At 68.1% G+C, this 57338-nt stretch carries 56 protein-coding genes (1 of these 56 running past the window's edge); 27 read left to right on the forward strand and 29 right to left on the reverse strand.

All coding sequences use genetic code 11. The features are described from left to right. A partial coding sequence (locus NN4_RS24495; RefSeq protein ID WP_147135804.1) for a DUF3710 domain-containing protein occupies nt 1-374 on the reverse strand: 374 nt, incomplete at its 3' end. Further along, complete coding sequence (dut, locus tag NN4_RS24500) at nt 374-838, reverse strand: dUTP diphosphatase (RefSeq protein ID WP_107658113.1); 465 nt, start codon at nt 836-838, stop codon at nt 374-376. The genes dut and NN4_RS24495, both read right to left, overlap by 1 nt. A gap of 103 nt (nt 839-941) precedes the next feature. On the opposite strand from dut, the gene NN4_RS24505 reads away from it, so the two are divergent. Then, nucleotides 942-1427, forward strand: coding sequence for a DUF3093 domain-containing protein (locus NN4_RS24505; RefSeq protein WP_147135806.1), 486 nt, complete (start codon nt 942-944; stop codon nt 1425-1427). 15 nt (nt 1428-1442) lie between these two features. Here the strand turns inward: NN4_RS24505 and NN4_RS24510 are convergent, their stop codons facing one another. Both NN4_RS24510 and NN4_RS24515 read right to left on the reverse strand, forming a co-directional pair. Next, on the reverse strand, nt 1443-1745 hold the full coding sequence (locus NN4_RS24510) for a DUF4193 domain-containing protein (protein WP_107658115.1): 303 nt from the start codon (nt 1743-1745) through the stop codon (nt 1443-1445). A gap of 182 nt (nt 1746-1927) precedes the next feature. Then, nucleotides 1928-2137 carry a hypothetical protein gene (locus tag NN4_RS24515; protein ID WP_147135809.1) on the reverse strand — a complete coding sequence of 70 codons (210 nt, stop codon included), beginning with the start codon at nt 2135-2137 and terminating at the stop codon, nt 1928-1930. On the opposite strand from NN4_RS24515, the gene cei reads away from it, so the two are divergent. After that, a complete protein-coding gene (gene cei / locus NN4_RS24520) occupies nt 2121-2795 on the forward strand; it encodes an envelope integrity protein Cei (protein ID WP_107660712.1) in 675 nt (224 codons plus the stop codon). The genes NN4_RS24515 and cei overlap by 17 nt on opposite strands. Here the strand turns inward: cei and NN4_RS24525 are convergent. Next, on the reverse strand, nt 2792-3703 hold the full coding sequence (locus NN4_RS24525) for an inositol monophosphatase family protein (RefSeq protein WP_371865698.1): 912 nt from the start codon (nt 3701-3703) through the stop codon (nt 2792-2794). The genes cei and NN4_RS24525 overlap by 4 nt on opposite strands. Before the next feature lie 180 nt (nt 3704-3883). On the opposite strand from NN4_RS24525, the gene ppgK reads away from it, so the two are divergent. Beyond that, nucleotides 3884-4642 (forward strand): polyphosphate--glucose phosphotransferase, encoded by a 759-nt coding sequence (gene ppgK, locus NN4_RS24530; RefSeq protein WP_147135812.1) that lies wholly within the window; start codon nt 3884-3886, stop codon nt 4640-4642. A gap of 233 nt (nt 4643-4875) precedes the next feature. Then, entirely contained in the window at nt 4876-6246 is a 1371-nt protein-coding gene (locus NN4_RS24535; RefSeq protein ID WP_147135815.1) for an RNA polymerase sigma factor, read from the forward strand. Between the two features lie 96 nt (nt 6247-6342). Here the strand turns inward: NN4_RS24535 and NN4_RS24540 are convergent, their stop codons facing one another. Next, nucleotides 6343-6963 (reverse strand): TetR/AcrR family transcriptional regulator, encoded by a 621-nt coding sequence (locus NN4_RS24540; protein ID WP_147135818.1) that lies wholly within the window; start codon nt 6961-6963, stop codon nt 6343-6345. Nucleotides 6964-7112: 149 nt separating this feature from the next. Here NN4_RS24540 and NN4_RS24545 point away from each other — a divergent pair, with 149 nt between their 5' ends. Together NN4_RS24545 and NN4_RS24550 are read left to right on the forward strand one after the other, a co-directional pair. Further along, the gene (locus NN4_RS24545; RefSeq protein WP_147135821.1) at nt 7113-8057 is read left to right on the forward strand and encodes a metal-dependent hydrolase; all 945 of its coding nucleotides are present in this window, start codon (nt 7113-7115) and stop codon (nt 8055-8057) included. Then, nucleotides 8057-9217 carry a DUF7802 domain-containing protein gene (locus NN4_RS24550; RefSeq protein ID WP_147135824.1) on the forward strand — a complete coding sequence of 387 codons (1161 nt, stop codon included), beginning with the start codon at nt 8057-8059 and terminating at the stop codon, nt 9215-9217. Before NN4_RS24545 ends, NN4_RS24550 begins: the two co-directional genes overlap by 1 nt. 192 nt (nt 9218-9409) lie before the next feature. Here the strand turns inward: NN4_RS24550 and eutC are convergent, their stop codons facing one another. The 3 genes from eutC to eat all read right to left on the reverse strand — a co-directional run bounded on the left by eutC (nt 9410) and on the right by eat (nt 13259). Beyond that, nucleotides 9410-10234, reverse strand: a complete 825-nt coding sequence (gene eutC, locus NN4_RS24555; protein WP_246181060.1) for an ethanolamine ammonia-lyase subunit EutC — start codon at nt 10232-10234, stop codon at nt 9410-9412. 197 nt (nt 10235-10431) lie between these two features. Beyond that, a complete protein-coding gene (locus tag NN4_RS24560; RefSeq protein WP_147135827.1) occupies nt 10432-11841 on the reverse strand; it encodes an ethanolamine ammonia-lyase subunit EutB in 1410 nt (469 codons plus the stop codon). After that, the gene (eat, locus tag NN4_RS24565) at nt 11838-13259 is read right to left on the reverse strand and encodes an ethanolamine permease (RefSeq protein WP_147135830.1); all 1422 of its coding nucleotides are present in this window, start codon (nt 13257-13259) and stop codon (nt 11838-11840) included. Before eat ends, NN4_RS24560 begins: the two co-directional genes overlap by 4 nt. Before the next feature lie 173 nt (nt 13260-13432). Here eat and NN4_RS24570 point away from each other — a divergent pair, with 173 nt between their 5' ends. Beyond that, nucleotides 13433-14200, forward strand: a complete 768-nt coding sequence (locus NN4_RS24570; protein ID WP_246181061.1) for a rhomboid-like protein — start codon at nt 13433-13435, stop codon at nt 14198-14200. Here NN4_RS24570 and NN4_RS24575 read toward each other — a convergent pair. Further along, a complete protein-coding gene (locus tag NN4_RS24575) occupies nt 14190-15374 on the reverse strand; it encodes a cation:proton antiporter (RefSeq protein WP_147135836.1) in 1185 nt (394 codons plus the stop codon). The two genes, NN4_RS24570 and NN4_RS24575, sit on opposite strands and share 11 nt — an antisense overlap. Before the next feature lie 5 nt (nt 15375-15379). Beyond that, entirely contained in the window at nt 15380-15862 is a 483-nt protein-coding gene (locus NN4_RS24580; protein ID WP_107658125.1) for a cation:proton antiporter regulatory subunit, read from the reverse strand. A 92-nt stretch (nt 15863-15954) separates the two neighbouring features. Here NN4_RS24580 and NN4_RS24585 point away from each other — a divergent pair, with 92 nt between their 5' ends. Together NN4_RS24585 and NN4_RS24590 are read left to right on the forward strand one after the other, a co-directional pair. Next, nucleotides 15955-17142: a sensor histidine kinase gene (locus NN4_RS24585; protein WP_147135840.1), complete on the forward strand. Its 1188-nt coding sequence runs from the start codon at nt 15955-15957 to the stop codon at nt 17140-17142. After that, on the forward strand, nt 17139-17786 hold the full coding sequence (locus tag NN4_RS24590; RefSeq protein ID WP_147135843.1) for a response regulator: 648 nt from the start codon (nt 17139-17141) through the stop codon (nt 17784-17786). Before NN4_RS24585 ends, NN4_RS24590 begins: the two co-directional genes overlap by 4 nt. Before the next feature lie 28 nt (nt 17787-17814). Here NN4_RS24590 and NN4_RS24595 read toward each other — a convergent pair whose 3' ends face one another. Then, nucleotides 17815-18135 carry a DUF952 domain-containing protein gene (locus NN4_RS24595; protein WP_147135846.1) on the reverse strand — a complete coding sequence of 107 codons (321 nt, stop codon included), beginning with the start codon at nt 18133-18135 and terminating at the stop codon, nt 17815-17817. Between the two features lie 311 nt (nt 18136-18446). Between NN4_RS24595 and NN4_RS24600 the strand changes: the two genes are divergently transcribed. Then, the gene (locus NN4_RS24600) at nt 18447-18641 is read left to right on the forward strand and encodes a DUF7455 domain-containing protein (RefSeq protein ID WP_029903635.1); all 195 of its coding nucleotides are present in this window, start codon (nt 18447-18449) and stop codon (nt 18639-18641) included. A 48-nt stretch (nt 18642-18689) separates the two neighbouring features. Here NN4_RS24600 and NN4_RS24605 read toward each other — a convergent pair whose 3' ends face one another. Then, nucleotides 18690-19478: a TetR/AcrR family transcriptional regulator C-terminal domain-containing protein gene (locus tag NN4_RS24605; RefSeq protein WP_147135849.1), complete on the reverse strand. Its 789-nt coding sequence runs from the start codon at nt 19476-19478 to the stop codon at nt 18690-18692. A gap of 118 nt (nt 19479-19596) precedes the next feature. Between NN4_RS24605 and NN4_RS24610 the strand changes: the two genes are divergently transcribed. Then, the gene (locus tag NN4_RS24610) at nt 19597-21339 is read left to right on the forward strand and encodes a DEAD/DEAH box helicase (RefSeq protein ID WP_147135978.1); all 1743 of its coding nucleotides are present in this window, start codon (nt 19597-19599) and stop codon (nt 21337-21339) included. Beyond that, on the forward strand, nt 21339-21896 hold the full coding sequence (locus NN4_RS24615) for an SWIM zinc finger family protein (protein ID WP_147135852.1): 558 nt from the start codon (nt 21339-21341) through the stop codon (nt 21894-21896). Before NN4_RS24610 ends, NN4_RS24615 begins: the two co-directional genes overlap by 1 nt. 64 nt (nt 21897-21960) lie before the next feature. Here NN4_RS24615 and NN4_RS24620 read toward each other — a convergent pair whose 3' ends face one another. Next, nucleotides 21961-22479: a class I SAM-dependent methyltransferase gene (locus tag NN4_RS24620; RefSeq protein WP_147135855.1), complete on the reverse strand. Its 519-nt coding sequence runs from the start codon at nt 22477-22479 to the stop codon at nt 21961-21963. Here NN4_RS24620 and NN4_RS24625 point away from each other — a divergent pair. Continuing rightward, nucleotides 22464-23108 carry an AraC family transcriptional regulator gene (locus NN4_RS24625; RefSeq protein WP_147135858.1) on the forward strand — a complete coding sequence of 215 codons (645 nt, stop codon included), beginning with the start codon at nt 22464-22466 and terminating at the stop codon, nt 23106-23108. The genes NN4_RS24620 and NN4_RS24625 overlap by 16 nt on opposite strands. Nucleotides 23109-23386: 278 nt before the next feature. Here NN4_RS24625 and NN4_RS24630 read toward each other — a convergent pair whose 3' ends face one another. Further along, on the reverse strand, nt 23387-24127 hold the full coding sequence (locus NN4_RS24630; protein ID WP_147135861.1) for an SDR family NAD(P)-dependent oxidoreductase: 741 nt from the start codon (nt 24125-24127) through the stop codon (nt 23387-23389). Nucleotides 24128-24232: 105 nt separating this feature from the next. On the opposite strand from NN4_RS24630, the gene NN4_RS24635 reads away from it, so the two are divergent. Beyond that, a complete protein-coding gene (locus NN4_RS24635; RefSeq protein ID WP_147135864.1) occupies nt 24233-24841 on the forward strand; it encodes a TetR/AcrR family transcriptional regulator in 609 nt (202 codons plus the stop codon). Nucleotides 24842-24996: 155 nt separating this feature from the next. On the opposite strand, the gene NN4_RS24640 is transcribed toward NN4_RS24635, so the two are convergent. After that, nucleotides 24997-26685, reverse strand: coding sequence for a DEAD/DEAH box helicase (locus NN4_RS24640; protein WP_107660716.1), 1689 nt, complete (start codon nt 26683-26685; stop codon nt 24997-24999). Between the two features lie 281 nt (nt 26686-26966). Here NN4_RS24640 and NN4_RS24645 point away from each other — a divergent pair, with 281 nt between their 5' ends. Then, nucleotides 26967-28139, forward strand: coding sequence for a YihY/virulence factor BrkB family protein (locus NN4_RS24645; protein ID WP_147135868.1), 1173 nt, complete (start codon nt 26967-26969; stop codon nt 28137-28139). Here the strand turns inward: NN4_RS24645 and NN4_RS24650 are convergent. After that, entirely contained in the window at nt 28112-28357 is a 246-nt protein-coding gene (locus NN4_RS24650) for a DUF3039 domain-containing protein (protein ID WP_228541639.1), read from the reverse strand. The genes NN4_RS24645 and NN4_RS24650 overlap by 28 nt on opposite strands. 161 nt (nt 28358-28518) lie before the next feature. On the opposite strand from NN4_RS24650, the gene NN4_RS24655 reads away from it, so the two are divergent. Continuing rightward, a complete protein-coding gene (locus tag NN4_RS24655; RefSeq protein WP_228541747.1) occupies nt 28519-28863 on the forward strand; it encodes a DUF3099 domain-containing protein in 345 nt (114 codons plus the stop codon). 15 nt (nt 28864-28878) lie between these two features. Here NN4_RS24655 and NN4_RS24660 read toward each other — a convergent pair whose 3' ends face one another. After that, complete coding sequence (locus tag NN4_RS24660) at nt 28879-30516, reverse strand: flavin monoamine oxidase family protein (protein WP_281289404.1); 1638 nt, start codon at nt 30514-30516, stop codon at nt 28879-28881. Nucleotides 30517-31807: 1291 nt separating this feature from the next. Continuing rightward, entirely contained in the window at nt 31808-33085 is a 1278-nt protein-coding gene (locus NN4_RS24665) for an MFS transporter (RefSeq protein WP_246181065.1), read from the reverse strand. 159 nt (nt 33086-33244) lie between these two features. On the opposite strand from NN4_RS24665, the gene NN4_RS24670 reads away from it, so the two are divergent. The 3 genes from NN4_RS24670 (at nt 33245) to NN4_RS24680 (ending at nt 36781) form a co-directional block, all read left to right on the forward strand. Then, nucleotides 33245-33985 carry a VOC family protein gene (locus NN4_RS24670; RefSeq protein WP_147135884.1) on the forward strand — a complete coding sequence of 247 codons (741 nt, stop codon included), beginning with the start codon at nt 33245-33247 and terminating at the stop codon, nt 33983-33985. A gap of 114 nt (nt 33986-34099) precedes the next feature. Continuing rightward, on the forward strand, nt 34100-35620 hold the full coding sequence (locus NN4_RS24675; RefSeq protein ID WP_147135887.1) for a DUF7782 domain-containing protein: 1521 nt from the start codon (nt 34100-34102) through the stop codon (nt 35618-35620). A 192-nt stretch (nt 35621-35812) separates the two neighbouring features. Further along, nucleotides 35813-36781: a sigma-70 family RNA polymerase sigma factor gene (locus NN4_RS24680; protein ID WP_040736879.1), complete on the forward strand. Its 969-nt coding sequence runs from the start codon at nt 35813-35815 to the stop codon at nt 36779-36781. A gap of 223 nt (nt 36782-37004) precedes the next feature. Here NN4_RS24680 and NN4_RS24685 read toward each other — a convergent pair whose 3' ends face one another. From NN4_RS24685 to NN4_RS24695, 3 genes are all read right to left on the reverse strand, one after another. Continuing rightward, a complete protein-coding gene (locus NN4_RS24685) occupies nt 37005-37250 on the reverse strand; it encodes a hypothetical protein (protein ID WP_186818616.1) in 246 nt (81 codons plus the stop codon). 107 nt (nt 37251-37357) lie between these two features. Next, on the reverse strand, nt 37358-40030 hold the full coding sequence (locus NN4_RS24690) for a bifunctional acetate--CoA ligase family protein/GNAT family N-acetyltransferase (protein WP_147135890.1): 2673 nt from the start codon (nt 40028-40030) through the stop codon (nt 37358-37360). Beyond that, the gene (locus NN4_RS24695; protein WP_371865699.1) at nt 40023-41291 is read right to left on the reverse strand and encodes an acetoin utilization protein AcuC; all 1269 of its coding nucleotides are present in this window, start codon (nt 41289-41291) and stop codon (nt 40023-40025) included. Before NN4_RS24695 ends, NN4_RS24690 begins: the two co-directional genes overlap by 8 nt. A 198-nt stretch (nt 41292-41489) precedes the next feature. Between NN4_RS24695 and NN4_RS24700 the strand changes: the two genes are divergently transcribed. Together NN4_RS24700 and galE are read left to right on the forward strand one after the other, a co-directional pair. Beyond that, nucleotides 41490-42176 carry an iron-dependent transcriptional repressor DtxR gene (locus NN4_RS24700; protein ID WP_147135893.1) on the forward strand — a complete coding sequence of 229 codons (687 nt, stop codon included), beginning with the start codon at nt 41490-41492 and terminating at the stop codon, nt 42174-42176. Nucleotides 42177-42179: 3 nt separating this feature from the next. Next, complete coding sequence (gene galE, locus NN4_RS24705) at nt 42180-43160, forward strand: UDP-glucose 4-epimerase GalE (protein ID WP_147135896.1); 981 nt, start codon at nt 42180-42182, stop codon at nt 43158-43160. Between the two features lie 268 nt (nt 43161-43428). Here the strand turns inward: galE and NN4_RS46265 are convergent, their stop codons facing one another. Both NN4_RS46265 and NN4_RS24715 read right to left on the reverse strand, forming a co-directional pair. Continuing rightward, a complete protein-coding gene (locus NN4_RS46265; RefSeq protein WP_246181062.1) occupies nt 43429-45327 on the reverse strand; it encodes a DUF4192 domain-containing protein in 1899 nt (632 codons plus the stop codon). Between the two features lie 138 nt (nt 45328-45465). Next, nucleotides 45466-46176 (reverse strand): sensor domain-containing protein, encoded by a 711-nt coding sequence (locus tag NN4_RS24715; protein WP_246181063.1) that lies wholly within the window; start codon nt 46174-46176, stop codon nt 45466-45468. Between the two features lie 247 nt (nt 46177-46423). Here NN4_RS24715 and NN4_RS24720 point away from each other — a divergent pair, with 247 nt between their 5' ends. From NN4_RS24720 to speD, 4 genes are all read left to right on the forward strand, one after another. Beyond that, on the forward strand, nt 46424-47377 hold the full coding sequence (locus NN4_RS24720) for a proteasome assembly chaperone family protein (protein ID WP_147135899.1): 954 nt from the start codon (nt 46424-46426) through the stop codon (nt 47375-47377). 35 nt (nt 47378-47412) lie between these two features. Further along, on the forward strand, nt 47413-49911 hold the full coding sequence (locus NN4_RS24725; protein WP_147135902.1) for a DEAD/DEAH box helicase: 2499 nt from the start codon (nt 47413-47415) through the stop codon (nt 49909-49911). A 172-nt stretch (nt 49912-50083) separates the two neighbouring features. After that, a complete protein-coding gene (locus tag NN4_RS24730; RefSeq protein WP_147135905.1) occupies nt 50084-51184 on the forward strand; it encodes a type III PLP-dependent enzyme in 1101 nt (366 codons plus the stop codon). Between the two features lie 7 nt (nt 51185-51191). Next, nucleotides 51192-52394 (forward strand): adenosylmethionine decarboxylase, encoded by a 1203-nt coding sequence (gene speD / locus NN4_RS24735; protein WP_147135908.1) that lies wholly within the window; start codon nt 51192-51194, stop codon nt 52392-52394. A gap of 144 nt (nt 52395-52538) precedes the next feature. Here speD and NN4_RS24740 read toward each other — a convergent pair whose 3' ends face one another. The 3 genes from NN4_RS24740 to NN4_RS24750 form a co-directional block, all read right to left on the reverse strand. Further along, nucleotides 52539-52739 carry a tautomerase family protein gene (locus NN4_RS24740; protein ID WP_147135911.1) on the reverse strand — a complete coding sequence of 67 codons (201 nt, stop codon included), beginning with the start codon at nt 52737-52739 and terminating at the stop codon, nt 52539-52541. Next, entirely contained in the window at nt 52739-53473 is a 735-nt protein-coding gene (locus tag NN4_RS24745; protein ID WP_147135915.1) for an SDR family NAD(P)-dependent oxidoreductase, read from the reverse strand. The genes NN4_RS24740 and NN4_RS24745 overlap by 1 nt, the downstream gene beginning before the upstream one ends. Nucleotides 53474-53561: 88 nt before the next feature. Next, a complete protein-coding gene (locus NN4_RS24750) occupies nt 53562-54110 on the reverse strand; it encodes a TetR/AcrR family transcriptional regulator (RefSeq protein ID WP_246181064.1) in 549 nt (182 codons plus the stop codon). A gap of 205 nt (nt 54111-54315) precedes the next feature. Here NN4_RS24750 and NN4_RS24755 point away from each other — a divergent pair, with 205 nt between their 5' ends. Continuing rightward, complete coding sequence (locus NN4_RS24755) at nt 54316-55302, forward strand: PDDEXK-like endonuclease domain-containing protein (RefSeq protein WP_147135918.1); 987 nt, start codon at nt 54316-54318, stop codon at nt 55300-55302. Between the two features lie 45 nt (nt 55303-55347). On the opposite strand, the gene NN4_RS24760 is transcribed toward NN4_RS24755, so the two are convergent. Together NN4_RS24760 and NN4_RS24765 are read right to left on the reverse strand one after the other, a co-directional pair. Further along, on the reverse strand, nt 55348-55728 hold the full coding sequence (locus NN4_RS24760) for a gamma-glutamylcyclotransferase family protein (protein ID WP_222595157.1): 381 nt from the start codon (nt 55726-55728) through the stop codon (nt 55348-55350). 306 nt (nt 55729-56034) lie between these two features. Further along, the gene (locus NN4_RS24765; RefSeq protein WP_147135924.1) at nt 56035-56943 is read right to left on the reverse strand and encodes a hydrogen peroxide-inducible genes activator; all 909 of its coding nucleotides are present in this window, start codon (nt 56941-56943) and stop codon (nt 56035-56037) included. Nucleotides 56944-57066: 123 nt separating this feature from the next. Here NN4_RS24765 and NN4_RS24770 point away from each other — a divergent pair, with 123 nt between their 5' ends. After that, a protein-coding gene (locus NN4_RS24770) for a peroxiredoxin (RefSeq protein WP_107658151.1) crosses the window boundary here: on the forward strand, nt 57067-57338 show its start. The gene runs 316 nt beyond the window's last position; 272 of the gene's 588 nt are visible here — the first part of the coding sequence; its start codon is at nt 57067-57069; its stop codon lies off the right edge, out of view.

Below are 57338 nucleotides of genomic sequence, written 5' to 3' on the forward strand. Positions count from 1 at the left end.
CGCCACTGCCCCGCCGACTTCGGCGCGGCGTACGCGGCGACGGTGAGCCTGCCGTGCTCGGTGGCCAGGTGCACCGCCTGCGGCGTGCCATCGGGAGTCATCTCGACCTGCAGCTGACCGCCCTGCGGCACCGGCAGGATCACCGAGCCGAGGTCGAGTCGCTGGTCGGTGACCTTTTCCAGCAGATCCGCCACGTCGCTGTAGTCGTACGGCCCCGAACCCTCGGCGCCCGCACCCTGGTAACCCCCGGTGACCACCGGGTGTTCGTCGGTGTCGTACTCGTCTTCGTCGTAGGCGAAGTCGTCCTCGTCGTAGTCGTCGGCCGGATACCGGTCGTCGTCGGACGATCTCTTCTTCTTTCCGAACAGTCCCATTACGCCTCCTTCACGGTGGCCTGGCTCGCGCTGGTCAAACTCGCGTGACCGCCGCTGGAGCCGTGACCGCCCGCCCCGCGGGTGGTCTCGTCCAGCGAGTCGACCTCCAGGAAATCGACCAGTTCCACGCGCTGCACCAGCAGCTGCGCGATCCGGTCGCCCCGGCGCAACTCGATGGGCGTGCGCAGGTCGTGATTGATCAGGCACACCTTGATCTCGCCCCGGTAGCCGGCATCGACCGTGCCGGGGGTGTTCACCACCGACAGCCCGGTTTTGGCCGCCAGGCCCGAGCGCGGGTGGATCAGGCCGACCGTGCCGACCGGTAGCGCCACCGCGATGCCGGTGCCGACCAGCACCCGCTCCCCCGGTTCCAGGATGACGTCTTCGGTGGTGCACAGGTCCACCCCGGCGTCGCCGTCGTGGGCGCGCACGGGCATGGGGATGCCGGGATCCAGCCGCAGCATAGGTATCGGTGAAAGGGCGGTCACGTTGGTCGAGCCTACGCGTCAACCGGTAACCACCGTGAATTAGTGTTGACTCGTGTCGGACCAGCCCAATCCAGTGACGATGGACGAAAAACAGCAGAGCCCGCAGCCGTACCGCGAGCGCCTCTGGGTGCCGCTGTGGTGGTGGCCGGTGGCCTTCGCCATCACGGGCCTGCTGGCCGCCGAAATCCACATGGGCGCACCAGGATTGCGGGCCTGGCTGCCCTATGTGCTGCTGTTCCCGATCCCGGTCTGGGTGCTGCTGTGGCTGAGCCGCCATCGCGTGGAGGTCGCGCCGGACGCGTCGGGCACGCTGGAACTACGCGCCGACCGCGCCCACCTGCCGGTGAATTTCGTCGCCCGTGCGGCCGTCGTCGCCCGCACGGCGAAGAGCGCGGCGCTGGGTCGCCAGCTCGACCCCGCCGCCTATGTGCAACATCGGCCGTGGATCGGGCCGATGGTGTTGCTTGTACTCGACGACCCGGACGATCCGACGCCGTACTGGCTGGTCAGTACGCGTCGACCCGAAAAGGTCCTTGCCGCGCTGGGCCTGCCCAGCGCGGGCTGATCACCACGAACTAGCTCACGCAGCGCAGTCCATGCAGATCAGCTGACCACCCTTCTCGCTGGCCAGCCTGCTTCGGTGGTGCACGAGGAAGCAGCTGGAACAGGTGAACTCGTCGGCCTGCTTCGGGATCACCCGAACGCTCAGCACTTCCTCGGACAGGTCCGCGCCGGGAAGCTCGAACGACTCCGCGGTATCGGATTCGTCGATATCCACGACGGCGGACTGTGCCTCGTTACGACGAGCCTTCAGCTCCTCCAGCGAATCTTCCGACACATCGTCGGTTTCGGTACGCCTCGGTGCGTCATAGTCGGTTGCCATGTCGTCTTCCCCTCGTCCTTACTTCGTATATCCCGGACCGGCCAGTCCACACCGATTCCCGCTGGAACCGCCGTGACTCGCATCGCCCCGCCGGTGGTGCACGTCACACGTACACCGGTCACCCATCAGGTCGGATCGAGCTGATCCACTCCGGATAGCGCTCGGTAAACGCAGGACACGCCCTACTTGTTCCCGCGACCGACCACCAATTTCACCACCGGCGATTCGATCTGGGCCGCCAGACAATAGCGGACCCCAGCGCAAAAGTCGCAATCAAAACACAGACGATTCGAAACCGACGGGTAATCGACACCATCCGTCGAACTCGCCGAGACCTTGTGCAGCGGCGGCGTGACCTTTTCGTAGAGTGTGCTGGTGGTTTCACTGATCACCGAAGGCCGCCCCGTGGATTCCCAGGGCAGGCCCTTCCCCCGACGGCGCCCGCAGCCCTGGCTCATCATGCTCGGCATCGTCACGCTGATCTGCACGATTGTGTGGGTCAAGGCGTTGACGACGACCGAGCAGGACAGCAGCGCGATGGCCTGCAACTCGCCGAGCCCGGCCACCGAGCCGGGCGCCCAACCCGCGACGCTCGGCCAGCGCGTCGGCGCGGGCAGGCTACAAGATGTGGATCCCGCGCCGTTGGCGGCGAGCAAGGTGCGCGTGCTCAACGCGAACAACCAGCGTGGCCAGGCCGCGCACGTCGCGGCGCAGTTCGGTGACCTCGGGTTCGCCAGCGCGCCGGGCACGCAGTTCGGCAACGACACGGTTTACGTCAACGGCGATCTCGAATGCACCGGTCAGATCCGGTTCGGCGTGAGCGGCCGCCCGGCCGCCGCGTCGGTGCAGCTGGTGGTGCCGTGCGCCGAGCTGATCGAGGATCAGCGCACCGACGACACGGTCGACATGGTGCTCGGCTCACTGTTCCGCGACATCCGGCCGAGCAACGACGCCGAGGAGGTGCTGCGATCGTTGAAGAACCCCGCCCCCGGCGGCGCACCCTCGATCGACATCGAACTCCTCGACGCCGCCAGACAGGCCCGCTGCTAGCGGTCCGGGATCGGCTCGGTCGCGCCTACTCGCTCGAGTAGCGCGGCCAGTTCGTCTGCGATGCCCGGGGCGGCGGCGACCACCAGGTCGCCCGCCTCGCCCGGGGCGGTAGCGGGGGGCAGTGTGAGCTGGGCGCCCGCCTCGGCTGCGATCAGCGCGCCCGCGCCCCAGTCCCACGCGTTGAGGCCGTGCTCGAAGTACGCGTCCACCCGGCCCGCGGCGACGTGACACAGGTCGAGCGCGGCCGCGCCGAAGCGACGAATGTCACGCACCTGCGGCAGGATCTCGGCGATCAGCTGGGCCTGCCTGGCCCGGCGGTGTTTGCCGTAGGCGAAGCCGGTGGCCACCAACGACATCGACACCGTCTCGACCGGTGTGCAGCGCAGGTGCTCCACCGCGCCCTCGGCATCGACCCGGATCGCACCGAGGCCGAGCCCGGCGCTGTAGGTGGCACGCCTGGCCACGTCCACCACGGCGCCCGCGACCGGCCTGCCGCCGCGCATCGCGGCCACCGACACCGCGTAGCCGGGGATGCCGTACAGGAAGTTGACGGTGCCGTCGATCGGGTCGATGACCCAGTGCACGAGGTCGGCGGCCGAGTCGGCGAGGCTGCCGCCGCCCTCCTCGCCGAGGATGGGATCGCCGGGGCGTTGCTCGGCGAGCAGGCCGCGGATCAGTTCTTCGGTCTCGGTGTCCACGATGGTCACCGGATCGGTCGGATGGCCCTTGGCCTGCACCGCGCCCTCGGCGGGGCCGGCCTGCCCGAAGACCTCGGGGCGGCGGGCGCGAACGTGCGCCGCGGCGGTTTCAGCGAGGTCGACCGCGACTCTGCGCAGTTCGGCCTCGTCGCCGCGGGCGACGATGATCTCGGAGGTGTAGTCGGACACTGGCGATGAGGTTTCCGGCACGCCCTCCATCGGATCACAGATCCTCGGGAACGCGCAGCATCGATCGCGCATTACTCTTGTCGTGCACGACACAACGCCGTCGTCGGGCACACCACCGCAGCGCGCTCGCGACACCGGGGTGAAGCCATGTGCTGCGGTGTTGTGCTCCACACCGGCCAGCACAGGAACGAGGGGTTAGCCATGTCCGCTCGGGGGCACGCATTCGGCATCGATATCGGCGGTAGCGGCGTCAAGGGCGGCGCGGTCGATCTGGCCACCGGCGAACTGGTGCACGACCGGATCAAGATCGCGACACCGCAGCCGTCGACCCCGCAGGCCGTCGCCGAGGCGGTGGCAAAGCTGGTCGCGCAAGCCGATTGGGACGGCCCGGTCGGCATCACGCTGCCCTCGGTCGTGCTCGACGGAGTCGCGCGCACCGCGGCCAACATCGACAAGGCGTGGGTGGGCACCGACGCGCGCTCGCTGTTCGCCGAGGCGTTGGACGGCCGCGAGGTCACCGTGCTCAACGATGCGGACGCGGCCGGGCTGGCCGAGGACCGCTACGGCGCGGCAAAGGATTTCGACGGCCTCGTGCTGCTGCTGACCTTCGGCACCGGCATCGGCTCGGCCCTGCTGTACCAGGGCACCCTGGTGGCCAACAGCGAACTCGGCCATCTCGAGATCGGCGGCATGGAGACCGAACACCGCGCCGCCGCCTCGATCAAGGATCGCGACGGGCTGACCTTCGAGCAGTGGGCCGCCGCGGTGAGCACGGTACTGATCGGTCTGGAGAACCTGTTCTGGCCGAAGGTGTTCGTCGCGGGCGGCGGGATCAGCCGCGACGCCGATCTCTGGATTCCGTTGCTCACCAACCGAACCCAGGTGATTCCGGCGCATCTGCGAAACACCGCGGGCATCGTCGGCGCGGCGATGGCGATCGACGCCGGAATCGCGCCGTAGTGGCGCGGCTCGGCCGCCGGAGCGGGGAGAATCGTGCGACAATGCGAATAACGCGCCCGCGCCGATGGCGGCATCGTGCCGAAGGTACCCTGGTTAGATCGTTACAATGGAACGTGCCCCGGCGGTAAGCCGGTGAAACCCGACCGGCCTTCCGCCGGTGAAACCCGACAGACCGCTCCGCCGGAAGACCACTCTGGCGTGACGCCGCACGAGACCGTCACGAAAGGGCGTACGTGGTAGCCACGAATACCCGTCAGACCGCCGATTCGGCCGAGGCCGATTCCGCAGATGTAACCGAAGCCCGGCCGGTTCGTAAGGCGGCTGCCGCGAAGAAGGCTCCGGCCAAGAAGGCCGCAGCCAAGAAGGCGCCTGCGAAGAAGGCGCCCGCCAAGGCGACCAAGGGGGCCGCCAAGAAGGCAGGCCCCAAGAAGGTCGGCGCCGACGGCGAGCCCATTGCCGACGAGGCGATCGAGGACGAGGTCGAGATCGAAGACCTCGGCGATCTCGAGGTCTCCGAGGACGATCTCACCGAAGAGGCCGAGGACCTGGTCGTCGAGGAAGTCGCCGAAGCCGCCGAGGAGGAGGTCGAGCCGACCGCCGCCGACAAGGCCTCGGGCGACTTCGTCTGGGACGAAGAGGAATCCGAGGCGCTACGGCAGGCCCGCAAGGACGCCGAGCTCACCGCTTCGGCCGACTCGGTGCGCGCCTACCTCAAGCAGATCGGCAAGGTCGCGCTCCTCAACGCCGAAGAGGAGGTCGAACTCGCCAAGCGCATCGAGGCCGGCCTCTACGCGGCGGAGAAGGTGCGCGAGTTCACCGAGCAGGGCGAGAAGCTGCCGGTCGCGATGCGTCGCGACTACACCTGGATCGTCCGCGACGGTAACCGTGCCAAGAACCATCTGCTCGAGGCCAACCTGCGACTGGTCGTCTCGCTGGCCAAGCGCTACACCGGCCGCGGCATGGCGTTCCTCGATCTGATCCAGGAGGGCAACCTGGGTCTGATCCGTGCCGTCGAGAAGTTCGACTACACCAAGGGCTACAAGTTCTCCACGTACGCCACCTGGTGGATCCGGCAGGCCATCACCCGCGCGATGGCCGACCAGGCCCGCACCATTCGTATCCCGGTGCACATGGTCGAGGTCATCAACAAGCTCGGTCGCATCCAGCGCGAGCTGCTCCAGGATCTGGGCCGTGAGCCCACGCCGGAGGAGCTGGCCAAGGAAATGGACATCACGCCGGAGAAGGTGCTGGAGATCCAGCAGTACGCGCGTGAGCCCATCTCGCTGGACCAGACCATCGGCGACGAGGGCGACAGCCAACTCGGTGACTTCATCGAGGACTCCGAAGCCGTTGTCGCCGTGGACGCGGTGAGCTTCACGCTGCTGCAGGATCAGTTGCAGTCGGTGCTGGAGACGCTGTCCGAGCGCGAGGCGGGCGTGGTCCGGCTGCGCTTCGGCCTCACCGACGGCCAGCCACGCACCCTCGACGAGATCGGCCAGGTGTACGGGGTCACCCGCGAACGCATCCGGCAGATCGAGTCCAAGACCATGAGCAAGCTGCGCCACCCGAGCCGCTCGCAGGTTTTGCGCGACTACCTCGACTGATCTCGCTCGACCTATGGGCCGCTGAGCTTTTCGCTCGGCGGCCCATTGTCGTTTCTGCCCAACGTGCTGAGTTCGGGCAGTGCAGCGCGCGGACGGTCAGCGGTGGCGCGCGTGCGCGCTCTGCGCGGTGATCGCGGTCCCCATCCAGCGATGGAGGTAGGCGCGCAGTTGCTCCTCGGTGCGGGGCGGGTTGCCCGGGGACAGGAAGAACGAGTGCATGGTGCGCAGCACGAATTCGACCAGCTCCAGTAGCGCCGCGTCGTCGTAGCCGTGCCGTTCCCAGTCGACGTCGAAGCGCCGGATCATCGACATGCCAAAGGCTTTGGCCTGTTCGGAGGTGAGGCTGTCGGGGTCGAGGTTGGAGTAGGGGTTCGACAGCAGAATCCCCAGATGCGGGGTGCGACGCACCTCGACGAGCGTGTAGATCACCCCCTCGGTCATCGCTTCGACCGGATCGTCCAGGCCCGCGACGTGGGCGGTCAGCCGGTCCAGGAATCCGTCGACCGAGGCGATCGCCGCGGCGGTCATCAACGCTTCGGCGCTGGGAAAGTACCGGTACACGGTCTGCCGGATGACACCGAGGGCTTCGGCCACGTCGGCGATGCTGATCGCGGCACCGGTGGTGCCGATCAGATCGACCGCCGCGGCGACGATACGACGGTGGGCCTCTTCGTCATTCGCCGGCGGACTCCCGCCCCATCCGCGTCTACGCGCCACCGGGCGGACGTTATCACAGGGCTCGGGCCTGGACCGTTGGCGAATCCCGGTAAGTGATCATACATATTGACAACTCTTTGTATGATTGTCGCATCGTGCTGGCCGAGCGCGAGATCTGATCGACTATTTCCCGAGGCGAGGTACGCGCTGTGACCCACTTGCAACCCAGAAAGATGGACTTCGGCTTCGAGGACGCCGACGTCCCATTCCTGTGGAACCCGCAGAATCCGGCGTGGTCGAGCATGTCCAACGCGGTCTCGTTCCTGGCCATCGGCTTCGAGAAGATGATCGTCAAGCTGATCATGCAGTTGAAGCCGACCTTCACCGATCCGGAGGTGGCGGCGGAGGCCATCGCGTTCATGCGGCAGGAGGGCCACCATTCGACCGCCCACCGCCAGCACGTCAAGGGGTTGATCAGGCGGTATCCCGGTTTGCAGAACACCCTCGACGCGGTGATCGGCGAGTTCGATCTGCTCACCGAAGCGACCTCGCGCGAGTACCGGCTCGCGTACACCGCCGATCTGGAGGCCACCTTCACGCCGGTGTTCAAGCTGATGCTGGACAACGAGGACACGCTGTTCCGGCCCGGCGACGACCGGGTCGCGTCGCTGTTCATCTGGCACTTCGTGGAAGAGGTCGAGCACCGCAGCTCGGCGATGATTCTCTTCAATGCCGTTGTGGGCGAAGAGCTTTACCGGATGCGGATGGCGCCGTCGATCTTCGCGCATGTGCTGAAGGTGATCCGGATCGCGTGCGCCGGGTTCAACCAGCATGTCCCGCTCGCGGACCGGCAGGTCGATTCGCTGTCGATGTTCGCCAGGCATCGCGTCAAGCAGAAGGCGCTGGTGTATTTCGCGCCGTACCTGACCAAGGGGCCGATGCCGCGCGCGTTCGACGGGCTGCCGCGCCGGGCACAGCTCACGGCGCTCGCCGGTGTGGTCCGCAGCCAACTGCCGAATCATGATCCGGCGCACGAGAAGTTGCCGGAGCTGGCCGGTCGCTGGTTCGAGCGCTACGACGCAGGCTACGACTGCACCCGCTGGTACACCGCCGAGGTGCGACCGAACAAGCTGACTTCGGCGGAGGCGAACTGATGGCCGACCTGTGCCCTCCCACCTTTTCCGAACTCGCTACGCGGCTCGGCTTCTCGTGTGCCGAGAGCGGCGGACTGGTCGAGTTCCGTAATCCTGCCGCGCTGGAGAACTGGACGTTGCCGGTGCTCGAGCTGACCATCGTGCTCGGGTCGGTGCTCGCACTGATCTATGCGATCGTCCGGCTGCGCAGGCACGGTGACCCCACCAACCTGGTGCTGTGGTTCGGTGCGACCGCGTATCTGTTCGTCATCGAGCCGCCGCTGTACTTCCCGTCGGCGTTCGGCATCGCCGAGCAGGTCGACACGATGTTCGCGCACAACGTATTCACGGTGGACTTCCTGTGGGGGCGGTTGCCCCTCTACATCATCGCGATCTATCCGTTGATGGCCACGCTCGCGTATGAAATCGTGCGGATGCTCGGCGTTTTCCGGCGCTACGGGGTGTTCCTCGGTGCGGCCTGCGTTGGCTTCGTGCACCACGCCTTCTACGAGATCTTCGATCACATCGGCCCGCAGCTGCGCTGGTGGGAGTGGTCGGTGGACAATCCGCTCAACCAGCCGATGTTCGATGCCGTACCGCTGCCGAGCGTGGTCGTCTTCGCGGCGCTGTGGCCGATGTCGCTGGCGTGGTGTGTGCAGTTCTTCGTCGGCCGCCAGGTCGAGGCGGGCAAGCAGTTCAACGGGCCGCAACTGGTGGGGCGCACCGTGGTGATCGGGCTGCTCGCCTCGGTCGGCACCTTCGTGCTGCCGCTGCCCGCGACGGCGTTCGGGATGGGCAGTGACGCGGTACGCGGTTTCCTTTACGCGGCAGAACTTTTCGTACTGTCGGTGATGGCGGTGGTGCTGCTGGTCCGGCAGTGGTCCGCGCTGCGTTCCGGTGCGTCGACGCCACCGGGGTACCGCAACGGATTGGTTCAGGGGTATGCGCTGGTCTATCTGGGCGTGATGGCGGTGCTCTGGGTCACCGCCCTGCCCGACTATTTCGACGCAGTGGACGGCAGCACCGCCAACCGCGACCCCATCGGCAACCTCTGGTACACGATCGCCTGCTTCGCGATCGCGATCGTCACCGTTGTCGCCACTTTCACAGTGCCGCAGGGGAAGTCACGCGACAGTGAAGCATCGGAGACCGCCGAGCCCAGCGTGACGAAAGTGACGTAGGCGGCACCGCGGGGCCGGCGAGCCGTCGCGCTCGTTTCTCCTGAAGCGCGCAGAGTTCGTGCACGTCCGGTGACGAGATGTGCGGCACGCCAGCTGGCTGGCGCGCACATCTTCTTCGGACGGGCGCAGAATTAGTGCGCGTCCGGCGGAGAGGTGTGCGGCACGCCGGCCGGGCGGGCGCGGTCGCTGGGGTCAGTGCGGGAGCGCACCGTTCGCGCTCTCGATCGAGACCACCGCCCCCTCGGCGAGCGCGGCGCGCGAGGTGTCCTTGAGGTCGACGCCCGAGCGGCCGAGGCGGCGGGCGCCGGATATCAAGCCCGCCACCACCTTTGCCGCCTGGGCGTAGCCGAGACCCTCCGGTGGGTGGGTGTTGGATACGCAGTTGCGGTCGGCGTCGGTGCGGCCCGGGCGGGGTAGGTGGGTGAGGTAGATGCCGAGACTGTCGGCTACCGATAGGCCGGGGCGCTCGCCGATCAACACCACGACCGTCGCCACACCCATCGCGTCGGCGATGTGGTCGCCGAGCGCGACCCGTGCCTGGGTCGCGATGACCGGCGGGGCGATCGAGTAGTGCGGTGCGAGTTCCTCGATCAGCGCGGCCAGCGTCGCGGGGCCGTGGTCGGTGAGTGCGCGGGGGGAAAGCCCGTCGGCCAGCACGAACCCGATCTCGGCACCGCTGCGCGGGACGACGGATAGCGCGGAACCACCTGCGACGCCCGACAATTCGGCGGGCAGTCGGCCGAGGTCCGGTCTGCGTAGGTACTCCGCACGGTCACTCGCGCGACTGCGCACATGCGCGGGTTCACCCACCCCGAGCGCGGCCACCCGCTCCCCCAGCGCGCCCACATCCAACGGCAGGTGCACCGCGTCCCGTGCCGCCGCATGCGCCGCACGGAATTCCAGCACCCGCGTGGTGGGCAACGCGTCACCGGTCCGACCCAAGCCGATCCTGGATTGGGTGCTGCGCCGCAGGTCTGTCCAGAACTGTTGCGCTGCCTCGCTTTCCGGCCGCGCCACGTGCTCGGCTCCCGATGAAGCACGATGGCTCCCAGCGCCATCCGCTCGCGCGGACTCCCGTTCGCCACGCGACGCAACTGCTTCCAGCCCACCGGCGCGCCCGCGCATAGCGCGACGCACGTCGTCCTCCGATATCGACTCCGCCTCATCCAGCGGCGCAACGACTTCCAGCCTGACCCGCACATCCCGTCGTTTCATCACGCACCCGCCAACGCACGCAGTGGCGAAGCGAGCGGCTCCACCGGGAGCACCCGTCCCGCCGCATCGATCATGCCGAGACCGGCCAACCAGGATTCGAATTCCGGTGCGGGCCGCAGGTTCAGGACGCGGCGGGCGTACAACGCGTCGTGGAAGCTGAGGCTCTGGTAGCCGAGCATGACATCGTCGGCGCCGGGGACGGCGATGACGAAGGCGCAGCCCGCCGCGCCCAGCAGCGTGAGCAGGGTGTCCATGTCGTCCTGGTCGGCTTCGGCATGGTTGGTGTAGCAGACGTCGACGCCCATCGGGAGGCCGAGCAGCTTGCCGCAGAAGTGGTCTTCCAGTCCGGCGCGGATGATCTGCTTGCCGTCGTAGAGGTATTCGGGGCCGATGAAGCCGACGACGGTGTTGACCAGCAGCGGGTCCAGGTCGCGGGCCACCGCGTAGGCGCGTGCCTCCAGGGTCTGCTGGTCGACCGGCTTGCCGCCGGTGCCGAGGTGCGCCACCGCCGACAGCGCAGAGCCCTGACCCGTTTCCAGGTACATGACGTTGTCGCCGACGGTGCCGCGGCGCAGCGACCTGCCCGCCTCATTGCCCTCGCGCAGCAGCGAAATATTCACGCCGAAACCAGCATTGGCGCCCTCGGTGCCCGCGATCGACTGGAACACCAGGTCGACCGGCGCACCCGCCTCGATCAGGCCGATGGTCGTGGTCACGTGCGAGAGCACGCAGGATTGGGTGGGGATGTCGAACCGCACCCGCACCTCGTCGAGCAGGTGCAGCAGCTCGGCCGTCGCCTGCGGCGAGTCGGTGGCCGGGTTGATCCCGATCACCGCGTCCCCGCAGCCGAGCAGCAGCCCGTCCAGCGTGGCGGCGGCGATGCCGCGCGGGTCGTCGGTGGGATGGTTGGGCTGCAACCGGGTGGCCAGCGTGCCGGGCAGCCCGATGGTGGTCCGGAAGCCGGCGGTGACCGCGACGGCGCGCGCGACCGCGATCAGATCCTGATTACGCATGATCTTGCTGACGGCGGCCACCATCTCCGGGGTGAGGCCCGGCGCCACCGCACGCAGCGTCGCCGCGGCACCCGCACCCGCCGCGACGGCGAGCAGCCAGTCCCGCAGCCCGCCCACACTGAGGTGTGAAATCGGTTGGAACGCCGCACGATCGTGGGTATCGATGATCAGCCGGGTGACCTCGTCGGTCTCGTACGGCACCACCGGCTCGTCCAGGAATCTGGTGAGCGGCACCTCCGCCAGCGCCCACTGGGCGGCGGCCCGCTCGGCGTCCGAACCCGCCGCGCAGCCGGCCAGTTCGTCACCGCTGCGCAGCGGGGTGGCCTTGGCGAGCAACTCGACCAGACCGTCGAAGGTGTAGCTGCTTCCGCCGAGATGCTGTGTGTAGCGGGTCATTCGAGCTCCTCCTCCGCCTCGGCCAGCAGCGCGAATTCCTCGTCCGGCGAGTGGGCCACGAGCCGGTGCCTGCTGTACAGACCGAAGTAGGCCATGAAGGCGCAGAACGCGACGAGCGTCCAAGTCGCGGCGACCGGGTCGACCAGGAAGGTGGCGATCACTGCGGCACAGGCGATCACGAGCGCGAAGGCGGTGGTCGCGACGCCACCGGGCGTCCGGTACGGGCGCGGCATGTTCGGTTCGCGGACCCGGAGCACGATGTGGCTGACCATCATCAGCACGTAGCTGAGCGCGGCGCCGAACACGGCCATGTTCAGCAGCATCGCGCCCTTACCGGTCAGCGACAGCGCGAATCCGACGACGCCGGGCACGATCAGCGCCAGCACCGGCGCCTTGCGCGCGTTGGTCACCGACAGGCTCGTCGGCAGGTAACCCGCCCGCGACAGCGCGAACGTCTGCCGGGAGTAGGCGTAGACGATGGAGAAGAAGCTGGCCACCAGCCCGGCCAGGCCGATGTAGTTCACCAGTTTCGCGGCACCACTGTCGCCGAGCGCCTCGACCAGCGGATTGCCGGACGTCGAAATGGCTTGCGCGCCAAGCGCGCCGGTCGCCAGGAACAACACCGCGGCACCGGTGACGATCAGCACGAGCATCGCGCTGATGATCCCCTTCGGCACGTTCTTCTCCGGCTCCCGCGCCTCCTCGGCGGCCAGCGGCACGCCCTCGACGGCCAGGAAGAACCAGATCGCGAACGGCACCGCCGCCCAGATCCCGAACACCCCGAACGGCAGGAACGACGAGCTCCCGACAGCATTCGGGTCCGCCGGGATATCGGTCAGGTTGCCCGCTTCGAACAGACCCCATGCCGACACCGCGAACACCGCGAGCCCGGCCAGCGCGATGGCGGTGATCACGAACATCGCCTTGAGCGCCTCCCCCGCCCCGGTCAGGTGCACCCCGATGAACAGCGCGTACACCGCCAGATACACCCACCAGCCGTCGGTGATCCCGAACAGGTTCAGCGACTCGACATAGCCGCCGATGAACGTGGCGATGGCCGCGGGCGCGATCGCGTATTCGAGCAATACCGCTGTGCCCGTGGCGAATCCGCCCCACGGCCCGAGCGCCCGACGGGCGAAGGTGTAGCCGCCGCCCGCCGCGGGCAAGGCCGCCGACAGCTCGGCCATGCCCAGCACCATCGCCAGGTACATGCCCGCGATCAGGACGGTCGCGATGAGCAGTCCGCCGAAGCCGCCCTCGGCGATGCCGCTGTTCCAGCCCGCGTAGTCGCCGGAGATCACATAGCTCACGCCGAGCCCGGCGAGCAGCACCCAACCGGCCGAACCTGTGCGCAATGTCCGCTTGGCCAGATACTCCGCGCCGGCGGTACCGGTCACCTTCGCGTCCTCGATCGTCATAGGCGCTACGCACTCCTCGTCCACATACCGTTTGGTCGGTGGACCAATTCTTGGGAGCGATTGTTGCCCGGGTGTGAAACGACGTTACGGACGCGGTGCCGCCGCCGGTGACACCGCGCACACCCCGGGCGGGTCGCACGGTCGCATCCTTCGGGGCACGGCACACTTGGCGGGTGGTTGCCTCCGCCCCGGTCCGGTTTCGATCACCCTGGACCCAGACCATCGATCTGCGGACCGAAGCACGCATCGCACGCGACTGGCTGCGCCGTCCCGGCCTGGCGCACCGGGTGCTGCCCGCGATCCGCGAGCACCTGGGCGCGGCCCCGGCCAGCACCGCCTACGCCTTCACCGTCTTCGTCACCTGGTGGACGTTGCGCGGCGTCGGCGACTCGGTCGAGCGCCGGTTGATCTTCTCCGCGTCGACCAACCTCTACAACATGCGGCACAACCCGGTGCAGGTGCTGGTCGCGTCGGCGTTCTGGACCGACGGCGGCTTCCCGTGGAGCACCCTCGCCGGCTTCCTGATCGTGATGGCCTACGCGGAACGCTGGCTCGGCACCACCCGCTGGATCGTCCTGTTCGCCACCGGGCACATCGGCGCGACGCTGCTCACCGTCACCGGCATCTCGCACGCCATCGATCGCGGCGTCATCCCGCTGAAGGTGGCCGTCGCCGCGGATGTCGGCACCAGCTACGGCTTTTCGGCGGTGCTGGCCGCGATGGCCTTCCGATTCCGCGGCCTGGTCCGGCTGCTCTGGGCGGGCACGCTCATCGCGATACTCGTCGCCGCGCTATGGATCGGCCCGACCTTCACCGACTACGGCCACCTGTGCGCGTGCGCGATCGGCCTGGTCGTCGGCGGGATCGCCACCGTGCTCGGCCGCTGGTTCGAGAAGCGGAGCGCGGCGAAACAGGAACCCGCGGCGGCCGTTACGGAGTGACGGGATCGGGCCGCACCCGGCGCTGCACGAACCCGACGACCGGCTCGACGACCCGCGCGGCGATCGGGCCGAGCACCGCCATCAGCAGCACGTAGGCCGAGGCGAGCGCCGCCAGCTGACCGTCGACCCCGCCCATGGTCACCGCCAATCCCGCGATGACGATGGAGAATTCGCCGCGCGCGACCAACGCCGCGCCGGTCCGCGCCCGGCCCATCGGACGGATGCCCTGCTTGCTCGCCGCCCACCAACCGGTGGCCATCTTGGTCAGCATGGTGACCACCGCGAGCGCCACCGCCCAGCCGAGCACCGGCGGGATGGCGCGCGGATCGGTGGTCAGGCCGAAGGCCACGAAGAAGATCGCCGCGAACAGATCCCGCAGTGGCTCCAGCAGTTTCGCGGCCTCGTGCGCGGTCGAGCCGGAGATGGCGATGCCGAGCAGGAACGCCCCGACCGCCGCGGACACGTTGAGCGCCGAGGCGACACCGGCCACCAGCAGCGCCGCGCCGAGCAGCTTCAGCAGGAACACCTCGTTGTCCGAGCTGTCCACGATGGCCGACACGTATCGGCCGTAGCGCATCGCGACCACCAGCACGACGGTGATCGCGGCGAGCGCGATGGCGAGCGATTTGGCGCCGCTGGCGAAGCTCAGCCCGGCCAGGATGGTGGTGAGGATCGGCAGATAGATCGCCATCGCCAGATCCTCGAACACCAGGATCGACAGGATGACCGGTGTCTCGCGGTTACCGAGGCGCCCCAGATCGTTGAGCACCTTCGCGACGATGCCCGAGGACGAGATGTAGGTGACGCCACCCATGGTGATCGCACCGACCGCGCCCCAGCCGAGCAGCAGCGCGACGATCACACCGGGCGTCGCGTTCGCCACGATATCGACCAGGCCGGCCGCCCAGGACCGGCGCAGACCGGTCATCAATTCGGGTGCGGTGTACTCCAGGCCGAGCAGCAGCAAGAGCAGCACCACGCCGATCTCGCCTGCGATGTGGCCGAATTCGTTGGCGGCGCTGAGCGAGATGAAGCCACCTTCGCCGAAGGCGAGGCCGCCGATCAGATAGAGCGGAATGGGGGACATCCCGAAGCGACCTGCCAACCGCCCGAACGTGCCGAGGGCAAAGAGAATCGCTCCGAGCTCGATCAGGGCGAGCGCGGTTTCAGTCACTGGTTTCAGCCGTGGGTGAGAATCTTCGCGGCGGCATCTAGGCCGTCCGGGGTACCGACGACGACGAGCACATCGCCTGAGGTGAAGGTGAAATCAGGTCCCGGCGAGGGGTGCAGCTGCCCGGCGCGCATGGCCGCGACGATCGAGACCTTGGTGCGGGTGCGCATCGCGGTCTCGCCGAGTGTGCGGCCCGAATACGGTGATTCGTCGCCGATCGGCAGCTGCCGGGTGGTGATGCCGGGCAGGTCGCTGTGTTCGTCGTTGAGCTTCGAGACCAGTTGCGGCGCGCCGAGGAGGTTGGCCAGCACGGCCGCTTCGTCGGTGCTCAGCGGGATCTGCGCGGCACAGGCGTCGGGGTCTTCCAGCTTCGAAACTATGAGGTCGATGTCGCCGTCGCGATGCGCCACCACGCCGATCCGGCGGCCGGAGCGCACCTCGAAGTCTTTGCGGACTCCTATCCCGGGTAGGGCGGTCACGTCGACATTCACGGGTACAGATTAGACCGGTGTCCGATTCGTTCGGCGGTGCGGTCATCACTTCGGCGGATGGCGCCTGGTCAGGGCTGTGCTGAGATGGAGGCGTGCAGTGGTGGTGGCGGATTCCCGGGACGGCGCGTAAAGCGGTCGGCGCGCTGCTCGCGTTCGCCGGTGGCGTCGTGCTCTACGCCGCAAATCTATACACCCTGACCGAGCACGGGCTCGATGTGCCGCTGCCGACGCGGCTCGCGATATTCGCCCCGCTGTGCCTGTTGACGATGTGCCGCCGCACCCCGGTGACCGCGATGGCCGTCGGGCTTGTGCCGCTGGCGATCGACATGTACCTGGGCCCGACCGTGCCGGTGTGGCTGCTGTACGGCGACCTGATCTACGCGGCCGTGCTGTACTCGGCGCGGCGTCCCGCGCGCATCACGATGGTGGCGTGGTCCACGTTCTCGCTGCTGGTGGTGATTCTGACGCTGGTCCGCACTGGTGACCTACGTGCGGTCTCGCTCGCGCTCATCGTCGTGTTCGCCTTCATCGCCACACCGCTGTGGTGGGCGAATACGGTGCGAACGCACAAAGAGGTCGCCGACGCCGAACGTGCCCGCGCCCAAGCGCTGACCCTGGTCGCCGAGCTCGATCGGCGCGCCGCCATCGCCGACGAGCGCACCACCATGGCCCGCGACCTGCACGACGTGATCGCCGGGCATCTGTCGGCCATCGCGATCCAGTCCGAAGCGGCGCTGGGGGTGCTGGCCCGGAGTGCGTCGGACTCGCCGGTCACCGGGATCCTCGGGTCGATCCGGACCAACAGTGTCAGCGCGCTACAGGAGATGCGCACCATGATCGGCCTGCTGCGCAACGACGCCGTGGACGAGGTGGCCGCGCCGCGCCGGCTCGCGCAACTGCCCAACCTGGTCGAGGCCGCCCGGGCCGCGGGCATCGCGGTGCGGGTGCGCGACACCCTCGACGACACCGACCTGCCGAGCGCGGTCGACCAGGCCGCGTACCGCATCGTTCAGGAGGCTTTGACCAACGCCATGAAACACGCACCGGGACAACAGGTCGACATCGAAGTGGGCGCGCAGGACACGATGCTGCGGGTGGCGGTGCGCAATCCTCTGGCGGCGGTCGCTTTACGGCACACCGACAACGGTGAACCGCACCGCGGCCTGATCAACATGCGCGAGCGGGCCGCCGCGCTCGGCGGAAACTTCACCGCCGGACCGGATTCCGGCGGGTGGCTGGTGCTGGCTCAGCTGCCGCTGACCACGGTGGGCGCCGTATGACCATCCGGGTAGTGATCGCCGACGACCACGCCGCGATCCGCGCGGGCCTGCGGATGATCCTGGACGCCGAGGACGACATCGAGGTGGTCGGCGAGGCCGCCGACGGCGATGTCGCGGTCGCGCAGGCCAAAGCGCTGCGCCCGCACGTGGTGCTGATGGATGTGCGCATGCCTGGTGTGGACGGGATCACCGCGACCGAGCGGGTCACCGCGGACGGTCTGGCCAAGGTACTGATCCTGACCACGTTCGATCTGGACGAGTACGTCTTCCGCACCTTGCGGGCCGGGGCCTCGGGTTTCGTGCTGAAATCGGCGTCGGGGCAGTCGCTGATCGACGCGGTCCGCACCGTGGCGGCCGGGGATGGAGTCCTCGCCCCTGAGGTGACGCGCGCGGTGATCACCGCCTTCGCCAAGACGAATACCGATGCGGCCGAACCGGAACCGAACGGGCTCGCCGATCTCACCGAGCGCGAACGCGAGGTGCTCGACTGCCTCGGCGACGGGCTGTCCAACGCGCAGATCGCGGGCCGGCTGTTCATCGGCGAGACGACGGTGAAGACGCACGTGTCCCGGGTGCTGACGAAACTCGGTGTGCGGTCGCGAGTTCAGGCGGCGATCCTGGCCCGGGAGATCCGCGGCAGCTAGTCCGCTCGGGACTTCGGCCGGGCCTGCCTCACTTGGCGAGTGGCGCGAACACGCCGTCCTGACCGGGCTGGAACTCCTCGACCGCGATCACCGCGCCCGTCGGCAGTGGCCCGTACAGGTGCGGGAAGAGCATCGACTCGGGATCGGTCGGCACGCCCGGCTCCCACTTGACCGGCGCGCCGAGGCGGGCCGGATCCAGGCGCAGCAGCACCAGGTCGCGGCGCCCGGCGAAGAGCCGGTTGGCCGGCAGATGGACCTGCTGCGGCGCGGACAGGTGGATGAAGCCCACCTCGTCGAGCGAGGGCGCGCGGTACTCACCCGTTTGCCGAGCGGAAAGCCACTCGCCCAAAGTGCATATGTGAACAAGCGTGTGAGTGTCGTGGGTCACGGGTAATCTCCCGGTAGACAACTGGATCGGCCTGTTCGAGGTGGTGACCACACTGAGTTCGTAGCGTGACCTGGAATGTTCGCCTGTAGCGAAATCCCAGGTCGTGTTATCGAAAACACACAGAATCACTCACGGGAACAAAGCCCCCGTCCCGAACGTCTGACAGAGTAGTCATACCACTGCTGGGAAGTAGCGGTAGCGAGCCCGCGGAGTGACCACGGGCCCCACACCAGGCAAACGGTCTGTGAACCGGGAGCCAGGACGGAGGAGTCATGCCAGGAACCCTGACTAGCACCCCACTGACCGCGGTCGATCGTTGCGACCGCTGCGGGGCGGCAGCACGAGTGCGCGCCGTTCTGCCCGCAGGTGGCGAGTTGCTCTTCTGCCAGCACCACGCGAACGAACACATGGATCGACTGCGTGAGTTGGAAGCCGTGATCGACACGGAGTCCGCTCCCGCCCTCTGATCAACTCCTCGCGTCCTGAGACAACAACATCCGACAACAGAAAACCGTTTACCGCAGCGGGCGATCCACGGATCGCCCGCTGTTGGTGTGTACCGGGGTCTCGAGGATCCCGTCGAGCAGCCGGTCGAGGCCGTAGTCGAAGGCACCGTCCGGGTCCGCCGGGGCTTGATAGAGCTCGCCGACCGCCGCACCCACCCGGGCGGCGAGCGGAAACGAACTGGACGGCATGGCCTCAGTGAGCAAGGGGCCATGCACGTCCCACCACTGGACGTCGGTCATCACTTGGGTGTCGCGCTGCGCGGCCACCGCGACACGCCCGTTGCCGGTGGCGAATTCGGACAAAACGGCGATCACCCGATCCATCTCGACATCCGACAGGCCGATGCCCTCGATCGCGGCCAGCTGGCGCTCGTAGCGGCGCATGCGACCGGGGCCGATCACCTGACGCCACGGCGATACCTCCAACAGCCACGGGTGGGCGATCAGCTCGGCGCGCACCTGGCGGGCAATCGCGGCCAGCCGCGCCCTCATCGGTAGGTCCGCCGGGATCGGCGCGTCCTCGTCGGCGACGGCGTCGACCATCAGCACGGTCAGCGCGTCCTTGCTGGGGACGTAGGTGTACAGGCTCATCGGCCGCAGGCCCAGCTCCGCCGCGACGGATCGAATCGACAGCTTCGCGTACCCGTCCCGGTCGGCGAGAGCCACGGCGACCTCGACCACCGCGTCGACACTGACCGCAGGCTTCGGGCCGCGCGCGCCCGGGCGCGGCGGGAGTTCGTGCCGCCACAGCAGGCTCACCAGTTGTTTCGCCTGTTCGACGGCGGATTCGTCGGCCACGGGACTCCTCGGAACAAACTCGGTACTCTGTACGTTGTTCAGATACTTCGTACACCATACGCCGATAAAGGGGTTCGCTCTGCCCAGCACACAGGCCACCTATCTGCCCGACCGGCACATGTTCGCGCTGTGGACATGGACCGGGCAGCACACCGGGCCAGCGCCCGCCGCGCTCGGCGACCGGGAGACCCTCGCGCTCGCCGTGCCGACCGGTTACGACGGGGCGATCGAGGTCGCCGAAGTCGACTGCGCGCTGGTCGATCCCGCGACGTTCGCGACATTGGATCTCGCGGACGCAAGGGCATCGCTCGATATCTGGCGTACGACGCTGCATGCCGAGGCTGCGCGACAGCCAGAGGTCGAGTTACCCATAGCGGCCCACGCGGTGCCCAATGCGGCGGGCACCTCCATCGTGTCCGCCGAGCGCGCGGTGCGCGTGCTGCGCGAGACACAGGCCGTGGCAACCGAGTTGCGTTCGGCGCTGAAGGCCGATCTGCGGCCCTATCAGGTGCGTGGGGTCAGTTGGCTGCGGGAAACGACCGCGGCGCACGGAGGGGCCGTGCTGGCCGACGAGATGGGGCTCGGAAAGACGGTGCAGACCATCGGCTTTCTGCTCGGGCGGGCAAGCGGGGGTCCGCAGCTCGTCGTGTGTCCGACTTCGTTGGTGGGCAACTGGGCGCACGAGATCGATCGGTTCGCGCCAGGGCTGCGCGTGGTGGTGTGGCGCGGCGGTGAAATCGACGTTCCCGCTGGGACTGTCGTCGTCGCGGGATATCCCACGGTGCGGCTGCACGGCCAGTGGCTCGGCGAGCACCGCTGGGCGACCGCGGTTTTCGACGAGGCGCAGGCGTTGAAGAATCCGAGCACGCAGCTGGCCAAGGCCGCGCGGGCACTCGACGCCGAGGTGCGCGTCGCGTTGACCGGCACGCCGGTGGAGAACCACCTCGAGGAGCTGTGGGCGCTGCTGAACCTGGTGACGCCCAGGCTGTTCGGGCACAAGACGCAGTTTCGGCGGCGCTTCGTCCGGCCGATCCAGGAGGGCTCCACGGCCGCGGCGTCGCGGTTGCAGGACGCCATCGAACCCGTCGTCCTCGCCCGGAAGAAGGCGCAGGTGGCCGCGTCGCTGCCGGCGAAGATCCACACCGATCTGCTGTGCGACCTCACCACCGAGCAGGAAGACCTCTACGACAAGCTGCTCGACCGGGCCATCGATGACGGTTTTGGTTCCGGTGTCGAACGACAGAGCCGGGTGCTCGCTGCACTGACCGCGCTCAAACAGGTCTGCAACCATCCCGGGCTGGTCACCGGTGAGCTCACCGAGCTGGCGGGACGCTCCGGAAAGCTGGATCTGTGCACCGACATCCTGGCCAACAATCTCGAAATGGACGCGCCGACCCTAATTTTCACTCAGTACCGGCAGACCGGTGAACTGCTGGTCCGGCATCTCGCCGAGCAGTTCGGGGTCGAGGCGCCGTTCTTCCACGGCGGCCTGAACCAAGCTGAGCGCGCCGCCATCGTGACCGGTTTCCAAGCCGAGGACGGGCCGCCGGTACTCGTGCTCAGCCTGCGCGCGGCGGGCACGGGTCTCACGCTGACCCGCGCCGCCGACGTCATCCATTTCGACCGCTGGTGGAACCCGGCGGTGGAGGCGCAGGCGTCGGACCGCGCGCACCGCATCGGCCAGACCCGCACGGTCACCGTCACCACGCTCACCTCGACCACTTCGGTCGAGGAGCACATCGCTCGCATGCACGATCGTAAGTCCGCGCTCTCGGACCTCGACTCGGCGGGCATCGCCGCGCTCGCCCGCCTCGATGATGATCAACTGGTCGAGGTCCTGCGGCGTAAGAGGGAGAACTGATGCCGGACAATGAATTCGGTTACACCAAGTGGGGTATGGATTGGGTGCGCCTCGCCGAACCGATCCGGCAGACCCGTCCCGAGCCGCTGCTGCCCCGAGCCCGCAGTGTCGCGCGCAACCACGGCGTGCAGGCCACGATCGAGGGGCGCGTGGTGCGCGCCACCATTCATCGTGGCGGCGAGGCGTCGGTGATCCACCTGGAGGTGGCACCGCTGACCCGCGCGGCGATCACCGCGATCGGGGAGGTCGTGCCGGACACCACCGTGCTGACGGACGAGATGCATCGCGCGGTGGTCGACGCGGGGTGCACCGTGGCTCCGGTGCTGGCGGGTACCGACTGCTCGTGCAAGGCGAGGTCGGCGCGTTGTCTGCATGTGCTGGCCGCGTTCTACGACATGGCGCGCCGGGTGGACGAAAACCCGCGTCTCGCGCTGGAGATCCAGGGGTACTTCCAAGCGGCACAGGATGATTCGCCGGCACCGGTGGAAGTGCCGCGGTGGGTGCCGATCAACACGTTCGATCCCGCGAACTACTTCGGTGAGCCGACCCTCGCCTGAGCCCACCATTCGGGCGCAACGGTTGCGTCTTCACAGAGCCGTACGGACGCTCTGCGGGTGTGACTCAGGCGGGGCGGCGGGCGCGGAACCGGAAACTCGTTGCGCCGGTTTCGATGTCGACGTCGGTGAAGCCGATCCGGGTCAGCCGGTCGGCGGCGTGTTCCGGCGGGACGGGGACGCACGTGTCGCCCACGTGTATCAACCGGAAGAGGCGGCTGTCGAGGCCGTCACTGCCCGCGAACACGCCGCCGGGGCGCAGCACGCGCAGTGCGTCGGCGAACAACGCGTCCTGCTGGGCGGGGGTCGGTACGTGGTGCAGCATGGTGAAGCACACCACCGAGTCGAATTGCTGTGGCGGGAAAGGCATGTCGGTGCCGTCGCCGTCCACCACCGTCATCACCGACCCATGTCGGTTACGCAACCGGGCGGCCAGGTCGGGGTCGATCTCGACGCCGGTGAGCGAGCCCGCACGGTCGAGCAGCGGGCGGACGTTCGCACCGTAGCCGGGCCCGATCTCCAGGGCGCGCCGGATATTGGTTCGACACCCACGAGCATCCGCAGCATCAGATCGCCTGGGCCGCACGGGGAGTCATCGCCGTCGAGGTCGGCGACAACCGCTGGGTGCTGCCGCCGACCCGGGCGCTGTGGATTCCCGGCGGCGTCCGGCATCGGACGGGCAGCGCCGACGGGGCCGACATGCGCGGCATCTACATCGAACCCGAACGCTGCCCGGTCGCCTTCACCGCGCCGACGATGATGCGGGTCACCCGACTGCTGCACGAGCTGTTCGACCATCTCGGCGCCCCCGGCACCGACGCCGCGCGCCGCGAACGCGCGGAGGCAGTGGTTTTCGATCTCGTCGAACCGGTCGACGTGATCCCCATCGGCGCCCACTCCCCCACCGATCCCCGCGCCAAGCAAGTGGCCGATGCCCTGACCGCCGACCCCACCGACGATCGCACCCTCGCCGAGTTCGCCGCCGCCGTCGCCACCAGCCCGCGCACCCTGGCCCGACTATTCGTCACCGAGACCGGAATCAGCTTCGGCCAGTGGCGAACCCAGATCCGCCTCACCGCCTCGCTGCCCCTGCTGGCCGCGAACCTCCCCATCGCGCGCATCGCGGGCCGCGTCGGCTACGCCACGGCCAGCGCCTACGTCGCCGCGTTCCGCCGGGCGGTGGGCGTGTCACCGGGCAAATACTTCACCAGGTAGCACGGCATCCATCTAAGCCACCCACCCCAGCGTCCGAGACCCGCAGCCTGCTGCGCAGCGGCAGCGCAGCCCGTTCTTGTTGTGCCGCAAGGGCCATCGCCCACGTGAGCCGTTCACTCTCCGGCGGGCCGTCGACAGATCCCCGGGGCAATGCTTTGCGGGGTCAGCGGAAACGGGACTACCGAGAAGCACACCGGCCAGGCAAGCTCGTGTGCCTCCACATCAGCTAGCCACCAACAGCACTCGCCCATGCCCCCGGCACCCGGAGAGACGGCGCGTTAAGCGTTCGTTCCGCTGTCGACCGTGAAGATCGCGCCCGTGATGCTCCGTCCGGTCTCCCCGGCGAGGAACGCGACCATCGCCGCCATGTCCGCCGGCTGCGCGAAGCGGCCGAGTGACGACAGCTCGAGCTGGGTGCCGTAGTGGTCGCCGTCGGCCGGGTTCATGTCCGTCACAGTCGATCCCGGCTGGAGCAGGTTCACCGTGATGTCGCGCGGTCCCAGTTCCCGCGCGAGCGCCTTGGTGAATCCGTTCAGCGCCGACTTGCTCAGGTTGTAGAGCGAGAGGCCTGCGAAGGGTGCGTGTTCGGACAGGTTGGTGCCGACGCTGATGATGCGGCCGCCGCCGGTCATGTGCGCCACCGCGGCCTGCGCGCCGACGAACGCGGCCCGCGCGTGGATGTTCAGCGCGCGGTCGATCTCCTCGAGCGTGAACTCCTCGAACGGCTTGGCCGGGAAGATGCCCGCGTTGTTCACCAAAATGTCCAGCCTGCCCAGCTCGGCTGCGGTCCGATCGACCGCGCTCACCACGGCACCGGCGTCGGCGCTGTCGGCGCGGATCGCCAGCGCGCGGCGGCCGAGCGATTCGATATCCGCGGCAACAGCTTTCGCCGGTACCTCGGCGTTCTGATAGGTGAACGCCACATCGGCGCCGTCGGCGGCCAGCTTCCGTGCGATCGCCGCGCCGATTCCTCGGCTACCGCCGGTCACCAGTGCCACCTTGCCCGCGAGATCAGTCATCGTTCCTCCGCCAAATTCTGTGTCGATCAGTACATAAATAGCTAAGCGCAGCGACCATCGCGGCGTCAAGGGGTATATTTAACGATCGACACAGAAAGGACGACCATGGCCGACCGGGGACGACCGCGCGCCTTCGACCGCACAGAGGCACTGCGCCGCGCCATGGAGGTGTTCTGGGAGCACGGCTACGAGGGCTCGTCGATGAGCGACCTCACCGCCGCAATGGGCATCAACTCGCCCAGCCTCTACGCTGCGTTCGGCGACAAGGAGGCGCTGTTCCGGGAAGCCGTCAGCCTGTACGGGCAGACCGACGGCGGATACACCGACCGGGCGCTCCGGGAGGAGCCGACGGCGCGGGCCGCCATCGATGCGATGTTGCGGGACAACGCGATCGCCTACACCGTCGAGGACAAGCCGCACGGCTGCATGGTCGTGCTCGCGGGCTCCACCTACACCACGCGCAGCGAGAGTATCCGCGACTTCCTGATCGAGAAGCGCAGGGAGACAACCGAAGAGATCCGGCGACGGATGGATCGCGGTGTCGCGGAAGGCGATCTGCCCGCCGACACCAACACTCCTGCACTGGCCCATTTCTACGCCACGGTGCTCTACGGACTGTCGATTCAAGCCCGCGACGGGGCGTCACTCGCGGAACTGACGCAGTCCATCGACGTCGCGATGGCCGCCTGGCCGGCCGGTGCCACATCTACCTGATCTGCGCCTGGCAGACATCCAGCAGCGCTGCGGCCAGCTGGCAGCGCAATGTCGTGGCGCACCAATACAATCAGGCGGCGGCCCGAACTAACCACCACCCGTGGCTCCCGGCCCACCGGCCGGGGTAAACAGGCGAGGGCGCGGTCGGTCGGACGCTACATCCGGCGCAACGCCGCGATCCGCTCCACCAACTGATCGGCTGACGCCAATGCCGTTGGCGGACCGCCACATTCGCGACGTAGCTCGCCGTGGATCACGCCGTGCGGTTTGTTGGTGCGGTGGTGGTGCATGGCGACCAGGCTGTTGAGTTCGCGCCGCAGCTCACCTAAACGGTCCGCCGTCGCGACGCGCTCTGCCGCGCTCGCGACCTGGGGGCCCGGATCGGGCGCCGACGACGACTCGCCGCGGTCGGCGATCTGCCGGGACTGGCGTTCGCGCAGCAACGCGCGCATCTGGTCGGCGTCGAGCAGGCCGGGGATACCGAGATAGTCGGCCTCCTCGTCGCTGCCCGCGAAAGTGGCGGTGCCGAAGGAGGATCCGTCGTAGATCACCTGATCGAGCTCGGCGTCCGCGGCCAGCGCGACGAAGGACTTCTCCTCCTCGCCCGGCTCGTCCTGCTGCTTGTTCGCATCGATCAGCAGCTCGTCGTCGAGGCCGTCCTTCTCCCGATGCGGCTTGCCGATCACGTGATCGCGCTGCAACTCCAGCTGCGCGGCCAGATCGAGCAGCACCGGCACCGACGGCAGGAACACGCTCGCGGTCTCACCGGGCCTGCGGGCACGCACGAACCGGCCGATGGCCTGGGCGAAGTACAGCGGTGTCGAGGCGCTGGTCGCGTACACGCCGACGGCCAAGCGGGGCACGTCGACGCCCTCGGACACCATGCGCACCGCGACCATCCACGGCTCGCTGCTCGCGCCGAACGAGGCGATCCGGTCCGAGGAGGTCGGCTCGTCGGACAGCACCAGCGCGGGTTTCGTGCCCGAGATGTGTTCCAGCAGTTCGGCGTAGTCGCGGGCGCGGTCCTGGTCGGTGGCGATCACCAGGCCGCCCGCATCGGGCATGCCGGTGCTGCGCAGCTGACGCAACCGCATGTCGGCGGCGCGCAGCACCGCCGAAATCCAGTCACCCGCCGGGTCGAGCGCGGTGCGCCAGGCGCGGGCGGTCTGTTCGGCGTTCAGCGGCTCGCCGAGGCGGGCGGTGTACTCCTCGCCCGCGCTGTCGCGCCAGTGCGCCTCGCCGGAGTAGGCGAGGAACACCACGGGCCGGACCACGCCGTCGGCGAGCGCCTCGGAGTACCCGTAGGCGTGGTCGGCGCGCGACCGCGGGAAACCGGACTCGTCGGGTTCGTAGGTGATGAACGGGATCTGGCTGTCGTCGCTGCGGAACGGGGTTCCGGTGAGCGCGAGCCGCCGCGTCGCGTCGCCGAACGCCTCGGCCGTCGCGTCACCCCAGCTCTTCGCGTCGCCCGCGTGGTGGATCTCGTCGAGAATGACCAGGGTCCTGCGGTTTTCGGTGCGCACCCGGTGCCGGGACGGGTGCGAGGCGACCTGGGCATAGGTGACCACGACACCGTGATAATCGCCGGAGGTACCGCCCGTCGCATTGGAGAACCGCGAATCCAGCTGGATTCCCGCGCGCGCCGCGGACTGGGCCCACTGGTGCTTGAGGTGTTCGGTCGGGGCGACGACGGTGATCTGGTCGACGGTGCGGTCGGCCAGCAGTTCGGCGGCGACGCGCAGTGCGAAGGTGGTCTTACCGGCGCCCGGCGTGGCCACCGCGAGGAAGTCGCGTGGCTTGGACGACAGGTACTTGGTCAAGGCCCGGCGCTGCCAGGCACGCAGCGATCCGCCGCCCGATGTACCGGAGCTGTTCGGCGTCCCCGAGGCCTCGGGTCTAGCCGAATCGCCCGGTGTCTCCGCTCTTCCCGCCACAGCGGCGCCACCCGACCCAGTCACGCAGTCGACCCTACTGGCCCGGCCCGGCGTGTTGCCAAACCGACGCGGCGTGGGCGATGGGCATCACATGTTCAACTACCGACACGCCGGAATTCACCCATTGCCCGACGACACGTCGCCCCCGGAATCCGATGCGCACACCACTCGTGCGCGATGCTTGAGGGACGATGCCCGAGGAAAACGCCCTGCCGGACCAACCGCTGCGGACCGACATACCGTCGCTCAGCGGTGGCCTGGCCGCGCGCAAACTGACCTCGGCGCAGCGGGTGACCATCCGGCTGCGCCGGGCCCGCAGGAAGACCGTCAGGCTGACGGTACGGGTGGCGGTGAAGGCCTGGGACGACTCGATCTTCGCCAAGTCCGCGGCCGCCGCGTTCTGGCAGACGTTGTCGCTGGCGCCGCTGCTGCTCGGGGTGCTCGGCAGCCTCGGGTACGTCGGCACCTGGTTCGGGCCGGACACCGTGCAGATCGTGGAATCGAAGATCATCTCGTTCAGCCGGGATCTGTTCAGCTCCAGTGTGGTGTCGGATCTGATCGAGCCGACCGTCAAGGACGTGCTCGGCAAGGGGCGCGGCGCGGTCGTCTCGGTGGGTTTCGTGCTGTCGCTGTGGGCCGGGTCGTCGGCGATGGCGACGTTCGTGGACGCGATCGTCGAGGCGCATGGTCAGCAGGACTTGCGACATCCGGTGTGGCAGCGGATCTTCGCGCTGCTGCTGTATGTGGCGTTCCTGGTGGCCTCGGTGTTCATCCTGCCGCTGGTGGCGCTCGGGCCCACGATCATCGGGCGGGTGCTGCCGGAGCCGTGGCGGGTGACCGGGCTGCAACTGCTGGACTTCTTCTACTACCCCGGTGTCGGGCTACTGCTGATCATCGTGCTGACCACGCTGTACAAGCTGGCGCTGCACACCTCGCTGCCCTGGCATCGCATGTTCGCGGGGGCGTTGGTCGCGGCCGTGTTCTTCATCGCGGCCAGTGAGGTGCTGCGCCGATATCTGTCCTGGGTGACCGAGACGGGTGTGAGTTACGGCGCACTGGCGACGCCGATCGCGTTTCTGCTCTTCACGTACTTCCTCGGGTTCGCCATCATCCTCGGCGCGGAATTCAACGCCGCCGTGCAGGAGTTCTGGCCCGCGCGCACGACCCGGATGGAGCAGGTGCGGGAATGGATCACCAATCAGCTGACCGGGGATTCGCCCGACGAGGACGATCCGAAGACAGAAACCACCGAGACGGCGGAGAAGCCTCCGCCGTCACCTGTCGACGCACCCGAGCAACCGGGCGCGGCGTCCGCGCAGACGCCGCCCCCACAACCTCATTCGCCCTTTTTCAGCCCGTCGTAGACCTTCTTGCAGTCCGGGCAGACCGGCGAACCGGGCTTGGCCGAGCGCGTCACCGGAAAGACCTCTCCGCACAGCGCGACGACATGGGTGCCCATGACGGCGCTCTCCGCGATCCGGTCCTTCTTGACGTAGTGAAAGAACTTCGGGGTGTCGTCGCTCGTCGACTCGTCGGTGGTCGAATCGGGGCGAACCATGGTGTCGGTGTTCACGGATTCCATGATGCCGCATCCGCGCAAACGGTGACCGATCACGGTCCAGTGTCCGGCTGACCACACTGTGTGCACTGGGGCTCCGACAGTGGAAGACTCGAAGCATGCAGCAGCACGGCGACTCCCCCGACGCCGGCGACATCGGCCGTGGTGAGCGTCCGGACGTGACGATGCCGCCGAAATCCTCCGGCTACTTCCCCGGCACCGACGACAAGCATCCGGTCCTGATCACCGAGGCGCAGCCCTCGCTGGAAGACCAGCACCGCTCGCGCGTGCGTCGTTACACCATCATCATGGCGTTCCGCATCCCCTGCCTGGTGCTGGCCGCGATCGCCTACAGCACCTTCAGCAGCGCCCTGCTGTCGATCCTGATCATCGCGGTCTCCATCCCGCTCCCCTGGATCGCCGTCCTCATCGCCAACGACCGTCCGCCGCGTCGCAAAGACGAACCGAGCCGCTGGGACGAGCGCCGCGCCGCGCTGGAAGCCCGGCCGCACAACGCCATCGACAGCTGACGGTCCGCTGCCCCGTCAGGTGGTGATGCCGAGGTCGGTGCAGGCGCGGGCGCCGCTTTCGAGTGCGCCTTCGATCCAGGCTCGGCCTCGGGTGGAGGTGGCATCGCCTGCGAACGCGACCCGCCCGTCCATTTCGGGGGTGCGGGTGTCCGGGCCGATCTCGACCGATTGCCCGGGCAGGTAGATCGCGGCTTCACCGTTTGCCCAGCGGTCGGTGGCCCAGGAGTGCGAGGCGTAGCCGCCGGTCCATGCGGCGCGGACGGCGGGGCCGTGCACGTCGGCGAGGTGATCGAGGCATTCGGCCGCGCGTTCGGCCGGGAGCAGGCCGTCCCAGGCATGCGCGTCGTCGGCCCAGGTGTAGGAGGCGATGACGACGCCACCGTCGCCGGTGGGATGAGAGGGGTACACCGTCAGTCGTGGTGGGGCGTCGGTGACGTCGATGCCGCCGTGCCCGGCCCACCAGCGGGTGGAGAACTCGAGGAAGGTTTTGGTGGCGGCGTCGTGATGCAGCTCCGCGATCGCGCGTTGTTTGCCGTAGGACAGGGCCGGCTGGAAGCCGAGGTAACGCAGCAGCGAATACGGTGCCGCGACCACGACGCGATCGACCTCCACGGTGTCCTCGCCCGCGCCGTACCTCAGCCGCACCCGCGGGTGTCGTCCGTCGATCCCGGTGACCACGGAGTTCGTGATGATCTCCGCGCCGGCGGCTTTCGCGGCACCGGCCAACTCGACGATCAACCGGTCGGTGCCGCCCACGATTTCGACCAGCTCGGTGCCGGGTGCGAGATTGGTGGCGGTCATCAGGTTGTGCGTCAGACTCAAACCCATGCGGGCGGTGATGCCCTCGATGGAGCCCAGATGGTCGATGCTCGATTCCGAAAGCCCCTGGGCCAGTAGCCAATCCCGCAGCGACATCTCGTCGTAGCGGGCCAGGAAGTCGGTCCAGGCTGCTACATCGCTGTCTCGGTGCACGCCCGTGCTCGCCAGCACCTGATCGAGCAGCGCGCGGCCGTGCACCGCCTCGGCACCGAACACCCCCGCGATCGGTGCCGGATCAGTGGTGTATTCGGCCCGGGTCATCGATACGCCACCGGCGCTGACCAATCGATGCGGGTGGGTCATGTGAAAGGGGCGGGTCTGTACACCCAACCGGGCCAGCACCCCGGTGGTGATCATGTGCGTGGTGGGGATGCGCATCGCACCGGCCTCGCCGTGACCACCGGTGGCCGTGAAAGGTTCCCGCAGCGTCCGAATCCGGCCGCCCACCCGGTCCGAACCCTCGAATACCCGCACCCGATGCCCCGCCCGCGCCAGGATCCACGCCGCGGCCAACCCGGCGGCACCGGCACCCACCACGGCGACATCCTGCGGGTTGTCCGTGCGCTTCGGGCCCGCGCCGGCAAGCAACTCCCGGTGCAGGGCCCGAACATCGCGACCGGACTCGTCCACACCCACGATGTCCCGGGCGACCAGCCGAGCCCGATCCCGCCGAGACGGTGAAATATCGGCACCCCCGGCCGCGGGCCGCAACGCCTCGCGGCCGGCGAAATGGCCGGAAGCAACCGCACCACCCGCCGCCCCCAACACCAGCCCGGCAGCACCGGCAGCGGTGTAACGCAACAGATCACGCCGACCAACGGTGTTCTCACGCACGATCCAGCTCCTTTGCTGCGATCCGGTCCACACCACCGGATCGACCACGCGGCCGATCCGTGCTGATCGGGCCACCGACCCACCCTCAGCGCAGACACTGTGTCACACGTCACCGCCCCGATCCCGGCACCTGAGGTGTGTCGCCGCCGACCAGTCCCGTTCACCACCCCAACCGCCCCACAAGATCAACTTCCCGGCCCCGGTCCCCTCGCCGAGATCGTGAGACTGATCGGCGTCAGGCCTTACAGCGGATGAATGTGGACACACCACCACGGCACCGACCGAGCGGGACCGCCATCAAGTCCCTACTCGCAAATGCCATCAGCAGCGACGGGACACCACGACGGCATTTACTGCGTGGAACCGCCACAACGTCCCACTCGCGAATCCCGGCCGTACCCAACGGGACACCACGGCGCCACCCATCGAAGACGGCCGCCACCATGTCCCGCGCGCGAATCCCATCAGCAGCCAACGGGACAGCACAGCGGCATCCATCGAGCAGACCCGCCAACATGTCCCGCTCGCGAATCCCGGCCGTCCCAACGGGCCACCACGGCGGCACCCTCCGAACGGGGCCGCCACCATGTCCCGCGTGCAAGCGCCGTCCGTGCCCAACGGGAGACCAGCGCGGCATCCGCCGAGTGACACCTCCACCACGTCCCGTTCAGGCGCACCACCGTGACGGCGGGGACATGAGCGTGCGGCGTCAGGCCTTACGGCGGATGAAGGCAGACACCACGGCGCAGCCACGGAGTGGGACCGCCACCACGTCCCACCCGCGAATGCCATCAGCAGCCAACGGGACGCCACGGCGGCATCCATCGAGCAGACCCGCCAACATGTCCCGTTCGCGAATCCCGTCCGTGCCCAACGGGACACCACGGCGGCATGCGCCGGGTGACGCCTCCACCAGGTCCCACCCGCAGATGCCGACCACGCCCAACGGGACACCAGGAGGGCATCCGCCGAGCGACGCCGCAGACATGTCCCGTTCGCGCGCAGCAGCAACGCTGGCGGGGACATGGCGGCGGGCGTCAGGCCCTACAGCGGATGAAGGCGGACACGGCGACACCGGCCGAGTGGAACCGCCACGACGTCCTATCCGCGAATGCCATCGGCGCCCAACGGAAGACAACGGCATCACTCACCGCGTCGAGCCGCCACCAGGTCCCACCCGCGGATGCCGACCACGCCCAACGGGACACCAGGACGGCATCCGCCGAGCGACGCCACCGTCATGTCCCGTTCGCGCGCAGCGTCAACGCTGGAGGGGACATGGCGGCGGGCGTCAGGCCTTGCGGCGGATGAAGGCGGACATTACGGCTGCCGTGGCGCATAACCCGCCGGCCAAGTACCAGGCGAGGTCGTAGGTGCCTTGGACATCGCGGATGACGCCCGCGCCGGTGGCGGCGATGGCGGAGCCGATCTGGTGGGAGGCGAAGACCCAGCCGAAGGCGACGGGGCCGTCGTTGCCGAACAGTTCACGGCAGAGCATGACGGTCGGTGGGACGGTGGCTACCCAGTCGAGGCCGTAGAAGATGATGAACACCCAGAGGCTGGGTTGGGTGTGCGGGCCCAGCAGCGACGGCAGGATGAGCAGGGACAGGCCGCGCAGCACGTAGTAGCCGACCAGTAGATAGCGCGGATCGATGCGGTCGGTCAGCCAGCCGGACGCGATGGTGCCCGCCACGTCGAAGATGCCGACCACGGCGAGCAGGCTCGCGGCGGCGGTCGGCGGCATGCCGTGGTCGTGCGCGGCGCTGACGAAATGGGTGCCGACGAGACCGTTGGTCGACGCGCCGCAGACCGCGAAACCACCTGCCAGCAGCCAGAATCCGGGTGTGCGCGCGATCTTGGCCAGCACCGTGAGCGCGCGGGACGCGCCGACCGAGGCCGGTGTGCGGACGCCGACGACACTGCCCGGTTCCGCGCCGTACGCGGTGACCCCGACATCACTCGGATAGTCCCTGATGAACAGCAACACCAGCGGCACGACGGCCAGCGCCGTCCCGGCGACGATCAGCGACGGCAGCCGCCAGCCGTGCTCGTGCGCCAGCATCGACACCAGCGGCAGGAACACCAGCTGACCGGTCGCACCCGCCGCCGTGAGCACCCCGGTGACCAGTCCGCGCTGGCGCACGAACCAGCGGCCGGTGATGGTCGCCACGAACGGCATCGACATCGACCCGACCCCGACACCCACCAGCAGACCCCAGGTCAGCATGAGATGCCACGGCTGGGTCATGAACACGGTGAGCCCCGCGCCCGCCGCGACGAGCACCAGCGCCCCCGACACCACCTTGCGGATGCCGAACCGGTCCATCAGCGCCGCCGCGAACGGCGAAATCAACCCGTACAACAGCAGATTCAGCGAGACCGCCGCACCGATCGTGCCGTGCGACCAGCCGAACTCCGCGTGCAGCGGATCCATCAGCACACTGGGCACCGAGCGGAACGCGGCCGCACCGAGCAGCGCGACGAAGCCGACCCCCGCCACGATCCACGCCGGATGCGGACCGCGCCGGGCGACGGTGTCGTGCAACGGTACTGGCGGTGGTGTCTGCAGCTCGGTCACCCGCTGAGCGTGCCGGAAATTCGGCCGCGCAACGAGCAGCCGGAAGGCCACAAAACACCAAGATCGTGCCAGGAACGGCGACACGCCAATCCGCTCGACACCGCGCGTCGCTTTCCCTATGGTGTCTGCGGGCACAAGACAGGAGTGAACATGATTCGGTGGATCTGGGCTTTCCTGGACCGCCCCGCACAGCGATTCGACGACTGCGCGAAGTTCTGGTCCACGGTCACCGGTACCGAACTGTCGGCTCGCCGCGGCGAGCACGACGAATTCCTCACGCTGCTCCCCGATCCCGCGCTGTTCGCGGCGGCGGGCGTGAAGATGCAGGCGGTGACCGGTCTCGGCGGCGTCCATCTCGACCTCGACGTCGACCACATCCCGACCGCCGTGCGCACCGCGCTCGACCTCGGCGCCGAACTGGTCGCGAATCACCCGGACTACGCCGTCCTGCGCTCCCCCGGCGGCCAGACCTTCTGCCTCACCCCGAGCGGTCACGGCCGGGGCACCCCCGCCCCCGCCACGAAAGCCCCCGACGGCACCCTCAGCCGCCTCGACCAGGTGTGCCTGGACATCGGCCCCGCCGACCACGCCGCCGAAACGGACTTCTGGAAATCGTTGACCGGCTGGAACTTCGAGCAGGGCAGGATGCCCGAGTTCGCCCGCCTCCGCGCCGCCGAATCCCTCCCCATCCAGCTCCTACTCCAGCGCCTCGAGAACGACCGCCCCACCAGCGCGCACATCGATCTGTCCTCCTCGGACATCGACGCCACCGCCCGCTGGCACGAAACCCTCGGCGCCACAGTGATAGATCGCTACGAACACTGGATCGTCATGCACGACCCCGCAGGCGCCACCTACTGCATCACCGCCCGAGACCCTAGGGGCGTCTGACCAAGATTTCGCTACCGCGGCCCAGCACTATCCGACTGCTCCCCGGACGCGCACAGCTACCCGCGAGAGCACCACCTGCGAAGTCGGCCGAGTAAGCGGTGGCAGAGTACCGATGTGCCTACGAACCGATCGACGACCACCGGATCCCTGCTCACCGCGCTGTGCCCGGAGCTCCGGACGGCGCTGACCAGGGTCGGCTACGACGCCGACACCCTGCTGGCGGTACTCGGCGAAGACGTGCACGCGGCGCTGGGCCGATCGGAACCGGTCCCGGTGCGCCGTGCCGCCCGCGACGCCTGCGAACTGGGCACGCTCATCCGGTTGCTGCTACTCGGCGACGCACTGCCCGAACGCGATGTCGCGGCCGCCCTACTGCCGGTAGATATCGACCGCGCAGTGGCGGCGGGCCTGCTCGATCGCGACGGCGACACCGTCCGCGCCGCGCTCGACCTGCGCCCACTGGACGCCGGGGCAGGCACCCGCTGGATCCTGTCCGACCTCGACGATTCGATGCGCAGGCGCACGCTCACCGAAGACCACGTGCTCGGTGTCGGCCACGCCTCCCTCTCGCTTCTGCGCGCCACCCCGACCCGCAAGGTCGGCTCCGTGCTCGACCTCGGCACCGGCTGCGGCGTGCAGGCCGTGCACGCCGCCTCCTACGCGAACCAGGTGACCGCTACCGACGTGAACACCCGCGCGCTGTGGCTCGCCGAGGCCACCGCCGCGCTCAACGGACTCGATATCGAACTGCTCGAAGGCTCCTGGTTCGAACCGGTCGCTGGCCGCCGCTTCGACCAGGTGGTGGCGAACCCGCCGTTCGTGGTGGGTCCCGCGAGGATCGAGCACACCTACCGTGACTCCGGGCTCGCCCTCGACGGCGCCAGTGAATTGGTGATCGGGCAGGCGGCGGACCTGCTCGCTCCGGGCGGCACCGCCGCGATGCTGGCCGCCTGGGTGCATGTGGACGGCGAGGACTGGCGGCACCGGGTGTCGTCGTGGCTGCCCGCGCACGGCGTCGACGCCTGGGTGGTGCAGCGCGACGTCGCCGACCCCGCCCTCTATGTCGGCACCTGGCTGCGGGACGCCGGCCTCGACCCGCGCGACCCGGCCGCGCAGGCGCGCGCCGAGCAGTGGCTCGACGCCTTCACCGCGGCCGACGTCGAGGGCATCGGCTTCGGCTTCGTCTATCTGCGCGCCGTCGACGCCCCGACCGAACTGCTCGCCGAGGACCTCACGCACGGCTTCGACGACCCGCTCGGCGACGAGGCGACCCGCTACTTCGAGCGTTCGGCCTGGCTGCGTGCCGTCGCCGGTGACGAAAAACTGGCCTGGACTTCACGTTTCGTGGTGGACCCGGCGACCGCGCTGGAACGCGTCGCGCTGCCCGGCCCGGACGGCTGGGCCGAGCAGGTCGCGCGGGTGCACCGCGGCGACGGGCCGCGCTGGCAGCACGAGGTGGACGAGACAACCATCTCGCTGCTGGCGGGAATGCGCGCGGACGGCCTGCCGTTGTACGAACTGATCGAACTGCTGGCGGTTGCCCACGGATCTGCCGAAGTGACCACGGAGTTCGCGGCCGAAGCGTTGTCCGTGGTGGCCGGACTGGTCCGCCACGGATTGGTGCGGCCCGTGTAAATCCGGCGATCGCGGGTAGGTCGGTGCAGGCACCGGACAGCAGGCGTTCCACCGCTGGGAGCTTCTCAGGAACTTCTCAGACGAGAGTGAGGAAAACCGCACGTCAAAGCGGTTTATCTGAGCCACGACGGGGAACTTTATCTCTGTCGGGTCCGTTGTTCGGAGTGAGACACCACCGACAGGAGGCAAGTCATGACAAGCCCCGCCACCACTCGTGTGCGCATCAGCGATTCGGACCTCGACGCCCAGAGCCCCGCAGCCGATCTGGTACGCGTGTACCTGAATGGAATCGGCCGTACTGCGCTGCTCACGGCCGCCGACGAGGTCGAATTGGCCAAGCGTATCGAGGCGGGCCTCTACGCCCAGCACCTGCTGGAGACCGGCAAACGTCTGTCGGCCACCCGCAAGCGTGATCTGGCCCTCATCGTTCGCGAAGGCCAGGCCGCACGGTCGCACCTGTTGGAAGCCAACCTCCGCCTCGTGGTCTCCCTCGCCAAGCGCTACACCGGCCGCGGCATGCCGCTGCTGGATCTCATCCAGGAAGGCAACCTGGGTCTGATCCGCGCCATGGAGAAGTTCGACTACGCCAAGGGCTTCAAGTTCTCCACGTACGCCACCTGGTGGATCCGGCAAGCCATCACCCGTGGCATGGCCGATCAGAGCCGCACCATCCGGCTGCCCGTCCACCTGGTCGAACAGGTGAACAAGCTGGCCAGGATCAAGCGCGAACTGCACCAGCAGCTCGGCCGCGAGGCCACCGACGCGGAACTGGCGAACGAGTCCGGCATCCCGGTCGAGAAGATCTCCGATCTGCTCGATCACAGCCGCGACCCGGTCAGCCTGGACATGCCGGTCGGCAACGACGAAGAGGCCCCGCTCGGCGACTTCATCGAAGACTCCGAGGCCACCTCCGCCGAGTCCGCGGTGATCGCCGGACTGCTGCACCACGACGTGCGCAGCGTCCTGGCCACCCTCGATGAGCGCGAGCAGCAGGTCATCCGCCTGCGCTTCGGTCTCGACGACGGCCAGCCGCGCACCCTCGACCAGATCGGCAAGCTCTTCGGGCTCTCCCGCGAGCGCGTCCGGCAGATCGAGCGCGAGGTCATGTCGAAGCTGCGCAAGGGCGAGCGGGCCGACCGGCTCCGCGCCTACGCCAGCTGACCCCGTGCCGGAACACTCCGGCCCCATAACGACGCCGGGTTCCCCCGAGACCAGCCCGGCGTCCAGACCTGGTGACCCTCGGGGTCACCTGCCAACGCCGGCCGGTGCCGCGTATCTCCGCCCCCTCCGGGATAGCGCGAGCCGGTCGGCGTGAATTGTGCCGGGCCGTCCAATTCTGCGACGGCCCAACGACTCCCGGCAGTTGCTTCAGCTGCTGGATGCGTCAGACCTTCCGATAGTGCTCCGCCAGCGCACCGAACGCCACCTTGGGTTCCCAAGGCATATCCGGATAGGCCTGCCCGAGACCGGCATCCAGGACTTTGACGATGCCGTAGCTGGCCGAGTCCAAGTCGTCCTTCGGGTCGCCGTCAAAACGGTGCACATGGTCGTAGAGCGCGAAGAGGAACACGAAAGCGGCATCGACACCCTCGGCGGCGAAAATCTCCAGGAGCTCGCGCACGTACGCCACCTGACCCTCCTCATCGCGTGCGTACACGCCGTTCATGCGCACCGGGCCCTGGGCGTCGTACTCGATGATCTCCAGTCCCTGCGCGCCAGGACGCCGGACCCGGTGGGTCAGCCGAGGCGGCGGGGGCCCGTGTCGAAGCGGCTTGGTTCGGGGCCGATTCGGCCGCGGGCGTAGAGGATTTCGGCGGAGTTGGTGGAGGCCAGGACGGGGTCGAAGGAGAGTTCGCGCATGTGGGGGAGGTCGTCGAAGAGGGCTGAGATGCGTTGGGCGAGTTCGGCTAAGGCGGCCTTGTCTACGCGGGGGCTGGCGGGGGTGCCGGAGAGCAGGGGTGCTGCGCGGGGGGCGTCGATGAGGGCGGTTGCCTCGTCGGCGGTGAGGGGTAGGGCTCGGTAGGCGCGGTCGCCGAGGAGTTCGATGATCAGGCCGGAGAGGCCGAACTCGATGACCGAACCAAAGGACGGGTCATCCTGGACGCGCAGGACGCAGCCGACGCCCTTGGTGGCCATCTTCTGGATGTGCAGCACCGGGTCGCCGCACAGTTCGACCAGGTCCGCGTACGCCTGCCGCACCGCTTCGGGGCGCCACAGGTCCAGCCGAACACCGGTGAGATCCGGTCGGCGACGCCACAATTCGCCGGTCGCCTTGGCCGCGACCGGGTAGCCGAGCTCTTCGGCCGCGGTGACCGCCTCGTCGGCGCTGCGCACCTCGCGGAACTCCACCACCGAAATGCCGTAGCAGCCCAGCAGTTCGACGGTTTCCAGGTCGGTGAGCCGACGGCCGCCGGATTCGGCCATCCACTGCGCGACCAGCGTGCGCGCCCGTTCGGTGTCGATACCGTCCGGACGCATCACCTGTGACACCGGTCGGGTGCGCCACTCCGCGTAGCGACGGACCCGAGCCAGCGCCCGTGCTGCGCGCTCCGGGTCGGGATACGAGGGAATCGACCCGCGCACCGCCGTCGCGCCCGCGCCGCGGACCGCCAGCAGATGCGGAATGCCCTGTTCGGCAATGAATGTGGTCAGAATCGGTTTGCCTGAATCGGGGACAGCAGCGGCAGCCTCGCGGATGGCGTCGGCGAAGCCGGCCATCGGCAGCGGGACCGGTGGCGCGAAAACCACTAGCACCGAGTCGATATCGGCAGATTGCAGTGCTGCCACCGTCGCGTCGAGGTAGGCGCCGGGGGTCGCCTGTGGTCCCAGGTTCACCGGGTCGCCGACCGTCAGTCCCTCGCTCTGCGCGGCATCGACGGCCAGCCAGTTGAGCGCCGCACTGTTGCCGACAACCGCCAACCGGGAACCGCCGGGCAACGGCTGATACCCGAGCAGCGCGGCGCAGTCGAACAGCTCCGAGATGGAGTCGACCTGCACGATTCCCGCCTGCGCAAACAGGTCTCGCACGATCGAGCGGTCCATATCGCCCGCCGGTTGGGCGGCGTGGCGACCGCTGCTCACCGCGACGATCGGCTTGGTCCTGGCCACCCGGCGCGCGATCCGGGAGAACTTGCGCGGGTTACCGAAACTCTCCAGGTAGAGCAGCACCACATCGGTATCCGGGTCGGTGTCCCAATACTGGAGCAGGTCGTTGCCGGACACGTCGGCGCGGTCGCCGGCCGACACGAACGTCGACAGCCCGAGATTCCTGGCCGCGGCCTCACCGAGGATGGCCGCCCCCAACGGCCCGGACTGACAGAAGAACCCGATCCGCCCGCGGCTGGGCAGCACCGATGCCAGCGTCGCGTTGAGCGCCACCTCAGGATCGGTGTTCACGATGCCGAGCGCGCTCGGCCCGACCACCCGCATCCCGTGTCCGCGTGCGGCGGCGACCAACTCCTGCTCGGCCGTCCCGCCGGCCACACCGGTCGTGTCGAAGCCGGCGGTGAGCACGACAAGCCCCTTGACGCCCTTGGCCATACAGTCGTCCAGCACCGAGCCGATCGCCTCCGGCGGCACCGCTACCACCGCGAGGTCGACCTCGTCGGGGATCTCCCGCACCGTCGCGTAGGCACGCACGCCGCGCACCGCGCGCCGATTCGGATTCACCGGGAACACCGGACCTTGGAACACACCGGACAGCAGGTTGTTCAGCACCGCGCCGCCCACCCGGCCGGTGCTCGGTGTCGCGCCGATCACCGCCACCGATCGCGGAGTGAGCAGATTGCCCACGCTGCGCGCCTCGGAGGCCCGCTCGCGCGAATCCCGCACGGAGAGCAAGGCTTCGGTGGGATCGATGGCGAATTCCAGGTGCAGCACCGACCCGTCCCTGCTGCGCTCCACCTGATAGCCCGCGTCCCGGAAGACCGTCACCATGGTGGTGTTCTCCGCGAGCACCTCGGCGACGAAGGTCTCGATCTTGTTCTCCGCGGCGGCACCGGCCAAGTGCTCCAACAGAATCGAGCCGAGCCCGCGGCCCTGATGCGCGTCGGCCACCACGAACGCGACCTCCGCGGACCGCCGCCCGTCCCGGTCCAGCAGCTCATACCGGCCCACCGCGACGATCGCGGTGCCGAGCACCAGCACCAGGCCGACCCGGTCGTGATAGTCGACATGGGTGGTCCGGTAGAGATCCTTCGGCGAGATCCGCGGGTACGGACCGAAATAACGTAGATACCTGGTGCGATCGGACAGCGCGGCGTGGAACTCCTGCATCGCGTCGGCGTCGTCCGGCGTGATCGGCCGCAGCCGGACCACGCCGCCGTCGGAGGCGAGCACGTCGGCGAACCAGTGCTGCGGCGGCGGGGGCGGGACCGCCGGTGTGTCCGGAGTGTCTACGGGGTCAGTCACGAGGGTCCTCCGGGTCCAGGCCGAGCAACCCGAAAGTCGCTCGGCGAGTGGCCAGCACGGCCGTGTCGATGGCGCGTTGGGCGCGGTCGAAGCGCGCGTCCCCAGTCTCCCCCGTGCCGCCAGGGCCATCCCACGGGCGGTAGGCGATGTCGCCGCCGTCCCCCATGGTGCGCGGCGGATCGACCTTCGGCGCCGCCGCGCGGACCTGGTCGATCCACTGCTGGGGGATCTCGGTCTCCGGCGCGATGGTGCGGTCCAGCGCGGTGGCCAGCAGGTGCGTCCAGGACCGCGGCACCACCCGGATCAGCCCGTAGCCGCCGCCTCCCACGGCGAGCCAGCGCCCTTCGGCGTATTGGTCGGCCAGGTCGCGCATGGCACGGAACGCGGCGCGCTGACCGTCCACGGTGAGTTCCAGGTCGGCGAGTGGATCCTCGCGATGGGTGTCCACCCCGCATTGGCTGACCACGATCTGCGGCCGGAACGCCGCGACCGCACCGGGCACGACCGCGTGGAAACCGCGCAACCACTGGGCGTCTCGGGTGCCGGGCAGCAGCGGCAGATTGATCGCGCTCCCCTCGGCGGCGCCCGCACCCGTCTCCTCGGGCCAGCCGGTGTTCGGCCAGAGGGTCGCCGGGTGCTGGTGCAGCGAAACGGTGAGCACCCGCGGGTCGGCGTAGAACGCGCGCTGCACCCCGTCACCGTGGTGCACGTCGACGTCGAGATAGACGATGCGGTCGAAGCCGTGATCCAGCAGCCAGGAGATGGCCACCGCCGCATCGTTGTACACGCAGAACCCGGACGCCGAGTCCGCCATCGCGTGGTGCATGCCGCCGCCGATACTCACCGCACGCCTGGTCCGGCCCTCGGCGATCTCCCTGGCCGCGGCCAGCGTGCCGCCGACGATCACCGAGGCCGCCTGATGCATGCCAGGGAACACCGGGTTGTCCGGCGACCCCAGACCGAACGGCGGGGCCTGCGGCGAACCGGCGGGCGCCGTGACGTGCTCGACCGCATCGATGTACGCGGCGGTATGGATGCGCAACAGGTCGGCTCGATCGGCCGCGGCGGGTGCCAATAGCTCGACACCGTCGAGTAATCCGAGACTTTCGGCGAGCGCCATGGTGAACTTCAGGCGCGCAGGTTTCATCGGATGCTGCGGAGTCCAGGTGTAGTCGAGAAACCGGTCGGTCCACACGACGGTTCCTGGGCTGCGCTGTTCGCCGGGTGGCGCCGGACGTTCGCCGCGCGGTGCAGTGGCCATGCTCGCAACGCTACGCGGGAAGGTACGGACCCTGTCGAACGTTGGTATGCAGTAGAAATACAGATAAGTGCGATCGCGGCGGCTAGCCGTGCGCCGAACGGAATCCCGCATTGCCGCGCACCATGCGGCGCGACACCGTCCGGCGCAGGGCCGTGTCGGTGTGCGTAGGTAGAATTCGTGCCGACGAAGGGGTAACTGGTGAAAGATCTGGTCGACACCACGGAGATGTATCTCCGTACCATCTACGACCTCGAGGAGGAGGGCGTGGTGCCCCTGCGTGCTCGCATCGCCGAGCGCCTCGAACAGAGTGGACCGACGGTGAGCCAAACTGTCGCTCGGATGGAGCGCGACGGTTTGCTGCTGGTCGCCGGAGACCGTCATCTCGAGCTGACCGAGAAGGGCCGCAGCATGGCGGTCGCCGTGATGCGCAAGCACCGGCTCGCCGAACGCCTGCTCGTCGACATCATCGGCCTGGACTGGCAGAACGTGCACGCCGAGGCCTGCCGCTGGGAACACGTGATGAGCGAGGACGTCGAACGGCGTCTGGTCGAGGTGCTCAACCACCCGACCACCTCCCCTTACGGCAACCCGATCCCCGGCCTGGACGAGCTGGGCATCGCGCCGCCGGCCTCCGCCGAGGAAACCCTGGTTCGGCTCTCCGATCTGCCGCAGGGCCAGGTGCACGCCGTCGTGGTGCGCAGGCTGGCCGAGCACATCCAGACCGACCCCGAGGTCATCGGTCAGCTGCGTGAGGCGGGCGTGGTGCCCGACGCACGCGTCACCGTCGAGAACAAGCCGGGCTCGGTGGTCATCACCGTGCCGGGCCACGAGGGGTTCGAGCTGTCCGACGAGATGGCGCACGCCGTCCAGGTCAAGCTGGTCTGACGCGTGAAACTTCTGGTCACCGGCGGAGCCGGGTACGTCGGCGGGGTCTGCGCGCAGGTGCTGCTCGAAGCAGGTCATGAGGTCGTCGTGGTCGACGACCTGTCCACCGGAAACGCCGAGGGCGTCCCGTCCGGCGCCCGCTTCGTCGAAGGCGATATCGCGCAGGCCGCGACTGCCCTGCTCGGGGCCGAATCCTTCGACGGCGTCCTGCATTTCGCGGCACAATCGCTGGTCGGCGAGTCGGTGCAGCAGCCGGAGAAGTACTGGCACGGCAATGTGGTGAAGACCTTCGAACTGCTGGAGGCGATGCGCAAGGCAGGCACGCCACGACTGGTGTTCTCCTCCACCGCCGCCGTTTACGGCGAACCGGAGCAGGTGCCGATCACCGAGGACGCGCCGACCCGGCCCACCAACCCGTACGGTGCGTCGAAGCTCGCCATCGATCACGCCATCACCTCCTACTCGATCGCGCACGGACTGGCGGCGACCAGCCTGCGCTACTTCAATGTCGCCGGCGCCTATGGTGGCCTCGGCGAAAACCGCGTGGTGGAAACACATCTCATTCCGCTGGTGCTGCAGGTCGCGCTCGGGCACCGCAAGGCGATCTCGGTCTTCGGCACCGACTGGCCGACTCCGGACGGCACCGCCGTGCGCGACTACATCCACATCCGCGACCTCGCCGAGGCGCACCTGCTGGCCCTGGCCACCTCCGAGCCGGGCACCCACCGCATCTACAACCTCGGTAGCGGCACCGGATTCTCGGTCCGCGAAGTGATTTCGGCGTGCGAACGCGTCACGGGCCTGCCCATCACCGCCCAGGACGCCCCCCGCCGACCCGGCGACCCGGCAACCCTCATCGCCTCCAGCGAGCGGGCCATCGCCGAGCTCGGCTGGCGCCCGAAGCACAACGATCTCGACGAAATCGTCTCCGACGCCTGGGATTTCCTCCAGTCGCTCGGCCCACGCGCACACAGCGCTCGCTGAGGATCCGCGTCCCGCATCGACCGGGGCAGCACGGCCGTCCACCTCCGCTGAGCTGCCCCGGTCATCTGCTGCGTACTCGCGGGCCCCAGGGGATCGACGGTCGCCGAGCGCTGGCTCGCACCCGGTGGGTCGTCCACGCCGCTGTTCACCGTGTGCCCTTCGCCACCACCGGCGTAGCGGCCCGCGACGGGGCCGACCCGGTAGCCAGTGGCATACGTCGCGGTGACCGCTGGAAACCGACAGCGCAACCCCGTGTCGGGCTGGCCCTTCACGGTGCCGGAGAGCCTAGATCGATACCGAGGTCCGCGGCAGTGTCGTAACCGCTGCGGGCCAGGCGCCGCAGTTGGTCGGGACGCATACCGAGGTGCAATGACGTCTCCAGCAGTGTCGCCAGCGGATGGTCCGGGTCGGCATCCAATGCGGCGTCCAGCGCGATGCCGGCGAGCGGTCCATCGCCGCGCACGTAGGCGCTGTACCCGAGCAGTGCTGCCGCTTCGGCTCGATCGCGGCCGGTCAAGGCGCGGGTCAGGGCCGCCCACAACCCCTCGGCGGCGACGGCGTGATCGCCGACGGCCAAGGCGAACATGGTGTCGCGGACCGCTCGATCCCGCAGGGCCGCAGCGAGTTCCGCGATTTCGGGCACCATGAGCTGCCCACCGGATTCGGTGTTCGCGATCTGCCACAGCACATAGTCGAGCGCTTCCCTGCTGTAGGAGCTCGGATCACCGCGCCGCACCGCCCGCGCATACCGATCACGAGCCACGGCGACCGCGCTGTCCAACAGCGACGCCACCTGATCTTGCAGCTCGACATCCTCCACAACCATCGCCGTCAGTTCCGCTCGGGAGCCGCGCACGTGCTTGCCGTCGAGCACGTTCGACAGCGCGACCACCGAGGTCGCCGGATCCGGCAGCGCCCCACGCCGATCCGGGCCGAGCAAACTCCACCAGCCTTCCTCCGCCTCGATCGCGCACACCGCCCACGCGCCGGCCAGCGCGATATCGTGCGCGGCGAGTCGCCGGTCCAGTGCGTCGATCAACACCTCGAATCGCCCGGTGCCGCAGTGCTCCCCGATCTCCGAACGGTGCTCCGTCGGTTCCACGGCCCTATCGTCGACCACCACCGCCAGCACCTCGGCCACGTCATCGTGCGCGCAGATCTGCATCACACATTTCGCCACCATCCCGGCCCGCAGCCTGCGCCGCCCACCGTCCTGGTCCAGATCGAACCGCACCACCGCGTCGATGATCGCCCCACCACCGCGCCCCGGCGCCGACCGCAACACCAGCACAACCAGCGACCGCTCCGGCGGAAACCCGATCATCGCCGGCACCGCCGCGATCAACTCCCCCGGCTCGTCCACGTGCACAGCACTATCCGGCACGTCCGCCTCGAACGGCGGCGCCTGATCGGCACACACCACCATCCGCCCGTGCTCAGCCGACTCGAACACATCCCCTTCGGTCAGCGCGCCGAACCCGGCATCCAGCGAATCGCCGATCCCCTCGGTCTCCGAATCGAACAGGGACGCACCGGTCTGATCGATATCCGCAGCGAGCACTGCATCTTCCGCTCGTACAGGGTCACCCCGCCGCACCGCGTCGTCTGTCCGGTCGGGGTTTCCGCCGAGCACCGCCGCCCCGGCCAGGTCGATATCGGCGGGGAGCGTAGCGTCTTCCACCCGCGCAGCGCTTTCCAGCCATGCAGCGTCCGCCTGCATATCGGCTTCCGGGCGCACGTTGTCTTCAGGTCGCACAGTGGTGCCCGGCCGCACAGCGTCGCGGACTCGCTCGATGGCCTCACCCAGCACGGTTGCGACATCCGGATCGGTATCAGAGGTGAGCACGAGCCCGCCCAGTCGTACGTCGTCGGGCTGACCGCCGTCGTCGGAAGGACTGCTGCCAACGGAGTTCTCGCTACCGTCGAATCGCCCGTCACGGTCCGCCCGCGCCGTACCGTGGTCGTCCTTCTCACCTCCCGGCCGAAGAAACTGACACGATCGCATCGCCGCAGCGAGACTCACGGGTGCTCGGGAACTGGAGGTGCCGCGCAGCAGCGACGGACGCGCACAGAAGAGCTCATCGCCGGCAGGCCCGGTATCACCGTGCTCGGAATCGGCCTGTGCCGCAGCACGACCGGTGGGTCGGGGGTTCGAGGGAGTGGTCATGGCGTCGAGACTGCTCGCCATCCGCACCGAACCCGGCGCGTTCACCAGGCGATTCAGCCACCCTGGGGAATTCCCCCGCGCTGTGGACAACTCAGCCGCGACAGCCCGTCACCACCACTCGCCTGTCCGCGAGAACTGCTATCGTCCCGCGCCGGCTACCCGCCCCACCGCCGTCGTGAACAGCTCGTCCACCGCCGCCACATCCGGCTCGGCACCGGAAAAAGACATATACGTCACAGTGATTCGCACATCATCGACCTGCCCGACCGCCGTCCGCATCGTCTCGGTCAACCCGGCCCCGCCGACATCCGGTGTTACCGTTCGCCGCAACGCCAGCGCATCGTCCGCGTCGATCGACGGCGCAGGCACGAGCTCGGTGGTCACGGTCGTCAGCGCCCCACCCCGGCTGACCCGCACCGACGCACACTGTTTCAGCTGGCTGCGCAGCGCGGCGAGCGGCTGCTCGGTCCGCGTCAACTCCACCGTGAGGGTGGCTCGCGTGGCATCGTCGGTACCGACGGCGATTTCAGTCTTGTTCGCCCCGAACACCTGCTGCGGCGGCGTACATCCCTCCGGCTGCACCCGTGCACCCCGCCCGGCTCCGGTCAGATCCCCGGCCGCCTGCGCCGCCGCTTCGGGCGGCAGCACCACTGCCGGATACCTGGCCGGAAACTGCGCCGGTTCGACCAGCAAAGTCGACAGCGCGGCACCCACCTGCCGCGTCACTTCCGTCTGCTCGACCGCGACCGGATGACCGGCCACCGTCGCCCCACACCCGGCGAGCAACCCCGCACACGCCGCAGCCATGGCGAAGCTCACCCCCCTGCGCGCCGAATCCGCCACAGTCACCCGACCCACTGTGCCAAACTCCCGGTGCCCACCCGCCTCGCCACGCCGCCCCACCGGGAATGCGCGGGGCGCCGATGCTGTTGGCTCGTCGTATGGGTCGGTGTCCTGACCGTGCACGGTGACAGTCACCGGCATGGGGGACAATGGACATGGTCCCCGTCTCGGACGCCGCTCGTCTCGAACGACTCAGGTGTCGAACGCCCGAGCAGCAGCCGTGCCGGCGGACCCGCGCAGGAAGGAGTACGCGATGGACCACGAGTCGCGAATGTACGAACTGGAGTTCCCAGCTCCGCAGCTGTCGTCCGACGACGGCGCGGGTCCGGTCCTGGTGCACGGACTGGAAGGTTTCACCGATGCGGGGCATGCGGTGCGGCTGGCCACCACGCACCTGCGCGAGAGCCTCGAAAGCGAACTGGTCGCCTCGTTCGATGTGGACGAGCTGCTCGACTACCGCTCGCGGCGCCCGCTCATGACGTTCAAGACCGACCACTTCTCCGAGTACGCCGAGCCCGAGCTCAACCTCTGGGCCCTGCGTGACACGGCAGGCACCCCGTTCCTGCTGCTCGCGGGCATCGAACCGGACCTGCGCTGGGAGAAGTTCACCACCGCGGTCCGTCTGCTCGCCGAACAGCTCGGCGTCCGGCGCAGCATCGGCCTCAGCGCCATCCCGATGGCGATCCCGCACACCCGTCCGCTCGGCGTGACCGCACACTCCTCGGACCGCGATCTCATCCCCGAGCATCAGCGCTGGCCCGGTGAGTTGCAGGTGCCCGGCAGCGCGTCCTCGCTGCTGGAATACCGGATGTCCCAGCACGGTCACGAGTCGGTCGGCTTCTCCGTGCACGTGCCGCACTACCTCGCGCAGACCGCGTACCCGGAGGCCGCGCAGACCCTGCTGGAGAACGTCGCCGACAACGCGGGCCTCGACATCCCGCTCGCCGCACTCGGCGAGGCGGCGGCCAGGGTGCGCGAACAGGTCAACGAGCACATCGCCGGAAACTCCGAGGTGGAGACGGTCGTGCACGCGCTGGAGCGCCAGTACGACAGCTTCGTCACCGCGCAGGAACGCCAGTCGAGCCTGCTCGTCGGTGACGGCGAACTGCCCAGCGGTGATGAACTCGGCGCCGAATTCGAGCGCTTCCTCGCCGAGCAAGGCGGCTACGAGGGCGAGGAAGGCCCGCCACCGGGCGAACAGCGGTAGCAAGCCCGTATGCGGCAGCCCGTAGGGTGTTCGGAGTGGATCTGACCGAGCTGCTGGAGATACCGGGAACCGACGCCGACGCGCTGTACGAGTCCTTCGGGGCGTGGGCGGCCGAGCAGGGCACCCCGCTGTATCCGGCGCAGGACGAGGCGCTGATGGAGTTGGCGTCGGGATCCAATGTCATCCTCGCGACGCCGACGGGTTCCGGGAAGTCCCTGGTCGCGGTCGGCGCCCACCTCATCGCGCTGGCCCAGGGCAGACGCACCTACTACACCGCGCCGATCAAAGCGCTGGTCAGCGAGAAATTCTTCGCCCTGTGCGAGGTTTTCGGCGCCGAACGCGTCGGCATGGTCACCGGCGACGCGGCGGTCAACGCCGACGCACCGATCATCTGCGCCACCGCGGAAATCCTCGCGAACCTCGCGCTGCGCGAGGGGTCGGCGGCCGATGTCGGCCAGGTCGTGATGGACGAATTCCACTTCTACGCCGACCCCGACCGCGGCTGGGCCTGGCAGGTCCCGCTGCTGGAACTCCCCCGTGCCCAGTTCCTGCTGATGTCCGCCACTCTCGGCGAGGTCGACTTTTTCGCCAAAGACATGGAACGCCGCACCGGCCGGCCGTCGGCGATCGTCGCGGGCACCGAACGTCCGGTGCCGCTGACCTTCTCGTACGCGCGCACCCCCATCACCGAGACCCTGGAAGAACTCGTCACCACCCACCAGGCCCCGGTCTACGTGGTGCATTTCACCCAGGCCGCCGCCCTCGAGCGGGCCCAGGCACTGACCAGCGTGAATTTCGCCACCCGCGCCGAAAAGGACGCGATCGCCACGGCACTGGGCGAATTCCGCTTCGCCTCCGGCTTCGGCAAGACGCTGTCGCGGCTGATCCGCCACGGAATCGGCGTGCACCACGCCGGCATGCTGCCGAAATACCGCCGCCTGGTCGAACGACTGGCCCAAGAGGGTCTGCTGAAAGTGGTCTGCGGCACCGACACCCTCGGCGTCGGCATCAACGTCCCCATCCGCACCGTGCTGCTCACCGGCCTGACCAAGTACGACGGCGTGCGCACGCGCAGGCTGAAAGCCCGTGAGTTCCACCAGATCTCGGGACGGGCGGGCCGCGCGGGGTACGACACCATGGGCACGGTCGTCGTGCAAGCACCGGAGCACGAAGTGGAGAACACCCGCCTGCTCGCGAAGGCGGGCGACGACCCGAAGAAGCAGCGAAAGGTGGTGCGGCGCAAGCCACCCGAGGGTTTCGTCTCGTGGAGCGAGGAGACCTTCGACCGTCTCGTCACCGCCCAGCCGGAGCCGATGGTCTCCCGCTTCAACGTGACGAACTCCATGCTGCTCAACGTGATTGCCCGTCCGGGCAACTGCTTCGACGCCATGCGCCACCTGCTCGAGGACAACCACGAGCCGCGCCCCGCCCAGCGCAGACACATCCTGCGCGCCATCCGCCTCTACCGCGCGCTGCGCGACGCCGGGGTGGTCCAGCAGCTCGACGAGCCCGACGCGCAGGGCCGCCGCGCCCGCCTCACCGTCGACCTGCAGCGCGACTTCGCCCTCGACCAGCCGCTGTCGCCGTTCGCGCTGGCCGCCTTCGAGCTCCTCGACAAAGACGCGCCCGGCTATACCCTCGATGTGGTGTCCCTCATCGAATCGACCCTCGAGGATCCGCGCCAGCTGCTGATGGCTCAGCAGCACAAGGCGCGCGGCGTGGCGATCAATGAGATGAAGGCCGACGGCATCGAGTACGACGAGCGGATGGAGCTGCTCGAAGAGGTCACCTGGCCCAAACCGCTCGCAGAGCTGATCGAGCCCGCCTTCGAGACCTACCGCGCCGGGCATCCGTGGGTGTCGGAGTTCGCGCCGTCACCCAAGTCGGTGGTGCGCGACATGATCGAACGGTCGATGACCTTCGCCGAACTGATCTCGCACTACGAACTGGCCCGCTCCGAGGGCGTGGTGCTGCGCTATCTCGCGGACGCTTACCGCGCGCTGCGCCGCACCGTGCCGGACGCCGCGCGCACCGAGGAACTCGACGACATCACCGAGTGGCTCGGCGAACTGGTCCGCCAGGTCGACTCCAGCCTGCTCGACGAGTGGGAGCAGCTCACCAACCCCGGCGCGGAGATCGACGCCGACCAGCTCGCCTTCGGCGCCGAGACGGTGCGCCCGATCTCCGCCAACGAGCGCGCGTTCCGGGTGATGATCCGCAACGCCATGTTCCGCCGGGTCGAGCTGGCCGCGCTGCGCCGCTGGGACGCGCTGGCCGAGATGGGCATCGGACCGGATTGGGAGACCGAACTGGCCCCCTACTTCGCCGAGTACGAAAGCATCGGCATCGGTCAGGACGCTCGCGGACCGCAACTGTTCCAGATCGAACGAAGACCCGGTTTCTGGCAGGTGCGCCAGGTCCTCGACGACCCGGCGGGCGACCATGGCTGGTCGATCGTCGGTGTGGTGGACCTGGCCGAGTCCGATGCCGCCGGTGAGGTCGTCTTCGACGAAATCACGGTGTCCGCAGGCTGACCAAGCACCGCCGCCGCACCCCGAAATCTACAGAATCCATACAGGTCACCGCCCTCTCAGCGCCCGTATTCTGGTGCCGTCCGGGGGTGCTACCGACGCGAGGTTTGACGGATTCGTTTCTGGGTAGGGGCCGCTGATACTCTCTCCGCTGCTGCCAAGCGAAAGATCAACTATGCCCGAATCACCGTTCCTTGTCATCTATCCCGAGCGAGTGCGCGAGAACTACAGCGCACTCCATGCCGTCATGCCCGCGGCAAGGATTCGCTTCGCGGTCAAGGCAAGCCCGGTGCCGGAGATTATTCGAGCACTCGACGAGGAAGGCGCCGAGTTCGATGTCGCCAGCATCGGCGAGATCGAGTTGTGCCTCGCGCTCGGTGTCGAACCGGACACACTCTGCTACGGCAACCCGATCAAGAAGGCCGCCGACATCGCCCGCGCCTACGCGTTGGGGGTGCGCCGGTACGCCTTCGACACCGAGGACGATCTGCTGCGCATCGTCGAGCACGCGCCGGGCTCGGAGGTCGAATGCCGCTTCCTGGCTTCGGCGCCGGAGTCGCGCACGCCGTTCGGCGCCAAGTTCGGCTGCACGCCGGGCGAGGCGTTCCGGCTGCTGGTGCGGGCGCGCGATCTGGGGTTGATCGTCGGCGGGCCGTACTTCCACGTCGGGTCCCAGCAGCTCGATCCGGACGCGTGGCGGATCGGCGTCGAGCAGGCGGGCCGGATCGTGGAAGCGTTGGCCGACAAGGACATTCACGTCCGATCCGTGAATATCGGTGGCGGACTGCCGATCGCGTACGCCGACCCGGCGCCCGCGTTGCCCGAGATCGCGGCGGTGGTCGACGCCGCCGTGACCGAATTCCTGCCCGAGACCGCCGCATTGGTGGTCGAACCCGGCCGCGCACTGGTCGGTTCGGCGGGCATCATCCATGCCGAAGTCGTGGGCGTGCGCGTCGCGCCGGACGGCCGACGCTGGGTGTATCTCGACATCGGCCGCTACAACGGCATGGCCGAGACAGAGAACGAGTACATCGCCTATCGGTTCCGCACGGACCGGGACGGTGACCCCGTCGACGAGGCGGTGGTGGCCGGTCCGACCTGCGACGGAGACGATGTACTGTATCAACGCACGCGAGTCCTCCTACCGACCACGTTGCGAGCCGGTGATCGCATTCAGATCCTCGACACCGGCGCCTATACCGCGAGCTATTCGTCGGTGTCCTTCAATGGTTTTCCGCCCTTGACCGTTCATGTCTCGGGCGCTGAGCGAGAGTGAGTTTGCCATGACGGCGGATTTCACCGGCTGGCATGTGCTGGCCGAGTTCGGTGGTGTCGACGCGACCCTCTGCGACGACCTCGAACGCCTCGAATCGGCGTTGCGTGAGTCTTTGATCGCGGCGGGCGTCACCATCTGCGATGTCGTACACAAGAAGTTCGATCCGCAGGGGGTGACTGTCCTCGCGCTGTTGTCGGAGTCTCACGCCTCGATTCACACCTATCCAGAGTCCGGCGACATCTTTGTCGACGTCTTCACCTGCGGCAGTATCGGCGCCGGCGCGTCGAAGGCCGTCGAACTGTTGCGAGACAAGTTGTCTCCCAAGGATGTTCGCATGCAGGTCATCCGCCGCGGGCACGGCTCGCAGCGGATCGAGGAACCGGTGGGCGCGGGCCTGACCCGCATCTGGGATCTGCACGAAGTGATCGTGGACACCCGTACTCCGTTCCAGCACATGGTGATCGCGCGCACCGAGCAGGGCATCAGCCTGTTCTCCGACGACGATCGCCAGTCCACCGAGTTCTCCCAGCTGACCTACCACGAGGCGATGATGGTTCCGGCCTTCGCGCTCGCCGCGAAGCTGGACAAGGTGCTCATCATCGGTTCCGGTGAGGGTGTGGCCAGTCAGATGTCGGTCGCCGCGGGCGCGACGCTGGTCGACCACGTCGACATCGATCAGCTCGAGGTCGAGCTGTGCGCCGAGCACCTGCCCTACGGCTACACCAGCGCCGACCTGGCCGCCGCCGTCAAGGGCGAAGGCCCGATCAAGGTGCACTACGCCGACGGCTGGGACTTCCTCGCCAAGGCCGCCGAGGCCGGGACGCGCTACGACGTCATCGTGATCGACCTGCCCGACGAGCGGGTCGAGGACGCGCAGCACAACCGCCTCTACGAGGCGGAGTTCCTGTCCCGATGTCGGGCCCTGCTCGCTCCCGGCGGCGTGCTGAGCGCGCAGGCCGGTTGCGCGACCATGTGGCGCAACGAGACATTGAAGCGGTCCTGGAATCGGTTCCACGAACAGTTCGGCACCGTCGTGCAGTACGGCAGCGACGAGCACGAGTGGACCTTCCTGTTCGGCACGAACGAGCAGCTGGCCGACCCGGTGCAGACTATGACCGACCGTCTGCCCACCCTGCCCTACCGGCCCGAAACCGTCGACGCGCGAGCACTCGTGCGCGGCGCGATCGAACCCCACGCCCTGCGCGTGTAGTACACCCCGAAACGCACCGGGCCCCAGTTCCACTGGGACCCGGTGCGTTTCGACGTGACGTACGTTGCATGCTTTTGACGCAGGTTGCTGCGTGCGTCACGAGCACCTTTCATGCGTCAAGTCGCCTGGGCTTCGATGTTGTGGTCAGGAACGGTTGCGGTATTCCTCGACGTTCAGGCCGCCTACGCCCCAGTTGGCGAGGTCGACCTCATCGATGACCACAAATGTCGTTGCCGGGTCCTTGTCGAGGACGGTGTGGAGTAGCTCGGTGATGCCTTTGATCAAGAGCGCCTTCTGCTCTCGGGTCACGCCTTCGTCGGTGACCTTGATATTCACGTAGGGCATCAGGCCGACCTGCCGGAGATGAACCCGCCGTCGACGGGGAGGATGTGGCCGGTGGTGAACTCGGCGTCGGCGAGATACAAGACGGCGGCGGTTGTTTCGGATACCTCACCGATGCGGTTCAGCAAAGCTAGTCGGCCGGAGGAGGTTTCGTCGCCGGCGCCGAACAGTGGGGTGCGGATGATGCCGGCGGCGACGGCGTTGACGCGGATCCCGTCAGCTGCGAGTTCTGCGGCGAGACTGGTGGTCAGCGCATGTACACCGCCCTTGCTGACCAGTGCCGCGGAGGCGGGTAGCCCGGCGAGTGCGTGGTCGACCAGCACCGTGCCGATGTTCACGATGCTGCCGCCGGTCGCCTGCCGCTGCAGCTGACGCACCACCGCCTGCGTCGTGAAGTAGGTGCCCTTCAGGTTGCCGTTCACGAAGCTGTCGAGGTCCGCCTCGGTGACGTCCACGAACGGTTTGGCGCCGAAGATGCCCGCGCTGTTCACCAGCACCTGCACCCCGCCGAACCGATCGACGGCGGTCCGTACCAGCTCGGAACCCGTTGCGGGAGAGCCGATATCGCCCGCGAAGGTAGCGATCTGCTCAGGTGCGCCGAGCTTCGCGGCCACGTCGGCAAGCTTGCCGGGGTCGCGGCCATTGAGCACCACGTTGTCCCCGCGCGCCACGAACGCGCGGGCGACATCGCGCCCGATCCCACTGGAGGATCCGGTCACGATCACCGTTTTCGACATGTTCTCCCTCTTCCTTGAATACGACCGGTCGTCTTGGAATGCGTATGCATCACGACCCTCGAATTACAACTCTGATGAATGCCCTGGTTCAGGGCCGAAAATAGTCGTCCAGCAGACGATCCAAACACTTCTGCAGCGGTTCCAGCGTCCGATCGATCTTCATCCGGATCACCGCCCCCTCCCACGATTCCAGCAGCAGGTCAGCCAGATCGGTCGCGTCGATATCGCTCCGAATCATCCCCAGCCCCTGCGCTTCTCGCAGCTGCTCAGCCACCCGATCCCGCCAAGCCCCCCAAGCCTGCGACAACGACTCCCGAAGCAGCTCACTACCTTCCAGCTCCCCGCCCAGATTCGCGATCAAACACCCCCCGGTGAACTCCGCCTCGACGAACTCCTCCATCAACCGTCCGAAAAACGCCCGCAACCCACTCACCGGATCCGCCGCCGCCCCGAACGCCGCACTCAAATTCCGCTGCACACACAGCGAATGATGCTCGATCACCGCCCGCCCAAAACTCTCCTTGCTGTCGAAGTAGTTATAAAACGACCCCTTAGGCACCCCCACCTTGTCCAAAACCTGCTTGATCCCCGTCCCGTGATACCCACTGGCCAAAAACCCAGCCGCCCCCTCCTCCACCAAAAGCTGCCGAGTATCCCCACTCCGTCGCGGTCGCGCCATACCCCGAATATACGACCGGTCGTCTACTAACGCAACCTCGGCCGGACGCCCTCCCGAGCTGGACAAGTGATCACGGGGAACTGATGCAGGCAACGGCCGAGAGCTCACCTACACCAGTTCCCCCTCGATCAACCATGTCGGTGGAGAGGGGGATAGTTCGGGCATGGGGGTCTTGGATGAGCCGTTTCCGGGGTCTTGGGCGAGGGCAGCCGGGTTGGTGACCCGATGGGAACTTCAGCACAACTTCGTGCGAGTGTTCCCTGACGTCTACCTGCCCAAGGGATGCACGCTCGACGCGCAGAAGCGCGCACGCGCTGCAGCGCACTGGGCCAAGGGCGCCGGAGTGCTGATCGGGTTCTCGGCGGCCGCTTTGCACGGCACCCGCTGGCTGGATCCTGACCAACCCGCAGAGATCGCACGGACGGCGCACTGTAAGCCGCCCTGCGGAATTCGCGCCGTGCGCGCCACCATCGAGCCGGCCGAATACTGCGAAGTCGACGGATTCCGGGTGACGACACCCGCTCGAACCGCGTTCGACCTCGGCCGGCGGTTGCCCCGCGATCAGGCCGTACCGCTCCTGGACGCATTGAGCTCGGCCACCGGCCTGAATCCGCTGGAAGTCGCGGCGTTGGCTCGCGACCATCCCGGCGCACGTGGCGTCGCGCGGCTGTCGAAGATCCTTCCGTTGATCGATGCAGGCGCCGAATCACCTCAGGAATCACACACCAGACTCCTGCTGATCGATAGCGGATTAGCCGCACCCAGTACCCAACTCGTGGTCCGCGACCGCTGCGGCGCGTTCATCGCCCGTGTCGATATGGGGTGGGAAAAATGGCGCGTCGCCGTCGAATACGACGGTGCCCACCATTGGACCGACCCAGCCCAGCGCACAAAGGACATCGACAGGTTCGCAACCCTGGAAGCACTGGGCTGGCGCGTGGTCCGCGTCAACGCAACCCTCCTCCACCACCGCCCCCACGTAGTCCTCGACCGAGTCCGCGCCGCCCTCCTCGATCAGGGCTGGACGAATGATCAGGGGGAACTGGTGTCGGCGCACTCTCGCGATATGCCGACACCAGTTCCCCCTCACCGACGAAATGGGCGGGGGCGAGCACACTTGGCGGCGGACACAGGTAGACCGCGTGCTTAGGTTCCGTACCGACGGCAACGTTGGGTGTGATTTGGGATTGACCTTCTATAGATGACGCCGCCATTCGAGGCAGTGGGCTGCGAATTGGGTTAGGTGGGTGGTGGCGAAGGGTTGGGGGTGCCAATCATCTTGGGCGACAGTGGATGTCCAGATGTAGGTCCAGACCGGGGCGGTGGAGTCGGCTAATCGGATTGTGCGGAGGTCGTATTCGGGGTCTTCGAAGGCGTCGAGGATTTCCCACTCCGCTGCGGTGAGACCGCTGAGTACGGTGCCGTGGGCGAGGCCGTTCGGTGCGGGGACCAGGCCGGGATATAGGCGGTCGGTGAGGGTTGCGACGCGCCAGCCTGGTGCGGTGGCGGGTTGCAGTCGTGGGACGCGACCGATCAGGACCTCCAGTACCTCTGGAAATTGGAGCGTTCCGTACACGAACAATGCGTGCCGATGTCCAGCGTGTTCAGCAAGCCGGCTGGCATTTGGTGGTAACGAGTCCATCCGCATCCCTCTCATATCCGCGACATCCAGCTCACTGTGCGTGTCCGTCGTAGGTCGCGGGCGCCCCTCCTGGTTCAGAGCCGCACCCTAAGTCGCAGCCGCCCTGCTAAGTCCCAGCCGCCCTCCTAAGTCGCAGCCGCCCTCCAGGTCTCAGCCGGGCCTCCTAGGTCGGGGGCGAATTCGCATATTGCCACCCAGCCACCAGCTTCGAAACCGACTGCTGCCGAACACCTTCGAACCTTACGACGGCCGCATCGTCCGAATGATGGCGGCAAGGTATTCATAGTCTTCCGCGCGAGCAGTCGAAGTGCGATATGCGAGGCCAATGGTGCGTCCGGGGGCAGGGGTAGCGAAGTGGGCGGTGCCGAGGGTGCCGCGGGCGGTTTCGGAGGCGACGGCCATCTCCGGGATGAGGGTAACGCCGAGACCGCCTGCGACACACTGCACTACGGTCGCCAAGGAAGCGGCGCGGGTATCGCCAACTGCGGCCGGGTGGACTTCGGCGGAGCGGCACAGGTCGAGGGCTTGGTCGCGCAGGCAGTGGCCCTCGTCGAGCAGCAGCAGGGGCAGCGAGTCGAGGACGGCGGGGGCCAGGTCGGTGCGGCCGGCCAGTTCGTGACCGCGCGGCGTCACCAGCACGAACTCCTCCGTGTACAACGGGATCTCGATCAACCCGGGAATGTCGGTCGGCAGCGCGAGCAGCGCGACGTCGAGCACGCCGGTGCGCAGCCCGTCCAACAGCCGCGCGGTCTGGTCCTCGATCACCTGCGGATGCAACGCGGGCAACTTCTTCTGCAACTCGGGCAAAAGGGCGGGCAGCACATATGGGGCAACTGTCGGAATTATCCCCATTCGCAGTGTGCCGCCGAGACCGTCGCCGGTCGCCGACGCGACGAAACGATCGGCCGCCTCGAGCGTCGCCATCGCCTTGGGCAGCAACCGCATGCCCGCGGCGGTGACGAGCACCCGCCGCGTACTGCGCTCGATCAGTTGGAGTCCGAGCCCGTGTTCAAGTGCCGCGAGCGCCTGCGATAGCGTGGGCTGGCTCACACTGAGCCGCGCTGCGGCAGTGCCGAAATGGCGATATTCCGCGACCGCCACGAACGCACGCAGCTGTGACAGGGTCGGCTGATAAGTCTGATCGGTCACGGCTATCAGTGTAGTGCGACTGATCACCTTTACCTTTCATCGGCCCGTCGGGCAAGATCGAAAGGGAGCTTTTCTGCTTTTCTGCACAGTGCTAGCAAACCCACCAGAACGAGGAGATTAGGCATGGCCTTGCTGACCATCGGCGACCAATTCCCGGCATACAACCTCACCGCTGTCATCGGTGGTGATCTGTCCAAGGTCGACGCTCAGCAGCCTGACGACTACTTCACCCAGATCACCAGCGACGATCACGCGGGCAAGTGGCGGATCGTCTTCTTCTGGCCCAAGGACTTCACCTTCGTCTGCCCGACCGAGATCGCCGCGTTCGGCAAGCTCAACGAGGAGTTCGCGGACCGCGACGCGCAGGTGCTCGGCGCCTCGGTCGACAACGAGTT

The sequence above is a fragment of the Nocardia ninae NBRC 108245 genome (assembly GCF_007990755.1).
Taxonomy (GTDB): Bacteria; Actinomycetota; Actinomycetes; order Mycobacteriales; family Mycobacteriaceae; genus Nocardia; species Nocardia ninae.

What these genes read in the sequence shown, in the direction of transcription:
- eat (WP_147135830.1), bottom strand. Translation starts at nt 13,259, where the DNA reads ATGACGATCGAGGACGCGAAGGTGACCGGTACCGCCGGCGCGGAGTAT.
- NN4_RS24600 (WP_029903635.1), top strand. Translation starts at nt 18,447, where the DNA reads ATGCCAGGAACCCTGACTAGCACCCCACTGACCGCGGTCGATCGTTGC.
- NN4_RS24635 (WP_147135864.1), top strand. Translation starts at nt 24,233, where the DNA reads ATGGCCGACCGGGGACGACCGCGCGCCTTCGACCGCACAGAGGCACTG.
- NN4_RS24560 (WP_147135827.1), bottom strand. Translation starts at nt 11,841, where the DNA reads ATGACCCGCTACACACAGCATCTCGGCGGAAGCAGCTACACCTTCGAC.
- NN4_RS24730 (WP_147135905.1), top strand. Translation starts at nt 50,084, where the DNA reads ATGCCCGAATCACCGTTCCTTGTCATCTATCCCGAGCGAGTGCGCGAG.
- NN4_RS24745 (WP_147135915.1), bottom strand. Translation starts at nt 53,473, where the DNA reads ATGTCGAAAACGGTGATCGTGACCGGATCCTCCAGTGGGATCGGGCGC.
- NN4_RS24680 (WP_040736879.1), top strand. Translation starts at nt 35,813, where the DNA reads ATGACAAGCCCCGCCACCACTCGTGTGCGCATCAGCGATTCGGACCTC.
- NN4_RS24740 (WP_147135911.1), bottom strand. Translation starts at nt 52,739, where the DNA reads ATGCCCTACGTGAATATCAAGGTCACCGACGAAGGCGTGACCCGAGAG.
- NN4_RS24655 (WP_228541747.1), top strand. Translation starts at nt 28,519, where the DNA reads ATGCCGCCGAAATCCTCCGGCTACTTCCCCGGCACCGACGACAAGCAT.
- NN4_RS24695 (WP_371865699.1), bottom strand. Translation starts at nt 41,291, where the DNA reads ATGGCCACTGCACCGCGCGGCGAACGTCCGGCGCCACCCGGCGAACAG.
- NN4_RS24670 (WP_147135884.1), top strand. Translation starts at nt 33,245, where the DNA reads ATGATTCGGTGGATCTGGGCTTTCCTGGACCGCCCCGCACAGCGATTC.
- NN4_RS46265 (WP_246181062.1), bottom strand. Translation starts at nt 45,327, where the DNA reads ATGACCACTCCCTCGAACCCCCGACCCACCGGTCGTGCTGCGGCACAG.
- NN4_RS24550 (WP_147135824.1), top strand. Translation starts at nt 8,057, where the DNA reads ATGGCCGACCTGTGCCCTCCCACCTTTTCCGAACTCGCTACGCGGCTC.
- dut (WP_107658113.1), bottom strand. Translation starts at nt 838, where the DNA reads ATGCTGCGGCTGGATCCCGGCATCCCCATGCCCGTGCGCGCCCACGAC.
- NN4_RS24610 (WP_147135978.1), top strand. Translation starts at nt 19,597, where the DNA reads ATGTTCGCGCTGTGGACATGGACCGGGCAGCACACCGGGCCAGCGCCC.
- NN4_RS24755 (WP_147135918.1), top strand. Translation starts at nt 54,316, where the DNA reads ATGGGGGTCTTGGATGAGCCGTTTCCGGGGTCTTGGGCGAGGGCAGCC.
- NN4_RS24510 (WP_107658115.1), bottom strand. Translation starts at nt 1,745, where the DNA reads ATGGCAACCGACTATGACGCACCGAGGCGTACCGAAACCGACGATGTG.
- NN4_RS24645 (WP_147135868.1), top strand. Translation starts at nt 26,967, where the DNA reads ATGCCCGAGGAAAACGCCCTGCCGGACCAACCGCTGCGGACCGACATA.
- NN4_RS24720 (WP_147135899.1), top strand. Translation starts at nt 46,424, where the DNA reads ATGGACCACGAGTCGCGAATGTACGAACTGGAGTTCCCAGCTCCGCAG.
- NN4_RS24630 (WP_147135861.1), bottom strand. Translation starts at nt 24,127, where the DNA reads ATGACTGATCTCGCGGGCAAGGTGGCACTGGTGACCGGCGGTAGCCGA.
- NN4_RS24590 (WP_147135843.1), top strand. Translation starts at nt 17,139, where the DNA reads ATGACCATCCGGGTAGTGATCGCCGACGACCACGCCGCGATCCGCGCG.
- NN4_RS24505 (WP_147135806.1), top strand. Translation starts at nt 942, where the DNA reads ATGGACGAAAAACAGCAGAGCCCGCAGCCGTACCGCGAGCGCCTCTGG.
- speD (WP_147135908.1), top strand. Translation starts at nt 51,192, where the DNA reads ATGACGGCGGATTTCACCGGCTGGCATGTGCTGGCCGAGTTCGGTGGT.
- NN4_RS24650 (WP_228541639.1), bottom strand. Translation starts at nt 28,357, where the DNA reads ATGGAATCCGTGAACACCGACACCATGGTTCGCCCCGATTCGACCACC.
- ppgK (WP_147135812.1), top strand. Translation starts at nt 3,884, where the DNA reads ATGTCCGCTCGGGGGCACGCATTCGGCATCGATATCGGCGGTAGCGGC.
- NN4_RS24615 (WP_147135852.1), top strand. Translation starts at nt 21,339, where the DNA reads ATGCCGGACAATGAATTCGGTTACACCAAGTGGGGTATGGATTGGGTG.